The organism is Aliiglaciecola sp. 2_MG-2023 (assembly GCF_030548145.1).
In the GTDB taxonomy this organism is placed as follows: Bacteria; Pseudomonadota; Gammaproteobacteria; order Enterobacterales; family Alteromonadaceae; genus Aliiglaciecola; species Aliiglaciecola lipolytica_A.
This window is the reverse complement of sequence record NZ_JAUORY010000026.1, coordinates 1-57,671: the sequence shown is the minus strand read 5'-3', so window position 1 is coordinate 57,671 and position 57,671 is coordinate 1. Positions and strand designations below refer to the sequence as shown.

At 40.6% G+C, this 57,671-nt stretch carries 48 protein-coding genes (1 of these 48 running past the window's edge); 34 read left to right on the top strand and 14 right to left on the bottom strand.

Annotated features, from left to right (window positions below; translation table 11 throughout):
* The 4 genes in view from Q4567_RS19405 to Q4567_RS19390 are tightly spaced (at most 25 nt apart) and all read left to right on the top strand, a layout consistent with a single transcriptional unit that may run on beyond the window.
* Positions 1–225 carry the 3' portion of a response regulator gene (locus Q4567_RS19405; RefSeq protein WP_216049480.1) on the top strand. The gene continues 339 nt to the left of window position 1, outside the view, so 225 of the gene's 564 nt are visible here — the last part of the coding sequence; its start codon lies beyond the left edge, outside the window; it ends in the stop codon at positions 223–225.
* A 25-nt stretch (positions 226–250) separates the two neighbouring features.
* Complete coding sequence (locus Q4567_RS19400; RefSeq protein WP_216049481.1) at positions 251–1,090, top strand: phosphate/phosphite/phosphonate ABC transporter substrate-binding protein; 840 nt, start codon at positions 251–253, stop codon at positions 1,088–1,090.
* Complete coding sequence (locus Q4567_RS19395; RefSeq protein ID WP_216049482.1) at positions 1,090–2,751, top strand: ATP-binding protein; 1,662 nt, start codon at positions 1,090–1,092, stop codon at positions 2,749–2,751. The genes Q4567_RS19400 and Q4567_RS19395 overlap by 1 nt, the downstream gene beginning before the upstream one ends.
* Positions 2,744–4,039 (top strand): response regulator, encoded by a 1,296-nt coding sequence (locus Q4567_RS19390; RefSeq protein WP_216049483.1) that lies wholly within the window; start codon positions 2,744–2,746, stop codon positions 4,037–4,039. The genes Q4567_RS19395 and Q4567_RS19390 overlap by 8 nt, the downstream gene beginning before the upstream one ends.
* On the opposite strand, the gene Q4567_RS19385 is transcribed toward Q4567_RS19390, so the two are convergent.
* The gene (locus Q4567_RS19385) at positions 4,036–5,529 is read right to left on the bottom strand and encodes a sensor histidine kinase (RefSeq protein ID WP_216049484.1); all 1,494 of its coding nucleotides are present in this window, start codon (positions 5,527–5,529) and stop codon (positions 4,036–4,038) included. The two genes, Q4567_RS19390 and Q4567_RS19385, sit on opposite strands and share 4 nt — an antisense overlap.
* The gene (locus tag Q4567_RS19380) at positions 5,526–6,074 is read right to left on the bottom strand and encodes a heme NO-binding domain-containing protein (protein ID WP_252729327.1); all 549 of its coding nucleotides are present in this window, start codon (positions 6,072–6,074) and stop codon (positions 5,526–5,528) included. Before Q4567_RS19380 ends, Q4567_RS19385 begins: the two co-directional genes overlap by 4 nt.
* A gap of 444 nt (positions 6,075–6,518) precedes the next feature.
* Here Q4567_RS19380 and Q4567_RS19375 point away from each other — a divergent pair, with 444 nt between their 5' ends.
* The 4 genes from Q4567_RS19375 (at position 6,519) to Q4567_RS19360 (ending at position 12,525) form a co-directional block, all read left to right on the top strand.
* Positions 6,519–7,265, top strand: a complete 747-nt coding sequence (locus tag Q4567_RS19375) for an SDR family NAD(P)-dependent oxidoreductase (protein WP_216049486.1) — start codon at positions 6,519–6,521, stop codon at positions 7,263–7,265.
* A gap of 440 nt (positions 7,266–7,705) precedes the next feature.
* Complete coding sequence (locus Q4567_RS19370) at positions 7,706–10,030, top strand: chondroitinase-B domain-containing protein (RefSeq protein WP_303501801.1); 2,325 nt, start codon at positions 7,706–7,708, stop codon at positions 10,028–10,030.
* Between the two features lie 172 nt (positions 10,031–10,202).
* Positions 10,203–11,495, top strand: coding sequence for an MFS transporter (locus Q4567_RS19365; RefSeq protein ID WP_216049488.1), 1,293 nt, complete (start codon positions 10,203–10,205; stop codon positions 11,493–11,495).
* A 34-nt stretch (positions 11,496–11,529) separates the two neighbouring features.
* Positions 11,530–12,525, top strand: a complete 996-nt coding sequence (locus tag Q4567_RS19360; protein ID WP_303501798.1) for a polysaccharide lyase family 7 protein — start codon at positions 11,530–11,532, stop codon at positions 12,523–12,525.
* A gap of 585 nt (positions 12,526–13,110) precedes the next feature.
* Here Q4567_RS19360 and Q4567_RS19355 read toward each other — a convergent pair.
* The 3 genes from Q4567_RS19355 to Q4567_RS19345 all read right to left on the bottom strand — a co-directional run bounded on the left by Q4567_RS19355 (position 13,111) and on the right by Q4567_RS19345 (position 16,598).
* Entirely contained in the window at positions 13,111–14,580 is a 1,470-nt protein-coding gene (locus Q4567_RS19355; protein ID WP_216049490.1) for a polysaccharide lyase family 7 protein, read from the bottom strand.
* A 658-nt stretch (positions 14,581–15,238) separates the two neighbouring features.
* On the bottom strand, positions 15,239–16,237 hold the full coding sequence (locus Q4567_RS19350) for a sugar kinase (RefSeq protein ID WP_216050587.1): 999 nt from the start codon (positions 16,235–16,237) through the stop codon (positions 15,239–15,241).
* 25 nt (positions 16,238–16,262) lie between these two features.
* Complete coding sequence (locus tag Q4567_RS19345) at positions 16,263–16,598, bottom strand: cupin domain-containing protein (RefSeq protein WP_216050586.1); 336 nt, start codon at positions 16,596–16,598, stop codon at positions 16,263–16,265.
* Between the two features lie 273 nt (positions 16,599–16,871).
* Here Q4567_RS19345 and Q4567_RS19340 point away from each other — a divergent pair, with 273 nt between their 5' ends.
* The 5 genes from Q4567_RS19340 (at position 16,872) to Q4567_RS19320 (ending at position 21,704) form a co-directional block, all read left to right on the top strand.
* Positions 16,872–17,603, top strand: coding sequence for a FadR/GntR family transcriptional regulator (locus tag Q4567_RS19340; protein ID WP_216050585.1), 732 nt, complete (start codon positions 16,872–16,874; stop codon positions 17,601–17,603).
* 558 nt (positions 17,604–18,161) lie between these two features.
* A complete protein-coding gene (locus Q4567_RS19335) occupies positions 18,162–19,814 on the top strand; it encodes an ABC transporter ATP-binding protein (protein ID WP_303501794.1) in 1,653 nt (550 codons plus the stop codon).
* Between the two features lie 67 nt (positions 19,815–19,881).
* Positions 19,882–20,157 carry a PqqD family protein gene (locus Q4567_RS19330; RefSeq protein WP_303473309.1) on the top strand — a complete coding sequence of 92 codons (276 nt, stop codon included), beginning with the start codon at positions 19,882–19,884 and terminating at the stop codon, positions 20,155–20,157.
* A 50-nt stretch (positions 20,158–20,207) separates the two neighbouring features.
* Positions 20,208–20,696, top strand: a complete 489-nt coding sequence (locus Q4567_RS19325; protein ID WP_303501791.1) for a lasso peptide biosynthesis B2 protein — start codon at positions 20,208–20,210, stop codon at positions 20,694–20,696.
* Between the two features lie 561 nt (positions 20,697–21,257).
* Positions 21,258–21,704, top strand: a complete 447-nt coding sequence (locus Q4567_RS19320; RefSeq protein WP_303501788.1) for a transposase — start codon at positions 21,258–21,260, stop codon at positions 21,702–21,704.
* Between the two features lie 76 nt (positions 21,705–21,780).
* Here the strand turns inward: Q4567_RS19320 and Q4567_RS19315 are convergent, their stop codons facing one another.
* Entirely contained in the window at positions 21,781–23,634 is a 1,854-nt protein-coding gene (locus Q4567_RS19315; protein ID WP_303501786.1) for an asparagine synthase C-terminal domain-containing protein, read from the bottom strand.
* Between the two features lie 306 nt (positions 23,635–23,940).
* Here Q4567_RS19315 and Q4567_RS19310 point away from each other — a divergent pair, with 306 nt between their 5' ends.
* From Q4567_RS19310 to Q4567_RS19225, 18 genes are all read left to right on the top strand, one after another.
* Entirely contained in the window at positions 23,941–24,612 is a 672-nt protein-coding gene (locus tag Q4567_RS19310) for a PEP-CTERM sorting domain-containing protein (RefSeq protein ID WP_216050579.1), read from the top strand.
* A 30-nt stretch (positions 24,613–24,642) separates the two neighbouring features.
* Entirely contained in the window at positions 24,643–24,804 is a 162-nt protein-coding gene (locus Q4567_RS19305) for a lasso RiPP family leader peptide-containing protein (RefSeq protein ID WP_216050578.1), read from the top strand.
* Between the two features lie 66 nt (positions 24,805–24,870).
* The gene (locus Q4567_RS19300; RefSeq protein ID WP_303501782.1) at positions 24,871–25,914 is read left to right on the top strand and encodes a hypothetical protein; all 1,044 of its coding nucleotides are present in this window, start codon (positions 24,871–24,873) and stop codon (positions 25,912–25,914) included.
* Positions 25,915–25,954: 40 nt separating this feature from the next.
* Positions 25,955–27,358, top strand: coding sequence for an undecaprenyl-phosphate glucose phosphotransferase (locus tag Q4567_RS19295; protein WP_303501780.1), 1,404 nt, complete (start codon positions 25,955–25,957; stop codon positions 27,356–27,358).
* Positions 27,359–27,539: 181 nt separating this feature from the next.
* Positions 27,540–29,057 (top strand): hypothetical protein, encoded by a 1,518-nt coding sequence (locus Q4567_RS19290; protein ID WP_303501778.1) that lies wholly within the window; start codon positions 27,540–27,542, stop codon positions 29,055–29,057.
* Between the two features lie 121 nt (positions 29,058–29,178).
* Positions 29,179–30,072, top strand: a complete 894-nt coding sequence (locus Q4567_RS19285) for a hypothetical protein (protein WP_303501777.1) — start codon at positions 29,179–29,181, stop codon at positions 30,070–30,072.
* An 18-nt stretch (positions 30,073–30,090) separates the two neighbouring features.
* On the top strand, positions 30,091–31,107 hold the full coding sequence (locus Q4567_RS19280; protein ID WP_303501775.1) for a glycosyltransferase family 4 protein: 1,017 nt from the start codon (positions 30,091–30,093) through the stop codon (positions 31,105–31,107).
* The gene (locus Q4567_RS19275) at positions 31,104–32,324 is read left to right on the top strand and encodes a glycosyltransferase family 4 protein (protein WP_303501772.1); all 1,221 of its coding nucleotides are present in this window, start codon (positions 31,104–31,106) and stop codon (positions 32,322–32,324) included. The genes Q4567_RS19280 and Q4567_RS19275 overlap by 4 nt, the downstream gene beginning before the upstream one ends.
* Positions 32,321–33,670, top strand: coding sequence for a hypothetical protein (locus tag Q4567_RS19270; protein WP_303501770.1), 1,350 nt, complete (start codon positions 32,321–32,323; stop codon positions 33,668–33,670). Before Q4567_RS19275 ends, Q4567_RS19270 begins: the two co-directional genes overlap by 4 nt.
* A complete protein-coding gene (locus tag Q4567_RS19265) occupies positions 33,667–34,311 on the top strand; it encodes a hypothetical protein (RefSeq protein ID WP_303501768.1) in 645 nt (214 codons plus the stop codon). The genes Q4567_RS19270 and Q4567_RS19265 overlap by 4 nt, the downstream gene beginning before the upstream one ends.
* A gap of 249 nt (positions 34,312–34,560) precedes the next feature.
* Positions 34,561–35,706: a glycosyltransferase family 4 protein gene (locus tag Q4567_RS19260; protein WP_303501766.1), complete on the top strand. Its 1,146-nt coding sequence runs from the start codon at positions 34,561–34,563 to the stop codon at positions 35,704–35,706.
* The gene (locus Q4567_RS19255; RefSeq protein ID WP_303501764.1) at positions 35,703–36,905 is read left to right on the top strand and encodes a glycosyltransferase; all 1,203 of its coding nucleotides are present in this window, start codon (positions 35,703–35,705) and stop codon (positions 36,903–36,905) included. The genes Q4567_RS19260 and Q4567_RS19255 overlap by 4 nt, the downstream gene beginning before the upstream one ends.
* Positions 36,905–37,447, top strand: a complete 543-nt coding sequence (locus Q4567_RS19250; protein ID WP_303501761.1) for a hypothetical protein — start codon at positions 36,905–36,907, stop codon at positions 37,445–37,447. Before Q4567_RS19255 ends, Q4567_RS19250 begins: the two co-directional genes overlap by 1 nt.
* A 3-nt stretch (positions 37,448–37,450) precedes the next feature.
* A complete protein-coding gene (locus Q4567_RS19245) occupies positions 37,451–38,362 on the top strand; it encodes a glycosyltransferase family 2 protein (protein ID WP_303501759.1) in 912 nt (303 codons plus the stop codon).
* A gap of 437 nt (positions 38,363–38,799) precedes the next feature.
* Positions 38,800–40,059, top strand: coding sequence for a glycosyltransferase WbuB (locus Q4567_RS19240; protein ID WP_303501757.1), 1,260 nt, complete (start codon positions 38,800–38,802; stop codon positions 40,057–40,059).
* A complete protein-coding gene (gmd, locus tag Q4567_RS19235) occupies positions 40,056–41,177 on the top strand; it encodes a GDP-mannose 4,6-dehydratase (protein WP_303501755.1) in 1,122 nt (373 codons plus the stop codon). The genes Q4567_RS19240 and gmd overlap by 4 nt, the downstream gene beginning before the upstream one ends.
* 411 nt (positions 41,178–41,588) lie before the next feature.
* Complete coding sequence (locus Q4567_RS19230; RefSeq protein ID WP_303501754.1) at positions 41,589–42,548, top strand: GDP-L-fucose synthase; 960 nt, start codon at positions 41,589–41,591, stop codon at positions 42,546–42,548.
* A gap of 30 nt (positions 42,549–42,578) precedes the next feature.
* Positions 42,579–43,031, top strand: a complete 453-nt coding sequence (locus tag Q4567_RS19225) for a GDP-mannose mannosyl hydrolase (protein WP_303501752.1) — start codon at positions 42,579–42,581, stop codon at positions 43,029–43,031.
* Between the two features lie 320 nt (positions 43,032–43,351).
* Here Q4567_RS19225 and Q4567_RS19220 read toward each other — a convergent pair whose 3' ends face one another.
* The 8 genes from Q4567_RS19220 to Q4567_RS19185 all read right to left on the bottom strand — a co-directional run bounded on the left by Q4567_RS19220 (position 43,352) and on the right by Q4567_RS19185 (position 53,518).
* The gene (locus Q4567_RS19220) at positions 43,352–44,407 is read right to left on the bottom strand and encodes an acyltransferase family protein (protein WP_303501750.1); all 1,056 of its coding nucleotides are present in this window, start codon (positions 44,405–44,407) and stop codon (positions 43,352–43,354) included.
* Positions 44,408–45,365: 958 nt separating this feature from the next.
* Entirely contained in the window at positions 45,366–46,412 is a 1,047-nt protein-coding gene (locus Q4567_RS19215) for a nucleotidyltransferase family protein (protein ID WP_303501748.1), read from the bottom strand.
* A gap of 58 nt (positions 46,413–46,470) precedes the next feature.
* A complete protein-coding gene (locus Q4567_RS19210; protein ID WP_303501747.1) occupies positions 46,471–47,226 on the bottom strand; it encodes an O-antigen ligase in 756 nt (251 codons plus the stop codon).
* 641 nt (positions 47,227–47,867) lie between these two features.
* Positions 47,868–48,590, bottom strand: coding sequence for a hypothetical protein (locus Q4567_RS19205; protein ID WP_303501746.1), 723 nt, complete (start codon positions 48,588–48,590; stop codon positions 47,868–47,870).
* A gap of 26 nt (positions 48,591–48,616) precedes the next feature.
* Positions 48,617–49,369 carry a tyrosine-protein phosphatase gene (locus Q4567_RS19200; protein WP_303501745.1) on the bottom strand — a complete coding sequence of 251 codons (753 nt, stop codon included), beginning with the start codon at positions 49,367–49,369 and terminating at the stop codon, positions 48,617–48,619.
* A gap of 9 nt (positions 49,370–49,378) precedes the next feature.
* Positions 49,379–51,628 (bottom strand): polysaccharide biosynthesis tyrosine autokinase, encoded by a 2,250-nt coding sequence (locus Q4567_RS19195; protein WP_303501742.1) that lies wholly within the window; start codon positions 51,626–51,628, stop codon positions 49,379–49,381.
* A gap of 121 nt (positions 51,629–51,749) precedes the next feature.
* Entirely contained in the window at positions 51,750–52,298 is a 549-nt protein-coding gene (locus Q4567_RS19190) for a polysaccharide biosynthesis/export family protein (protein ID WP_303501740.1), read from the bottom strand.
* A 32-nt stretch (positions 52,299–52,330) separates the two neighbouring features.
* A complete protein-coding gene (locus Q4567_RS19185; protein ID WP_303501738.1) occupies positions 52,331–53,518 on the bottom strand; it encodes an outer membrane beta-barrel protein in 1,188 nt (395 codons plus the stop codon).
* 322 nt (positions 53,519–53,840) lie between these two features.
* Between Q4567_RS19185 and Q4567_RS19180 the strand changes: the two genes are divergently transcribed.
* From Q4567_RS19180 to Q4567_RS19170, 3 genes are all read left to right on the top strand, one after another.
* Entirely contained in the window at positions 53,841–54,263 is a 423-nt protein-coding gene (locus tag Q4567_RS19180; RefSeq protein WP_303501735.1) for a hypothetical protein, read from the top strand.
* A 412-nt stretch (positions 54,264–54,675) separates the two neighbouring features.
* Positions 54,676–56,070: a TolC family protein gene (locus Q4567_RS19175; RefSeq protein ID WP_303501732.1), complete on the top strand. Its 1,395-nt coding sequence runs from the start codon at positions 54,676–54,678 to the stop codon at positions 56,068–56,070.
* Positions 56,070–57,671: efflux RND transporter periplasmic adaptor subunit (locus tag Q4567_RS19170; RefSeq protein ID WP_303501729.1), on the top strand; the 1,602-nt coding region annotated here is incomplete at its 3' end. The genes Q4567_RS19175 and Q4567_RS19170, both read left to right, overlap by 1 nt.

The window sequence follows — 57,671 nt, the reverse complement described above, 5'->3', positions numbered from 1 at the left end:
CCTAGCATGATGACGCTTGATCTGACCATGCCTGGTTTAAATGGTTTCGAGCTTTTGAAGCATTTACGCGCAGAAGAACAGTTTCGTGATTTGAAAATATTGGTGATATCAGCATTGAATCAAGACAGCCTTGATGAAGCCCTTGCATTAGGTGCTAACGCAGTACTTTCCAAGCCATTCGAAAACGATGAATTATTGAAATTAGTAAACGAAATGACCCAGTAGTGATATTCAAAAGTGAGGTGTTCTAATGTATAAGTTATTATTTTTTATAGGTTTTTTTATTGGTTTTCCAAGTGCTGTAATTGCACAACAGAGCACCCTAACCTTCGCCGTGGTACCGCAGCAGTCGGCCAAACGCTTAGCAACTTTATGGACTCCTATACTGCAACATATTAACGACCAAACCGATCTCAATATTGTATTCACTACGGCAAAAGATATTCCTACCTTTGAAAAACGTCTTGAATCCGGTGAATACGATATCGCCTATATGAATCCTTATCACTATGTTGTTTATAACCAAAGCTCTGGTTACAACGCCTTAGCGAAACAAAGCAATAAAACCATCCAAGGCGTCCTAGTTGCTCATGCTGATGGTAAGGTTAAGAATATCCAAGATCTGGCAGGTAGCCAATTAGCTTTCCCGGCTCCAGCAGCATTCGCCGCAAGTTTATTGCCGCAAGCAGAGCTTAATAATCTAGGTTTGGAATATACTCCCAAGTACGTGGGCTCCCATGACTCAGTTTATCTGAATGTGTCTAGAGGTTTTTTTCCAGCTGGCGGCGGGATTCAACGCACACTTAACAACATGGACGAAAATACTCAATCTACCCTAGTAACTATCTGGAAGAGTGCTAGATACACTTGCCATGCTATTGCCACCCATCCAAACGTGGATGCAGCCACAAGAGATAAGATTCTAGCCGTTCTCTTGAACATGAATAACAGTGAACAGGGAAAGGCGTTACTAAAAAGTATTAATTTCAATGGTTTTGATGGCGCACAAAATAGTGATTGGGATGATGTAAGAGCACTTAATATCGATGCGCTAATGACTAGCAAACCAGCAACAGCTTTGGCTAATTAATGAATCTTTCCTTACGCAATAAAACGATAGTAAGCATTGCGGCCATCGAGGCTGTGTTATTGATTGCTTTGATATTTACTGCCGTCAATTTTATGCGTAATACTTTAAATGATAATTTAGCGACCCGTTCATCAACTGTTACCTCGCTGTTCGCAAGTACTATAAAACACGCAGTGTTAACCTATGACCTCGCATCTTTAGAGACCTATAGCGCCGAATTATTGGAAAATCCAGATATCCTTTATGTAAGGGTCATAAACAGTGAAAACCAAGTTTTGGCCCAAGCTGGTGATACACAGTTGCTATCTCGTGAGTTTGTCGAAGATGCACAAGTCAAAGACGTAAATGATGGTGTGTTTGATAGTTTTGCCGCAATCACTGAATCTGAGCACATTTATGGTCGCGTCGAGCTTGGCTTAGATAATTCTAATATTCGCACCTCAGTAGACATGATTAAAAATTGGACTACTGGTATCGCCATCGTAGAAATGGCGCTAGTGGCTTTGTTTTCCTTTGTATTGGGAAACTATTTAACCAAACAATTGGCAACTCTACGAACTGCTGCACGAGAAATTTCAACCAATATAGAAAGTGGCTCTTTTAATCAGGCTCAATTACCAGTGAATGGCAATGACGAATTAGCCGAAGTCACTCGCGCTTTCAATAAACTCGCGACTACCTTGGAATATGAGAATGCACGCACTGAAGCTTACCAGCAGGAGCTTGAACTGCTTAATAGCACATTGGAGCAAAAAGTAGAGCAACGCACTACCTTATTAAACCAACGAAATCATCAACTGGAACAGATAAATCAGGAGCTACATGCCACGCAGAAACAGCTGACGCAATCTGCAAAAATGGCTTCCATCGGACAACTTGCTGCAGGCGTAGCCCATGAAATTAATAATCCCATTGGTTTTGTTAAAAGTAATTTAAGTTCCCTTCAACAATATGTTGATGTCTATCGTCAAATCAGTACACAAGTGGCAACTGTTTTTGCGAACGATACATCCCAATCTGTAGAGCCCTCTAAACAAAAATTAATTGATATTGTAAATAATGAAGATTTAGATTTTATCAATGAAGATGCGAAAGACATTCTTAGCGAGTCTGTTGATGGTTTAGATAGGATCACCAATATCGTCAAAGATCTAAAACAATTTTCTCGGGCAGACACAGAGGAAAAGAGTTGGTTAGATATTAACGATTGTATCGAGACCACCCTTAAAATGGTCGGCAATGAGCTTAAATATCATTGTGAAATTCATAAAGATCTCGGCGAGTTACCCAAGATAAAGATGAATTTTGGAAAAATTAGCCAGGTACTCACCAATTTATTAATCAATGCAGGGCAGGCGATAGGTGAGAAAGGACAAATCACTATTTCCACTAAAGTACAAAACCAAGATGTTGTTATATCGGTTAAAGACAATGGATCTGGTATCGCGCCTGATAACTTAAGTAAGTTGTTTGATCCGTTTTTCAGTACTAAAGATGTGGGCAAGGGAACAGGTTTAGGTTTGTCTATTTCCTACGGCATTATTCAAGAACACGGTGGTGAAATTAGCGTAACCAGTAAACTGAACAAAGGCAGTTGTTTTACCGTAACCCTGCCGATTCAAAACGATAGCGAAGATCTCAAGAGCAACCATAATGAGTGAAAAAAATGTTGAAACAGAAATACCAATGACAGTCCTTTGCGTTGATGATGAAGTAAATATTCTTAAGTCAATGAAGCGCTTGCTGCATAGACAAAACTATCAGTTGCTACTTGCTGAAAGTGGCACTCAAGCACTAGAGATAATGGAACAAAATAAGATCGACCTCGTTATATCAGATATGAAAATGCCGGGCATGTCTGGTGCACAGTTATTGGAAAAAGTAGCAATAACAGAACCGGATTGTCATCGCATTCTACTAACCGGTTATTCCGATATGGAATCAACCATAGATGCGGTAAACAAAGGCAAGATCCACCGCTATTTACAAAAACCTTGGAATAACGAAGAGGTTATTCAAACTATCGAAGAAGGCTTGGAAAAAGTCAGATTAAAGAATGAAAATAGTCATTTACAGAAGTTAGTAAAAAAACAAAACTCGCTGCTTAAAAAGCTCAATCAAAACTTAGAAGACAAAGTTAAGTTGCGTACTAAACAAATACACGTAGCGATGCAGCGAATTGAGCATAACAACAGTGCCACCCAAAAAGTACTATACAATTTAATCAGTATTAACCCTAACTTAAACGGTGGTTTTGCGAATAGTGTTAGCTTACTTGCCAAACGCATAGCGGAAAAATTATCATTACCCAAACAACAGATTAATACCATATCTTATGCCGCATTGCTGTGTGAAATTGGCTTATTAGGGCTAGATACAGCCCTATATAGCAAACCCTTCAAAGAGCTCAATTACAACCAGCAGCAGGAATACCTAGAACAAATTAAAGTGGCTCAGTTGGTACTTGCTCCTGCAACCCATCTACAAGATGTAGCAGATATAATTACCTGCCAATTTGAAACATTGAACGGTTCTGGTCCCAAGAAATTAGTGGATGCACAAATCCCTTTAGGCGCAAAAATCTTGGCGGTAGCCAGAGACTATTGGCGTTATAAGATGGGCCGCATCAATCCAGTAAAATTGGACGATACTACTTTTCCGATCGAAATGACTAAACTGAAAGGGACTCATTACGATCCGCAAATACTGGATATTTTGTTGGATAACGAAGATATTGTTTCAGATGAGTTTGTCGAAAACGTTATTACTACTCAGGAGCTCGAGCCTGGGATGACATTGAAGTACAACATTTTGAATGACAAACATATTCTGGTGTTGCCAGAAGGACATGTTTTTAATCAAGCGACGATTTTGAAGCTAACCCAATTTGAAAAAAGCCAAGCCAAACCGATCTCATTGATTGTAGAAGATGATAGGGTTGAGGCTTAGTTAATCACTGGAAACGTGATATTGAAGGTGGTGCCCACATTTAACTCAGAATCAACAGTAACCTGTGCGCCGTGAGCTTCTAAAATTGCATAAGATACGGATAGCCCTAAGCCGGTGCCCACACCTACAGGTTTAGTGGTGAAAAAAGGCGTAAATAGTTGATTTACCGTTTCCTCATCCATACCGCTGCCAGTGTCTTTGATGCGGATTACCACAGCGTCGTTGATTTTGGTGTAGTCAATTGTGAGTAAACCGCCGTCCTCCATTGCGTGAGCAGCGTTGACAAATAAATTCACAAAAACTTGCTGCAATTGGCCGGAGTTACCTAAAATCAAAGGGCAATCAGTAGACATGTGATTATCAATTTTGTGCTGGTATTTAAACATATTTCCAGCAATTTTAAGAGCGGATTGAATACAGTCGTTTAACGATGTCTCAACTAAAGCTTCATCTCCTGAGTGAGAAAACCCTTTCAAGTTATCGACGATTTCTTTCACTCTGTCTAAGCCTTCAATATTTGATTGTAGTAGATCTTCGGAGTCTTCTTCGATGTAGTCTAGGTCAACCTTTTTACATATGTCTTCAAACCGAGAAATATCCAATGTTTTGTTTTTTTCGAAGCTGGCTTGCATCTGCGTATTGAGTTGTTTGTAATCATTTAAGTAATCTTGCAGCACTTCTAAATTTGAGCGTATAAAAGCGATAGGGTTATTAATTTCGTGGGCTACGCCAGCGGCTAACTGCCCTAAAGATGCCATTTTTTCTGACTGAATAAGTTGACGGCGAGCTTTTTCGAGCTTACTTAAGGAATCTTGCAACTGCACGTTACGTTTCAATATCCGAATATCCGTTAAGCGTCTTCGAATACCGCTGACTAAGTGCTCTTTTGAGGTGTTTAATACCGGTAGAAAATCTTCCGCAATGCCTTCATCTTCGCTTAAAAACGCTAACCACCCCACTTTAGAGCCAGACCAAGCAAAGTTCGTATAGAAAATTGAATTGATAGGTCGGTTTTGGTCAAGCTCGCTGTTGTCAACTAGTGAAACCAACCATGAGTCCATAATTGTTGACTCACAAAGGGGTAATAAAGAAACTGCTAATTCTTTAGCTTTGCTGTTTTCCTGCCAACCTTGTTCTAACGACCATACTTTTTTGTTCTTGTCAGATAGGTCTTGGCCATTTTCGCTAATAATTAAAAGTCCATAACTTGCGGAACAAAATTCACCTGTCAACATCACGATATTGGATATCATGTCGTTGAGCGGTATTTCAGATGCTACATCGCTGGAGGTGCGCGCTAGATACTCCAATTCCAGTTGCTTTTGTTTAGAGTCGGCCAGAGCGCCCTTCAACGACTGATTGGCTTCGTATATGTCCAAAGAGTATTTTTCTAGCTGGTTCTCAGCTAATTGCCGTGCCTTTTTTTCTCTCAAGGCCTTGCGTTCAAGAACGGAAACTCTTTTTTCCAATTCTTCTTTGGATAGTGTCAAACTTTCACCACCTCTAACACGCAGCGTTGATCACCTTGATGTTCACATTCTGTTTGTGAGACCGCAATTTTTTGTCCAGTGTGTTCCGCTAGGCCGTACACAATGCCTTCACAGAAATAACATAACTTGCGCGGAGACTGGTAGTGAAAGGATAGGGTAGTCGGTGTTTCAGATAGAAATTCAAACTCAGGTAATAAGGCATCTGGATTGAGTTTTTTGACTTCTACGTGGATAAAGTCTTGCACCGCGTGTAAAAATTCAAAAACGTCTTTAAAATCATGAGCACCAGCTGGCGCGGCGTTAAATAATTCCTTGAAAACCCATTTTCCGAATGCGAATTGAGCGTCTTTAGCTGAGATGTTTTGTTTTTCTACCACAAGTCCAACTAGGGTAAATAACTCCTGATCGTCATAAGTGCCTACTGTTGTATAAATGCCTTCACTTGGTAAATTCGCTTCATCCAGTAAGGTGTCCCAAAACTCCTCACCCCACAGCTCTTCGATAAACTCATTAAACTTTACAAAAACAATACCTTTCACGGCCATTCCTTCTATCTATCAAATTTAAGCATGTCTTTATTAAACATAGGCGTATCAAAGCTAGATTGAAAACCTTTTCCACTTTTATATCAATGCTGCTTTAGTCGCACTGACTAGTCTTTCTTCCGTTACAGGGCGCATTTCGATTAACATATTGTGGCACTTTACTCTGCATATATTAAATAATAGTCATTAATTTAATGAATAGACTATAGTCATTATTACGACCAAATAGTAATTTTGGTTAGCATTTTTGGTAATGATCAATTTAATTTCTTGGTTGACAATGAAATTCGGGTTAGTTACTTTAATTTAACATATACACCAGCAGTTGCGCGTGCATGTTGACGTTAATTGGATTGTTAAGATCTCTGGTTATCAGCTACACAACGTAATAATTGCAAGATTTCATTCTGGTATAAACAAACATTTACTCTTGGAGAACAACTTATGTCAATGACAGGTAAAGTAGCTATTGTAGCTGGTGGTGGTCGAGATATTGGCGCTGCCTGTGCAGTAGAATTAGCATCGAGAGGTGCGAGCGTTTTGTTAACCTATCATGCCAGTGCCACAACAGCACAAGAAACGGTGGCTAAAATTACTGCCGCTGGTGGCAAAGCGGTCGCTGTGCAAGCCGATTTAACCGAGCAAAGCAGTGTTGATGCGACCGTAAAAGCTGCATTATCAGAATTTGGCGCTATCGACTGCTTAGTCCACGTTTCTGGTGGCTTGGTTGAGCGCAAAAAAATAACCGAAATGGATTTAGCTCACTGGAAAAAAGTACTAGATGTGAACCTAACTTCGCTGTTTTTAATGTCGCAAGCTGTAATCCCGCATATGAAACCGGGCAGCTCTATCGTCACTTTCTCTTCTCAAGCTGCTCGTGACGGTGGTGGCGGTGGTGCTATCCCTTATGCAACGTCTAAGGGCGCTGTATCAACCTTTACCCGTGGTTTAGCCAAAGAGCTAGGTCCTAATATTCGGGTTAATTCGGTGTGTCCGGGCATGATATCTACCGGTTTCCACGATACGTTTACCCCTGATGCGGTTCGCACCAATGTTGCTGGGGCAACTTGTATCAAGCGTGAAGGTACCTCCGAAGAAGTGGCTAAATTAGTAGGCTTTTTGGCAGATGACGACTCATCTTACATGACAGGTAATAACGTTGATATAAACGGTGGTTTACTGTTCTCATAACCAACACGGGTTAGGATCTTGCGAATGTATCATTAGCGACTCTTTGCTGGCAGATTGCGAATCATGTGGATGACGTAGTGAAATTAATCACTAAAGTGGAAAATGGGTCTCATTAAATGGGGCCCATTTTTTTACAAGTTAAACTTGTTTAAAAACAATAGAATAGTATTTGGTATTACCAATAATGGCGCTATTGGTAATAATAAATGTTAATGTGTGGTTGACACAATGTTGTTGAATTGGTTACATTGTCTATTCGATATTCATTACTTTAATTATTGCAATTCAAAGCCTAAGCTTAGTTGACGCACAAGTAATAGTGTCAGTAACAAATAAATCATGTATGGTTTCCACTACATACAATGCCAACCAGAGCTCATCGTATTAATAATACTGAAAGGGTTCTACTTATTTTTAAAAATGGAATTAGGTCGTGTTGAATGTTTGCTAAAAAATTCTCTTTTCCTCGTATCGTCGCTCTTACCATGGTTGTTTCAGTTGTGGGTTGTAGCGCATCTTCTCAAAATGCTGACACTAGCAAAAACTCAACTAGCCAATCAGCTTCTGCTGAAATGCTCAAAACCGCAGATGGTATTTTGATTAACAACCAACAGCAGTTTTTAGAAGCAGCGGCGTCATTACAACCTGGCGATACCTTAATTCTCGCTGACAAAGAATGGAAAGATTTTGAAATTCTTTTAAAAGGTAAAGGCACAGCTGAAAAACCAATTACCCTAAAAGCCCAAACCAAAGGCAAAGTCATTTTAACCGGACTTTCTAACTTACGTTTATCTGGTGAATATTTGGTTGTTGAAGGACTCGTATTTAAAGACGGATACAGCCCCACTGGTGAAGTGATTTCGTTCAGAGAAGACGCTAACACCTTAGCTTATAATTCACGGGTAACCGAAGTCGTTATTGATGGATTTAGCAACACGGACAAATTTAATGCGGATAAATGGGTTGTTTTATACGGCAAGAATAACCGTTTTGACCACAGCCATTTAGAAGGTAAAAACAATGCTGGTGTGACCATGGCGGTTAGACTGAATACAGAAGATAGCCAACAGAACCATCACCGCATAGATCATAACTACTTCGGTCCACGTCCAATCCTTGGCTCTAACGGTGGCGAAACACTGCGTATTGGTACCAGTAAGTACTCTTTAACAGACTCTTTCACAGTGGTTGAAAATAATTACTTTGAACGTTGTAACGGTGAAGTGGAAATCATTTCTAATAAATCTGGTAAAAACCAATTCCTTAATAACGTATTTTTAGAAAGCCGCGGAACCTTAACTCTACGTCATGGTAACGGTAACGTAGTCGAAGGCAACGTATTCTTCGGTAATGGCAAAGACCATACTGGTGGTATTCGTGTCATCAACGCTGACCAAACCATTCGCAACAACTATATGGAAGGGTTAACAGGAATTCGTTTTGGTGGTGGCTTTACTATTCTAAACGGCGTGCCTAATTCAACTATTAACCGCTATCATCAAGTTAAAAACGCGACAATCGAAAACAACACTATTGTTAACGTCGACAACATTAATTTGGCTGGCGGCAGTGACAGTGAGCGTACTGCAACACCAATTGACAGCAGCTTTTCAAATAATTTGATCATCAATGCTGACGGCAGTAATCCTTTTAAAATATTTGATGATGTTTCAGGTATTACCTTTGCCAACAACATTGCCAGCCAATCTCCACAAGAAGAGATTGCTTCAGGTTTCACAATACACAAAAGTGATTTGGTCAGAGGCGATAATGGTCTTCTTCAAAGTGCCAGCGCACAGCAAGCCAATGTTGGTGCTGCAGCGTCACTTAAGCCTATTGCTAAAGATGAAACCGGTGTAAGTTGGTATCCTAAAGCCGACGCGCCTGTTGAGTTTGATTCTGCAGGTGTGGTGAATGTTTCTTCAGCCGCAGAGCTTATGAAAACAATCGGTGAAGTAGCAGACGGCAGCGTCATAATGCTTGCGCCAGGTAACTATGATCTAAACAAACAACTACAAGTGAAGTCTGTGGTAACCCTTAAAGCCGCTACTCCACGTTCCGTTACTCTTTATCCAATGCGCTCTTTGACTTTTGAAATAGAAGATGGCGGCAGCTTGAAATTAGATGGACTGAATATTTCAGGCGTTAAAACTCCAGACAATGCAGGTAATGTGTTAATTAGAAATACCAAATTACCCACCCTGCATAATTACAAATTGACCATCAACAATACCCATATTACCGACTTAAACGTTAATCATTCGGCCCATGTCTTTGATTCAGGTTACCGCAGCATGGCCGAAAATATTGAGATTACTGATAGTGTTTTCAAAAATATCACGGGTGATGTTCTACGCTTAGACAAAGAACAAGATGATTTGGGCATTTATAATGCGGAATACGTCACTATCAAAAATTCTAGTTTTGTGAACATTGAAGGTGCGGTTGCGAAAGTCTATCGTGGCGGTACAGATGAAAGTACTTTTGGTCCACATTTTAGAATGACCAACAGCACAGTTGAAAATGTTGGTGGCGGCAAACGTAATAAATCTGCTTCTGCTATCTTCCTTTTAGGTGTTCAACAGACTCTATTAGAGGGAAATCAGTTTACGCAAAGCAAGGTCATCACTATCGATCATACTGTTGGCGAGCCGCGTACCCAGATATTGAACAATACATTTACTAAAACACTTTTACCGGTAGTGACAGAAACCTTTGCTAAGGGTCCTTCTACTGCGGTTATGAAAGGTAATGTTTCTAAGTGAAGCAATAAAACCAAGACAGCGAAACCGTGCTCACCTAGTCTTATAAAGAATATGTGAGCACGGCATTATGCAAGGGTTTCGAGATTAATGAAGGTTCTAAAAGTTAACCAACAAACGTAATCATAAACGTAAAGAATAATATTATTAGCATCAGGTATAGGTAAACATAAACATGAAGAATTTAAGATGGTGGGTTATTGCTCTCGTTGCTCTGGCAACGGTAGTGAACTATATCGACAGACAATCCTTGAGCGTACTCTGGCCATTCATGGGTAAGGAAATTTATCCTGAAAAAACTGATGCAGAGTTGAAAGAAGTCTACGGTATTATCAGTATTGTTTTCTTATTCTCGTACGCGTTTGGACAAGCGTTATTTGGTAAGATTTTCGATTGGGTCGGAACCCGAATGGGTTTCGTACTGTCCATCGGAATCTGGTCTTTGGCGACGATTATGCACGCCTTTGCCCAAGGTATCTTAACCTTTAGTATCTTTAGATCGATTTTAGGTATTTCTGAGGCAGGTAACTGGCCCGGCGCTGCTAAAGCGAATGCGGAATGGTTTCCAACCCGTGAAAGAGCGCTAGCTCAAGGGATATTCAACTCAGGCGCAGCAATCGGCGGGATAGTTTCAATTCCGTTAATCGCCTACCTTGCATTGTTTTTCAGTTGGAAAGCAATATTTGTGATTGTAGGTTGTACCGGACTACTTTGGCTTATTCCTTGGTTGATTGTTGTTAAATCTCCTCCTGGATCTCACCCTTGGATCACTGAAGAAGAGCGCGAATACATACTGACTGGTCAGAAAAATGAAGTGAAATGTGAAAATGGCATCAGCGCGCCAGAGTACACACCAACTACAGGTCAACTGTTATCTCATAAACAAAGTTGGGGCGTAATTATTGCTACCGCAGCAATCGACCCAATCTGGTGGTTGTTTATTGTTTGGATTCCTACCTATTTGGTTGAAGTCTATCAAATGGATGTTAAGGGCTTGGCGATTTACGGTTGGGTTCCTTATGTTGGTGCGATGCTAGGCGCATGGTTTGGTGGCCTACTTGCTCAAAATCGTCTTAAAGCCGGCTGGACAGTAAATAAAACCAGAAAACTGGTTATCACTATGGGTTGCTTAATCATGCTGCCTGCATTGTTAATGCTGTCTGACCCAGGTGGAGAAGTTGCTGCTGTACTTATTATGGCGACCATCTTGTTCGGTTTCCAAACCTCTATTGGTAATGTTCAAACACTGCCAAGTGATTTGTTTGGCGGAAAATCTGTTGGTACTTTATCGGGCTTTGCTGGGATGGCCGCTAAGTTGGCTGCCGGTGTGTTGATTTATCTAGTGCCCTCATTAACTGCCGACGGTAACTACACAGTGGTATTTGTGATTGGTGCTGCGTTAGCGATACTAGCAATGGCAAGTATTTGGATATTGTGTCCTAAAATAGAGCCTGTAGAAGCCAAATAGTGCTGTGGGTTTGTTAAAGATGTGGGGGAGTTCAATGTTAAGTTTACGCAGTATTTGTTGTAATTCTCTGATCGGCCTAGCTGTTTCAGCTGCGCCTTTCGGTTATGCAAATCAAGCAACTCAAGCAAACAACCAAAGCTATATGCCTGAGTCTCACCGGGCCCTTGCTGACGGTGTTTTGCTAGGTAACTTTGACTCTCTCGATCCAACTAAAAAGCCAAGTGAAAACTTTGATTTGTTAGATTGGACACTGACACTACCTACCGACCTTAATAAAGATAAAAAAGCCGATATCATATACGAAAGACCATTAAGCGGCGGCTTTGAGCTAAAACCGCTTTTTTATACAGCAGATGATGGTGGGATGGTTTTTGCCTGTCCCAATGTAGGCGCTAAAACCTCCAAAAACACCAAGTACGCTCGAACTGAACTTCGTGAAATGTTAAGGCGTGGAAATACTCGTATTAAAACCCAAGGCATTACTGAAAATAACTGGGTATTCGATGCAGCTCATGGCTCGGTTAAAAGGAAAGCGGGTGCCATTGAGGGGAGCTTAGAAGCGACCTTAGCGGTGAACCGCGTGTCAACCACCGGCGATGAGAAAAAACTAGGGCGGGTTATCATTGGCCAGATCCATGCCACTGATGATGAACCAATTCGACTCTATTATCGCAAGCTGCCTAACAATTCTAAAGGTTCGGTGTACTTTGCCCATGAAATTAATGGTGGAGATGATGAGTGGATAAACCTAATTGGTACGCGCTCACACACCCTAGCTAATCCGGAAGATGGCATCGAATTAAACGAAAAGTTTAGTTATAAGATCACGGTCGAAAACAATATTCTTTTTGTCACTTTGATTCGCCAAGGCAAACCCAATATCACCAAATCATTTGATATGAGTGACAGCGGCTACCACAAAAATAACCAATACATGTATTTTAAAGCCGGTGTTTATAATCAAAACAACGGCGGCGAACCCAAAGATTACGTGCAAGCCACTTTTTATCATCTAGACAATCAGCACTAGTAGCATGGCCTTCAGGCCATGGAATCCATCAAATCACCCACGGGGTTAAAACACCCCACCGTAGCATGGCCTTTAGGCCATGGATCCTATCCAACGCCTCGTAGGCCATGGAATCCATCGAACCACCCACGGGGTTAAAACACCCGCCTACAGGTGGAATCTGATACATCATGGTAAACGCAGGGTGTAGCATGGCCTTTAGGCCATGGAATCCATCAAATCACCCAAGGGGTTAAAACACCCGCCTACAGGGCCACGGGGTTAAAACACCCGCCTACAGGTGAAATCCGATACATCATGGTAAACGCGGGTTGCAGCTTGGCCTTTAGGCCATGGAATCTATCTAATCCCCCGCGGGGCTAAAACACCCGCCTACAGGGGGGAATGGGACGCATCATGGTAAACGCGGGTTGTAGCATGGCCTTTAGGCCATGGAATCCATCGAACCACACCCGCGGGGTTAAAACACCCGCCTACAGGGGGGAATGGGACGCATCATGGTAAACGCGGGTTGTAGCACGGGCTTCAGGCAATGGAATCCATCAAATCATCCACGGGGTTAAAACACCCCCACTATTTTACGCTTTACTCGCTGGCGCTATAACCTGTGTGACTATTCTTAATTTCGTAAAAGGTGGCCTGGGCGTATTCATCAGGATCACTTGAATTATTCAGGTGATAAACCCCGACTTTGAAATAATGATACTGGCCGTCTTGGTCGTACAAGCTTTCGCTCATATCGTAATTGGCAACCACATCACTTTTTCCTTCACGGCTTATTGTCACCGTCAGCAAATTAACGTTAACACTAATCTGATAACTAAACTTCTCGTCCAATGCGATCCCATCTGAAGGATTACTCGCTGAATTGCTTCTCGAACCTATCATCTCAACATAGGTTTCAATATTATCACCGTCGCTGTCTTTAACACGACTCTCGTGAGCAAAGTAGACAGAACCGAGATTATTGCCCGGCAGTTTTCGATAATATAAACGCACAGGCTCATCATCGTTAGCATGGATCTGACCAATCACTACCCGTCCAATTTGATAATCTTCGCCTGTGGTTGTGACTTTATTAACCGCTAACGAAACTCGCAGGTCTCCGTCTACGCCGCCAGCATTAGCTTGACCTTGTGAGGAAGCACTGGCAAAAACCCAGTTATTTTTGTTTACACCTTGAGTGCTAATTGATGTATTACCGCGGCGTAACATTTCTCGCAATTCTACCCGCACATAACTTGTGTTTTGCGAGGTTTTAAAGCCGTAACTTGGTGAACGCATGACTATGCCATTGTCAGCAGAAGCATAAAAATACTCGGAATTGGTGTAACCCGCAGCTAGTTCAGTCTCAAAAATGGAGTCTGAAGTTCCGCTGTTATCCTCATCAGTTGGTACACTTAAATACCAATCTAATAAGTCGATACCCACTTCATTGGGGAAAATATCTGCAAACTCGCCATTTGCCTCTTTGCAGCTATGGACTTGTATCTCGACAATACTGTTGAATGTGTTTTCACTGTTTCCATCAGCAATAATCTTGATGTAGCGAGCATCAGACTCGACCAAGTTGACCAACTCAAAGCCGCTGTGCTTGCCACTTGATTCTGCGTCGTTAAGCACACTAGTCCAACTGGCATTTTGAAGTGAAGTATCCGCCGAGGTTTCTACCGAAAAGTAGGCATTACGTTCATTGCCTTTGTACCACTTAATCGTTAAAGCCCCGACTACTTTGCTACTACCAAGATCAAGTATTAACTCTTTATTTGAGCCATTACTTGTCCATCTTGATTCAGGAGTGGTCAATCCATCAACCGCATTTGCAGGTGGATATCCACTTTCAAAACTACCATCATCACTAGCAGCAGTAATAGCGTATATCTCGTTTACACAGACCTCTGGTGTAGGCTCAACAACCACTGGAGGAATGACTGGTGGAGTTGCGGTACTTCCACTACTTCCGCCACAAGCACTGATCCCAATCGACAACATCATGACTATCAAGGCATGGACCTTTTGGCTTTGATTGTGGCTATGTAACCGCTTTCGAAACATACGTTTCCCCTACAAAATGTAAAATTAATGTTACTTCAATAAAAGGATTATATGCGTAAAAATTAGTTACTCCAAGAATAATGTAAGACCAATTTGCGTTTTTGGTTATATTTGTTTGGTTAACCAGAATCCGACGTCTCTAAGGGGATTTATCGCCTTCGTAGCATGGCCTTTAGGCCATGGATTATTGTTCGCTAATACCAGTTGTAGCATGGCCTTTAGGTCATGGAACCCATCTAATCACTTGCGGGGTTAAAACACCCGCCTACAGGGTTGAATCCATCAAATCACACGCGCGGGATTAAAACACCCGCCTACGGGGGGAATGCAATACATCATGGTAAACGCGGGGTTGTAGCATGGCCTTTAGGCCATGGAATCTATCTAATCACGCGCGGGGTTAAAACACCCGCCTACAGGGTTGAATCTATCAAATCACCCGCGGGGTCAAAACACCCGCCTACAGGGAAATGTTGGTACATCATCGATAACGCGGGTTGTAGCATGGCCTTTAGGCCATGGAATTCATCAAATCAAATGCGGGGTTGTAGCACGGCCTTTAGGCCATGGAATCCATCAAATCACACCCACGGGGTTAAAACACCCGTCTACAAGGGTAGGGGATCTAACTGATTAGAAAAGGGAATTACCGGTTTGATTAAACCGGTAATTTATAAGACTGCCAGAAATTTTCGAACAGGTCTTTAGGCATGATAGCGCCTGGTGTTTCTATTACTTTGCTTGCAGCTGCGCTAGCCGCTAAGGCAGAGGTTTTAGGATCGAAACCGGAAACTCGAGCACCAATATAAACGCCATTAAATGCATCGCCAGCTGAGGTGGTATCAACTACATTGTCATTGGGCACAATGGGGACAACCTCACGTCCGCCTTCGTTGATGATGATGACGTTCTTCTCGCCTTGCTTCATCACCAATTCTTTTGGCGAATACTGCATGCACAACTCGATACATTGCTCAACGTCATCCATACCATAAAGCTTATCAAAGTCATCTACGCCAGGAAGTAATACATCAGCTATCTGGAACGCCTTTTCGATATTTAATTTCGCAATATCGGCAGAACGCCAAAGCTGAGGGCGGTAGTTAGGATCAAACGCAATCACCACGCCAGCCTGCTGCATTTCCTCTAGTTTCTGCCAGAACAAGGATCTTTCTTCATCCAACAAAATCGCTAAACTTATGCCTGAGAAGAAGAACATTCCGGTTTCATTTAACGCCAAGGATTGCTCAGAAGACAAAGCACTAACCATGCGCTTCGCGGCAGAATCACCACGCCAATAAATGAATGAGCGCTCACCAAAATCGTCAGTAATTACCATATAACTGCCAATATGATGTGAAGCTATCTTCGGGAGAAACTGGCTGCCGATGCTCTCATTGGATAGACGAGACACCAACTCACTACTGAGTTTGTCCATTCCTAAGCACGACATAAATTCAATGTCTAGCTCAGGAAAGGCACGTTTTAAATAGACACAAGAGTTATATAAATCGCCTGCAAATGACTTTCCAAGCTCATTCTCACTCTTGTTTACCAACTCAAGCATACACTCGCCTGCAAATACTAGCGGCCCGCTTACTTTAGTAAAAATATCCACTGACGGGTTATCGCTGGTATTCTCATTCTGATGTGACATTCATTGGTTCTCTATTTAATAAATATTATAAAAAGTCTTCTCTAAGCGGGCTGAAAACATCGATTAAAATGCCAGCTTTTTTGCATACTGCGCCGTGGTCAGCATGAGGTAGCATAAAAAAGCAATCGCCAGCTTTCAATAATTGTTTTTCTTCACCCACTTGCACTTCAAATTCACCGCTTTCAATATAGGTAACTTGAGAATGAGGATGGGCGTGAACATAACCAATCGCATTGTCGTCAAACCAGATTTTGGCCATCATAATTTGGTCATTATAGCCCATTAATTGGCGTTTCATGCCGTTACCAATATCTTCAATTGGTTGTTTATCACCGTAAATAAACGCTTCGCTATGTGTCATATTTTTTCCCCAAGTTAATTTATGGTGGTATCTAATCAACTTAACCTAAAATTGTCAACCATTAATGCCCTCTTGTTGTTACCAATTTAAATTTTATTGGTAATAATCTTGGGGAGGTGTATGCTAGGTTAATTACCTTAGTTGTTAAGCAAGTGTAAAGATAGACAAAGTTTATCCTAACTAAGTATTAGTACAAACCTAGGTATAAGTAAAATAAACAGAAAAGCGAAATAATAATACTAAAGCTGTAGTGTTTGGGTGAGAGGTCATAAGATGAAAAATCGTCGCATGTTTTGGCAGATAGTCGAAAAAATCGAAGCGTTAATTGATTCCGGAAAGTATCCTCCCGGCAGTCGATTACCACCCGAACGTGAATTAGCTGAAACGTTTAACGTAAGCCGACCTACTATTAGAGAAGCAATCATTGCTTTGGAAGTAAGGGAACGGGTAGACGTGAAAACAAGTTCTGGGGTTTACGTGCTGGAAAATCCTCAAAAAGCAGAACCTGAAGTAAAAGTCAGTGCCTTTGAATTAACCCAAGCAAGAGCATTAGTTGAAGGTGAAGCCGCAGCGTTAGCAGCAGCCTCAATTACCGAACAAGAACTGGCTGAATTAGAAGCCACTTTAGTTGCCATGGAAAAAGGCATTCAACCGGAAAAGGCCGATCGCCAGTTCCACCTCATCATATCCAAAGCAACGCGAAACAACGCGGTCTCTTTAGCGGTTGAAAAATTTTGGCAATTACGAGATTCAGAACCAGAGATTGTTAACGTCTACAAAAATGTCTGCAACCGCAGCGACAGCGACCGATTAGAAGAACATCGAAAGATATTCACCGCCCTAAAAAATCGAGATTCGGCGGAAGCAAGACAAGCAATGCATTATCATTTCAATCGATTAATCAATACATTATTCGAAATTAGCGAAGCTAAAGCCCTAGAAGAAGTGCGCAAACAATCGACCCAAACCCGCGATTTATATTCGTTGAATCATTTAGTCGAATAGGCATTAATCTGTAGCATGGCCTTTAGGCCATGGGCAGTGAAAGTCAATTATCCCCTCGAGCCCTGTAGCATGGTCTTTAGGCCATGGGTTTATCATGGGGTTTTGATACCCCTCTCTCGGGGCTAAAGCCGCCGACTACAGGGTGACCGCGCATGGATTTTTCCTCGAGCCCTGTAGAATGGTCTTTAGGCCATGGGCTCTCTCGGGGCTAAAGCCGCCGACTACAGGGTGACCGTGCATGGTTTTTTCCTCGAGCCCTGTAGCATGGCCTTTAGGCCATGGGCTCTCTCGGGGCTAAAACCGCCGACTACAGGGTGACCGTGCATGGTTTTTTCCTCGAGCCCTGTAGCATGGCCTTTAGGCCATGAAAAGTAAGGACGACCATGAATTATCATAATTTTCAACATTGCCTTCTCGGGGCTAAAACCGCCTAATACAGGCCTTGGATTTACACTCACCTCTCCGCTTGGGGTTTATTTTCAATCCCTGCTGTTCATCGTTCACTAAAATAAGGTAGAGTAGATGCCAATACTCGATTGTTCCTAACCTACTCATTCAATGTCATTTTTATCGCTGTTTAAACTACTCCGCTACCACAAAACCGCATTAAGTCTCGCGGTACTGTTGATGATCGCAGAAAGCCTGATTAGCTTAAGCATTCCGTACTTTATCGGCCAGTTTTCAACTAGCATCTTAGATCAACAAAACGCATTTGGTTGGTCGATCGGTCAAATATGTTTGGCCTGGGTTGGCCTGATTATCTTACAAGCGGTTTTGCGTTTTGAATCTACGTTTAGAACCAACATCGTAGGCGCTGAGGTGCTAAACGACCTGAGTTGCCGGCTTTACGACCACGTACAAATGTTGCCAATGGCCTATTTTAGCAACCGTAAAAAGGGCGAAATTCTCTCTCTCATCAGCAATGACGCCAATGTGCTCAGCTATTTCTTATCCGGCGTGTTAACAGGGCTAGTCCCCGCGGCGCTAATAGTGATAGGTGCGATCATTATGATGGCCAATATCAATTTGAGCATCGCCTTGATAATCGTGGTCACGGTGCCAGTATTTTTAATCACCATAAAAATTGTCGGTAAAACCATCCGCCCTATTTCGGAGCAGGTGATAAAACACCAGGCCGGTGCCATTGCCATCGCCACTGAAAACTTTGGCTCTATGCAATTGGTGAAAGCCTTCAACCGCCAAAGTATTGAGTCGAAAAAATTCCGCAAAAATGCCAAGCAGGTACTCGACCTGCGAACCCGTTTACTGCGCATTCAAGCGCTCATTTCCCCGCTTATTCAAATGATTATATCAATTGGTATTGTCTTCATCGTTGTAGTGAGCGCGTTGCACTATCAATCAGGCGAGCTCACCATTCCCAATTTAATCACCTTGCTGATGTATGGCTTAGTGTTTGCCAAGCCCATGAGTACTTTTGCCGGATTATACGGTCAGCTACAGCAGGCTAGGGGCTCTTCTACACGTATTTTAGAGGTATTTAATGTATCCCCTGAGTCAGATGATAAAGCCGAATTCGACCTGTCTTGCCAAAGGGGCGATATCGAGTTTAATGGTGTTTCTTTTGCGTATCAGCCTGACAGTCCCATTTTAAAAAGCGTCGATGCACGCTTTGACAGCGCTAGTGTGAGTATCATTCTGGGGCCAAACGGCGCGGGAAAAACCAGTTTAATTCACTTACTCATGCGGTTTATGGAACCTCAAACCGGCAACATCTTAATTGATAACCAGGCTATTGCCGATTGCAGCCTAGTGTCTTTGCGCAAGGCAATTGGCTTAGTGTCGCAAGATATCGCCTTATGTGACGGCAACATTTTAGACAATATTGCCTATGGTTTGCCCCAAGCCAGTGAAGAGGAGATTATTGAAGCTGCGAAACTTGCCGGTGCAGATAGTTTTATTACCGATTTGAAAGCCGGCTACTACACCAAAGTGGGTGAAAACGGTGTACTCCTTTCCGGTGGACAACGACAGCGTATTTCCTTGGCGCGTGCCCTTGTAATTAACCCACAAATTTTGCTGTTTGATGAACCCACGTCTTTTACCGATGACGCCGGAAAATTGGAATTTTCTAGGCTTCTAGGGGAGTCATTAAAAGACAAAACCATTATAATTGTGACTCACGACCAACAACTGTGTGAAGTGGCAGACAAAGTCTATAAACTAGAACAAGGTTCTCTGGCGCAGGTGTAAAACAAGCTCTAGAATTGAGACAGTAAATTTACCTAGATGAATAAAAAACCAATGAGTAGGACGTAATATGCTGAATAGCGACACTAAATATAAACTTTCAGACAAAGCGTTGTTTCAAAAAGTGGTGGATGAGACGGTCATTTTAGACTCTATCAGCGGCCAGTATTACACCCTCGATCCCATAGGTACGGAAATGATTGAAGCCTTGAATACGGGGCAATCTGTCTCTCAGGTGGTGGCCCTCATCGAGCAAAATTACGACGCCACGGTCGACAATATTCAAGCTGATCTATCAGAGCTTATTGACACAATGAGTGACAAAGGACTGTTAGAAGAAGCTTAGGGCGCAAGCTCCATGGGTAGGACAATGGTTGATTTAGGGAAAACAAACGTATGCAGTTGATCACCTCTTTACCTACCATCGTGCATGCTTATTGGTTATTAGCCAAATGGGATTGGCGCATATCCAACCAGCCCTACAAAAAATGGAAAAAGTATCTCGATAAGAGCTTTAGTGTGAGCAATACAAGCAACCAGTTTGATGCCTATCCCCAACACAAATATCTGCAACAAGCCATCTTGTTTGCCAAAGTAACACGACACCATTATCGCCCCATGAATTGTCTGCGCCGTTGCTTGGCTTTACAGGAATTGCTGCTAAGCAAAAATATGCCCTCGACCTTGCACATTGGCGTCAGATTCACCACCCCAAATCCATCACAAAGCCCAACAATAGAACCAAGCACAGGCAAAACATTACAAGCCCATTCTTGGTTAACCATCAACGGATTTATCATTAACGACAGCAAAGAAGTGGTAAGTACCTACACTGAAATAACCAATAAAAGCCAATTTTTCCAAACAAGCATATCTTCCCTATAACCCCGAGGGGGGAAAAACCATGGCCTGACATTCATGGCCTAAAGGCCATGCTACAGCCACTTGTAGTCGGCGGCTTTAGCCCCGAGAAATGTCCATGGCCTAAAGACCATGCTACAGCCACCTGTAGTCGGCGGCTTTAGCCCGAGAAATGCCCATGGCCTAAAGACCATGCTACAGCCACCTGTAGTCGGCGGCTTTAGCCCCGAGAAATGCCCATGGCCTAAAGACCAAGCTACAGCCACCTGTAGTCGGAGGCTTTAGCCCCGAAGAATGTCCATGGCCTAAAACCCCATGGCCTAAAGGCCATGCTACAGGCACCTGTAGTCGGCGGCTTTAGCCCCGAGCAAAAACCATGGCCTAAAACCCCATGGCCTAAAGACCATGCTACAGCCACCTGTAGTCGGGTGCTTTAGCCCCGAGGAATGCCCATGGCCTAAAGACCATGCTACAGGCCCCGAGAAATGCCCCGAGGGGTTCCCCTAAAATGCCCCCCAATATTTCTGTACCCGTCTAAACAATATTCAATCTACACTTAAAATTTGCCATTCAAAGGATTGAACCATGGGCAAAACCTTAACAAAAGGACGTCGCTCTATAATCGGTCAGGTGTATTTAATTACCGCCTGTACAAAACATCGGGAACCATTATTTATCCATTTTACCTTGGCCAGAATCGTGGTGGCATGCATGAAAAAATCCCAACAAAGGGGCAAAATACAGTTCCTAAGTTGGGTGATTATGCCCGACCACGTGCATTTTTTGATGTCGTTAGAAGGTGATTCGAGCCTTAGCGAGGTAATCGGGTATATCAAAGGCACCACGTCCCATCAAATATGCAAACGATTAAACCGAAAGGGGGGAATATGGCAAGCAGGTTTTCATGACCACGCAATACGCAAAGAAGAAAATATAATTGAGGCCGCACGGTACATTGTTGCAAATCCATTGCGGGCAGGAATTGTCAAAAGCCTAAAACAATATCCCCATTGGGATTCAATATACCTGTAGTCGGTGGTTTTAGCCCCGAGAGAGCCCACGGTCTAAAGACAATCCATGGCCTAGCATCCATGGCCTAAAGGCCATGCTACAACATGTGGGTTTGGTACCAGGATTGGGTTAAAATTGCGTACAATAAATCGACGTTTAACGAACCCTTTGGTGAGGCTACTACCTTATCGAAACTGGCTAACAAAATGTCATTATCAACCAACCCTAAATCTTGTAAACCTGGATGGGATAACAACTCACGAAGCTCGGTTTTATTTGCTCGCACCAAATTCGCAAAATGCTGATCAAATACGGTTTTGTTCTGGTCCCAACACACGCTTTCTGGCAAATGGCTATCCATGGCTTTACGCAACAAATATTTTGGATATCGCCCCTGGATGTGCAATTTTTGCGGCACCGCAAAACTAAACTCCGCTAGCTGCTTGTTGAAAAACGGATGATGTACTGCAATCCCTAAAGGATCGCAAACATGCTGATAGGAACGCATGCTATTAAAAGTGGAGGTAGTAAATAAGCCCTCATAGCGAGCTCGTTTTGCCCATTGCTTACTTTGGGCAAAGGGATTGTGCTTCTCAACCGACTTCAACATGGCCTGTTGTTGAGGCCCTAACCACTGGGGAAAGTGGTCGGCATCTACTGGCTGCTTGCCTAACAAGGATAACAGTGACTGAGGCAATAATGGCTTAACCAGTACTTGCAGTATGATCCTCATGGGTGACATACCCAACTGTTGAGCAGAATTAAACACCTCTTTAATGACTCCAAGATCACCACTGGCTAATCTGTCCCGATAAGCAAAGCTGTGACCCCAACACATTTCGTCACCGCCATTGCCGGTAAACAAGTCGTGCCCCCCTAACCGCTGAATCATTTCAGCTTCCTGTTGGTACTTAGGTGAAGCCACCACGCCAGGGTTCTGCAACTGAGTAGGGTACACCTGGGCAAACGAAAGATTGGTAAATTGGTCTAGCTCAACAAAGTGACTATGTTGAAGCTTCAAAAAGTCCCGCATTGCATCAATCTTTTCTATCTCGTCACAACTCTGGGTATTCCGATAAGTATGAGAAATGGAATGTAATTCAAACCCAAGGGGATCTGAGTCTTTTTCACCATGCTCACTCAATGAATGTAAAATAGAGGTGATAGAAGTTGAATCCATACCACCACTCATCTGGCTGAAAATAGGTTCAGGCCGCTTACCCTGTGAACTCAGTGGCAACGCCCCTGCGATACTTTGTTTTAGCACATCGTAAAAAGCCTGCTCATACTCCACTTCATTGGCAAACTTTAGTGAGTGGTTGGGTTGGATATCCCAAAATCGCCGCACAGTTAATTGATTTTCGGCAGATAAACAGGCGCTGTGAGCGAAGGGTAGCTGATCAATGTTGCTGAACATAGATCGATTCGGATCCGGCCGTCCCGCCAGCCACTGCAGAATCGAAATGTTATCCACTTTCGGGGTGAGCAGGGTCGTAATCATCTGCAAATCAGTGGTCACCAGAAAACAACCCTCTAACCACCCATAAAATAGGGTACGGGGATTAAACGCAGCGCTACAAAATCGTAATTCAGCAGCATGTGGATGCCAGGAAATGAGGGTAAAATCACCGTCTAGCTGCTCAATGGTTTTCGAATAATCGCTATCGATCAAATCCCAAAGATCGCGATCTTTTAGTGCACCATCGCACACCAAAGGTGCATTTTTTAAACAAAATCGCCCTGCACTCACAATCTTCAGGGGGACGGGTGTATCGGTTTTTAACACCCCATCGGCATCGGCCACCTTACCCAAGAAAACACTAGAATCTGCACCACCGATCGAGCTGTAACTATCTGATATTACTTGTTTATTTGAATTTTCATAGTAGCCCTGAATCGCCTCAAAATAACGAGGCGCTTTAGAACCAAATAGAGCAAACAATGTATTCATATAATATTTAGACCTAAATAAAGCTTTCGAACACCGGTAAATTAAGGGTACTATATGCCAAATGTCACTCTACTGTAACAACAAATGACAATATAACCTTTTGTTTACATTAGGTTTTTTCTGTCAGGAATTTTTACAGATCATTTTAGAGTTAACAAGCCACTAACATTCAATTTTGTTAACTGCATGATTTTTAAAGAAAAAATATATCTGGAATGGCTTTTGCAGTTATTTCTGCAGTAGTAATAGCATTAAGTGCATATTCAAGAGAATTTTAAGTTCGTAGAACTAAATAAGGAGCATCACATGATTAAGAAAATAATTGCAGGTTTGTCACTAGTGGGAATGAGCTTAAGCGCTCAGTCTGCCATTATTGTTGACGAGGCAAACATCACTGGCGCTGATATGGCTGGAATTGAAGTGACAGCATTATTCGGTGATGGCACTTCAGAATCAGGTATATGGTCCGCATTCCCAGACGTAGTTCTTGGCACTGGCGACCCTATTGCAGACGCAGAAGGCTTTTCTGGTGGTGTAGTTACATCAACCTGGTCTTTAACTCAACAAGGTTTCAGCAGCGGTAACGTTTCACCAGCAGGTGGCGTGTTTGGTGCTTGGACACTGACTAATATTGACTCTGCTAGCGACATCGTTGGTTTCAGTATTGATGGTTTCGCAGGTGATGTTGCGTTCGATATCGACTCTGGTAGCGAAAACACTCCCTATTCAAGTATTGGTGTTTCTTTTGCATCAGCAACAGTCGTTGATTCAGTAGCCTACAGTGATCAAGTTAGTGCCGATTACGGTGACTTGTTCTTCACGCTAGACGTATTGTTCGGTTCTTCATCGCTTGCCATTGGTGATGACTTAGTTTTCGTAACTGATACCGATACCGTAAAAGTACCAGAGCCAGCTACTACTGCAATGATCCTAAGCGGTTTATTGTTTGGTGCAGCACGCTTACGTGCAAGAAAATAGTTTAAGATTGTATAATTAGGGAGACACGTCATGAACAAAGTAAATGTCAACGATTCCGTTAGTGGCAAAAAGCCCTACACCAAGCCAGAATTAACTAACCCTGGTAATCTTGCAGAATTAACTCAAGGTTACGCGGGAAGTATTCCTGATGAGCAAGGCGGACACACAAAACGTAATCCTTTTACAGGTTAATCGTTAGTCTGCTAAAGCTTCTACCTTAGATTCAAACCATGGATTGAACAGAGGCATTAGTTACCAATGCAAGATAAGTATTATTCAACGCCGCTTCATGGCGTTGAATGTTTTTTGCCTGATGCTACTTGCAGTGGTGATAAAACTAAAATCTCTGAATTGGCCGTTGAACTTGCGTTTGAAACAATTAGTCTCGACGCGAACCAGCTCCCCATATGGACATTAAAAGATCAAGGACAGAGATACTTAACCGAATTAAATCTCTTTCCTTATCCCAGCGCCCATAGTACTAAAGCCAAAACCAATTCATTAGATGACTCACAAACCTACCTCCCTTCACCTAAAAGCTATGTGCTGAGTGTTAATTGTGAAGGTAAAGGTCGGTTTTTAATTCAGAAAAACAAAATAACCATTGATTGGGATGCAGGCACATCGTCTTCCCACTACTTTCAGACATTGGCCTTGGCCCTGTGGTTAGAAACTCGGCATGTACCTTGCATACACGCAAATGGGTTGAAGCGTGGTGAAAAAACCTTCGCATTGGTAGCAAATAGCGGTATGGGTAAGTCAACTTTGAGTGCCAAGCTACAACAAGCTGGATGTGAGTGGTTAACTGATGATATGATTGCGCTGCATCAAATTGGTGCGCATGCAACAGAAAGTAACGCACCAAAAGTTTACCCCAGCTGGCCCATTGCCCGCATGTGGCCCGATTCAGTGGAAAATGCACTTGGTGGTGACGTAGCTAAGCTTAAAAAAGTGCATAACCGTTTTAACAAACGCATATTTGAAATGCCTGATTTATCCGAAGAAAGTAAAACTTCTTCTGAACTATCAGTTATATATATTCTTAATAGAACTGTAACAGATAAGCCTGATAATACCCTGCGCTGTGAAATTGAAAATATCAATTCTAGTCAGGCACTAATCTTGCTTTTACAAAACAGTATTTTGGGCAATGCCTATTCTGCATTGGAATTAGAACGAGACAGAATACGTCAACTGTCCATTTTGGTTCAAAAAACACAAGTAAAAAAAGTCACTTACTCTAGTGGTAAGGAAAATTTGGATTTCGTACGTAAGACTATTTTTGAAGATTTGGATAAATAACCCTTTCATCCCGATTCACAAAAGCAAAGGAACTAGATAAATGAATATGCAAAGTGGTATGGTCAAAAACAATACCAACAAGTTTGCGGCTGCGTATCGACTTGTTGATGTTGTGGTGATTCAATTCGCACTTTTCAGTGCTGTTTTGCTTTACGGTTTAGATTATACAAAAGATTATTTTACCTTGTCTCTTATCGGCTCAGTGAGTTTTGCATTGGTGGCCGAGTCTTTTGCGTTGTACCGTTCTTGGCGCGCCGGTTTCTTTAAACAAATCGTATTTTACACTTTTCTTTGTTGGGCATGTGCCTGTATGTTAATCCTTGGCTATCTGTTTTTCTTTAAAATAGCCGAAGATTATTCTCGTTTTGCCTTAGCAATCTGGTTTGCTATGGCATATATGGCGTTAGTTGGTTGGCGTATTATCTTTCAGCTATTCCTACACAACATGCGTCGTAAAGGTTATAACACCCGCAGTATTGCCATCTTTGGATTGTCTGAAAAAGGCATACGTTTAGCCAACGAAGTCATGAAAAGCCCAGAAACGGGTTATCGGTTAACGGCTGTTTTTGATGATCGCGGACCAGAACGACTCGATAGTAAATATCATTATTTACTCCACGGTAATGTTGAAAAAGGCATCGACTGCGCCAAGCGCGGTTTGTATGACGTCATTTATATTGCCTTGCCTATTAAAGCCCAGCATCGCATTCAAGAAATGCTTTATCAATTAGGGGATACCACAGCTAACGTACATGTTGTCCCTGATTTATTCATGTATTGCCTAATGCACGGTGAAATGTCTCACGTGGGCGGCGTACAAACCATTAGCGTGTACGACAACCCAATGCAAGGTGGTATTGCCATAGTGAAACGCCTAGAAGATATTTTATTGTCGCTTTCTATCCTAAGCCTTATTTCTATTCCTATGTTAGCCATAGCTGCAGCAGTGAAATTAACATCGAAAGGACCTATTATCTTTAAACAAGATCGATATGGGTTAAATGGTAAAAAAATCAAAGTATGGAAGTTTCGTTCTATGTCGGTAACTGAAAACTCTGACAACGTTGTGCAAGCCACAAAAGGCGACGCTAGGATAACCAAAGTCGGCGCTTTTTTACGTAGAACCTCACTTGATGAATTACCCCAATTCATCAATGTATTAAAAGGTGATATGTCAGTTATTGGCCCACGCCCACATGCAGTTAAACACAACGAAGAATATCGCAAGTTGGTTGACTACTACATGCTTCGCCACAAAGTAAAACCAGGTATAACCGGCTGGGCCCAAGTAAACGGCTGGCGCGGCGAAACCGATACAGTTGAAAAAATGAAAATGCGCATCGAATACGACCTGGAATACATACGTAACTGGTCACTATGGATGGATTTTAAGATAGTCATTTTTACCGTGTTCCGCAGTTTTACTGACAAGAATGCGTATTGATGTAAATGATATCTATTGTCTATATCTTCTGTATGAACAGATTTTTGGGACTACATGATAATGCTTAGAACCTGTGAATTCTAAACCTATCCATTGTTTTTACAGTTGGCCATCTAGTTGATGATTTTATACATGTTTTAGCAACATTTTTATTACTGATTTTTTTTGGAGTGAGTTAGTGGTGTCAGGCTCTACTGCTACAAGTAGGATATTTTCAGCAAGTATTGCTAATTGGGTCGGTATAGGCGTTAGCTTAATAACTCAGATTGTTTTTGTTCCCGTTTTTTTGAATCATTGGTCTGCTGAAACTTATGGTGTTTGGTTACTAATTCTAACCTTTCAAGGTTTTGCCATTCTGATACAAGGGGCTCATAGAGATTTTGTTTACCATGAAAGTTTAAAGCTTGGTAGGCAAAACATTGATGAAGCTATTTTGCAATTATCTTCTGCCTTGCCAATAGTTGCTTTAACTTCGTCTTTTGTATTCTTCGTTGTTTACTTGCAATTTGAATTTACAATAATTGATACGCCATTTGGCATCACCCAATCATTAGAACAGGATTTTTTGTTTTCAGTTATGGTGCTGGCTTTTGTTCTTTTGGTTTCTGGTCATTATTATGGTTTTTTGCAGGGGCCTATTATTCTACTAGGTTACTACCCTTTCATTACTTGGTTGCAAGTCATAAAGGTTTTTGTCACGTCAATCGTACCTGTCTTCATCGTTGTTTTGGGAGGAGACTTAATTGATGCTGCAATAGGATTGGCTGTAACTACTTTTTTTGTGAATTTGATAGCTACTTATCTCGTATTGAACTTATACAAGAAAGAAAATTTGAAATTTTCGAAACCTAATTTTAAATTGGGTTTAAAGCAATTTACAAATTCTGCATGGGTGTTAACTAGATACGCAAGCGACATATTTAGACAGGATGGCATACGTTTTTTTCTTATGAATTCTGGAGGGGCAACAGGGGTCACTCAATTCGCAACTAACCGAACCGTCGCAAATTTAGCTAAAAAAGGAATGACCTCACTGACTGGACCAATATTGCCAGAATTAATGCGCTACATAAATGAAAGAAAACAATTGGAGATTCAAGCATCACTTGCCTTGTTATGGCTAATGCTATGTTTTGTGATTGCACCTAGTTTTATTATATTGCAGCTATTTGTAGAGCCTTTATTTGAAATATGGACCGCTGGGGCGATTGAGTTTCATCCCATGCTTTTTAGTGTCTTTTCATCTTCAATACTTATGATGATTTTGGGGCAGCCTGCTGGAAGCATACTTTCTGGAAACAATTTATTTAAAGTTCAACTGGCAATATCATTAATTGCTTTAGCGGGTTTAATCCTAACAATTTACTTTTTTTCTCAGACTCTTGGAGTCTTGTCAGCGGGTCTTAGTTTGCTTGTAGCTGAAACGGTGGTAATGAGTCTATCCGTCTGGAAAGCCAATAATTGGATGACAAGTAAACAATTAAACTGGCCTTGGAAATATTTCTTGCTCTCTTTTTTAAGTGTTGGTTTAACTGTAATTAGCTTATTACTAATAGCCGATGGGCTGGTGATAACTATGTCAGTCCCGTTTATTTTATTTTTACAATTCGCCATTGCCATAAAGTTTTGGCAATTAATGCCATCACTCGCAAAAGAAAAAGTTTACAACCTACTAAATAAATTAAGGATACGTAAATGATTATATTAATGGACTTTAAATTCAAATATCGGGACCACTTTAGCGCTTGGAATTTCTTGTCAAAATTAGCTACTGACAAACTTGAGGCTACGGATTCACTTGATTTTGATGAGAACTATCTATGTTTAAACGTCTAATCGTTGGCTTTAGATCAAAGGTTAACAAATATCTTCAACGCTCTCTCATAGTAGATGAGTTGTTGATATTTATATTTTCTAAGGATCGCCCTCTACAACTCGATTTGTTATTAAAAACACTAGGACAAAATGTAAAGGGTAAGTTAAATGTACAAGTCCTTTTTAATGCATCAAATGTTAATTACGAGAATGCATACAAGCAAGTATTTGAAGAAAACGATTCATTGAACCTTCTTGCTATACAAGAGACTAAATTTCGCCCAGATATGATAGAAATTCTGAAAAAGTCAAATTGCAAGTCAATCATGTTTCTTGTAGATGATATCGCATTTATCCGCCCAGTTGACGCAGATTTATTGGTCTCTCTTTCCAGTCAAGGATATATAGTAAGCACACGCCTAGGTAAAAATATCACACATTCGCAGACTCAAAGTAATATATTGGTAACACAACCATATTTTAAATCTATGATATTTAATGACGAAACCTTTTTGTCATGGTACTGGTATAAATCTAAATCAAGTCATTGGTCCCTTCCAACAGCTCTGGATGGAAATGTGTTCCAACTATCTAGTTTGATCCCTATTATTGAATCAGTAAGCTTTAAGGCCCCTAATAGTCTAGAAGAAGCTTTAGGAGTGTATCGTTTCGTTTTTAAATTCAGTAAGGCGGTATGTTATGAGCAACCTCGTATCGTGAATTTTCCTTTAAACAGTGTCAAAACGGAAGAATTTAATTTTCCCCATATGGGGTTAGATACAGCAGAGATGCTTTCAATTTATGAAGATGGTGGCAGACTTGATATTAGCGATTTTTCTCATGATATACATAATAGCCCGCATATGGAATGGGTACCTAAGATTAGAAATAAAAATTAAATATTGGAAGTGATACCGATGAAAATACTTGTCCTTAGTCATGCTTTTTTTCCTTCGATGGGGGGGATCGAGGTAAATACAGAAATTTTATGCAGAAACTTTACTGAGGCTGGCCATCAAGTGACTCTAATCACGAATACTCCCTGTGAAGACTATAGGGATGATTTTGTATTTCCTGTAGTTCGCCAGCCTAGTTTTATTAAAATTTTCAAAATGTTTTTATCGGCGGATATTGTTTTTCACAACAATCCTTCCTTTGGTATAGGGTATTTATCAATTTTCTTTAACTATAAAACAATATATGCAATTCGTACCTGGGTGGCTAGAACTAATGGTGAGCTGACTCTGAAAGATAAGATAAAACAAAAGTTAATTTGTAACGGTAAAAATCGTATATATATTAGTCAAGCAATTAGTGAGCACTTACCATGTGCTGGAGTGGTTATTGGTAACCCATACAGGGATAGTGTTTTTGTACCTAAAGGGAAGGAAGTACAAGAAAATAACTTTATATTTGCCGGTCGTTTAACCCCTGATAAAGGTGTTGATTTATTAATAAAGGCCTATTCAGAAATAAAGAATGATTATAACCTAGCAGGCTTAAGTATTGCTGGTAATGGAGGGGAGTTGAAAGAGCTCATCAAGCTGACTGAGAAACTAGGAATCGCGTCTGAAGTTAAGTTTCTTGGAAAGTTGAATGGGGTCGAACTGTCTAAACAATATAGTCAGCACAAATTTATTGTTGTGCCTTCTCGTTGGAACGAACCGTTCGGCAATGTTGCATTAGAAGGTATTGCTTGCGGTTGTGTTCCGATTGTATCTGAAGGGGGCGGGTTGAAAGATGCTATTGGTGAATGTGGGTTAACTTTTAAAAATGGTGATCTGCTCTCTCTCATTAAAGTAATGAGATTATTTCTTGACTCACATGAATTAATCCAGCAAAAAAGAAGTGTTTTTAAGAAACACTTATCTAAACATTCAGAAAAGGTTGTAGCTGCTAGTTACCTTAGAGTATTAGAAGGAATTAGTAAATGAATAAGATATTAGTCGTTCACCCTACTGGCAATCAAAATTCAAAAGGTTTAGCTCGTGGTTTGGCAGAAGCAAATTTATTATATGCTTTTGTTACAGCATTGCATTTGGATTCCAATAAATGGAACTGGTTGCCTACTAAGCTAGTCGCTGAAATTAAGCGCCGTGATTTTAGCGAAATAAAATCCACGATTATTTCAGGTTCACCTTTGAGAGAGGGCCTACGATTGCTTGCGATTAAACTAAAATTAAACTTTCTAACCAAGCATGAAGTCGGATTTTCTTCTGTAGATAATGTTTATCACGCAACAGACCGTTTTGCATCCAAATATCTTAAAAAATATGCTTCAGAAATAACCGGGGTTTACTGTTATGAGGACGGTGCTTTGGAAACGTTTAAAATCGCTAAACAGCTCAACATTAAGTGTATTTATGAATTACCAATAGGTTATTGGCGAACCCATCATCGGTTGAATGAAGAAGAGTCTGTTTTACAGCCAGAATGGGGACGTTCTTGGATTGCAACCCAAGATAGCAAACCCAAGCTAACTCGCAAAGATGAAGAGCTTGCATTAGCAGACCACATTATTGTGGCGAGTAGTTTTACTAAAAAAACACTTGAAGATTATCCAAAGGCATTGGCACCGATTACTCATGTACCTTATGGTTGTCCACTGCCTAATGAAACTCTCGTTCGTAACTGGTTTCAAGAAACAGACAAGTTAAAAGTACTTTATGTCGGGGGCTTAAGTCAACGTAAAGGGTTATCCTATCTTGTTGAAGCAATCTCTGCTTTAGATAATAAAGTTGAGTTTTCCTATATCGGTAATGGCTCTGCATTAGAGTTAATGCAAGAAAAATTACCAAATGCCACCTATTTAGGCACAATGCCACATTCACAAGTTCTCGAAGCAATGCGTGATCATGATGTCTTGGTTTTTCCAAGTCTATTTGAAGGTTTTGGTATGGTGATTACAGAAGCTATGTCGCAAGGTATGGTGGTGATTGCGACAGATCACACTGCGCTGCCTGATATAGCTGGTGAAAACACAGGGATACTTATTCCGGTTCGAGATTCAGGCGTAATAAAAGATGCACTTAGTGACTTAATTAGTAACCCCGAAAAAGTTGAGAAAATTGGTAAGTCAGCTATGAGGTTAGCACAGTCGTACCAGTGGATTGATTACGAATCGAAAATAGTCAAGGCGGTGGTAAAGTGAGCTCGGTTGCAATGTCAAGCGTCAATGCTGTCACTTGGAAAAATCTCCATCCTGTGGGAAAGCTTTTTATCGCAATTTTTTTGATCGTGTTATTTGAAGGTGCTGTTCGTAAATGGGTTTGGGGGAGTGCGACTATCCCACTACTCGGATTGCGAGATCTAATTGTTGTCTATGGTGTTATTTGGGGGGGGGGTCATCGTTACTTTGATGCAAGGGCTCCGGGTGACGCTATATTGATTTTTTGGACGATTCTCATTGTTGTTTGGACAGTCCTACAAATGCTTAGCGGTTTGCAACCACTAATAGTGGGCGTTATTGGTTTTCGGTTTTGGGTGCTTTACCTATGGTTCGCTTTACTCTGTGCCAAAGCTCTCAATTGGCAAGATCTTGAATATCTGTTTAAAATTTTTTCGTTAACCTTATTGTTTATGGTGCCTTTGGCGATTGTACAGTTTATGTCGGCTCCTACTGCCTTTATTAATAGGCAGGCTGGGGGGGATGATCAATTAATTTTTACAGTTATGAAAGATATCGTTCGGACAACTGGAACTTTCTCATTTACCGCTGGCTACGCCAATTATTTAGCGTTTGTTACTCCTGTTGTTTTGTGGTTAATGTCCGGCGGTTTAAAAAACTCTTTAAACTCCTTATTACGATTACTTATTATTGGACTTTTTTTTGTTGGCGTTTTAATCAGTGGATCACGAGCCGCAATTATTACAACTCTTTTCTTTGCAGGCATGTGGTTTTTGGCACTTTTATTCGCCAACAAGCTCCCTAAAATATCCACAGCAAAAATGCTATTTGGCCTAGCCGGATTTGTTGTTTTATTTTTCTTACTTTTCCCGATTATGGAAAGATCTTATGACGCAAATGCCAACCGTTTCGAAAACGCGGCTACATCAGAAGATGTAGGTGATAGGATTAAACGGATGTACATGGGATCTAATGAGACTTGGGAGCAGTTTACATTTCTTGGCTATGGTATAGGTGCAGGAGCAAACGCTTCACGTGGATTTATGCCTTCAAATAATACCGGCTTCCTTTTAGGTGAGGGTGAAATTGACCGAGTTTTAAATGAGGGAGGGGCCGTTGGTATGATGCTCGTCTTGTTTAAGTGGTTAATACTTATCGCTGGTCTATTAAGTTCTTGGAGAATATTTAAAAGAAATAATGAATTTTTGTCTTTATCTTTATGGCTAGTCATAGCTGTCCAATTACCTACGGGAGCAATTATTGGTCAGCTTACCGTTCACGCCTTTTCTTTACTTTTGCTTGGCTTAGGTTTTGTCTCTTTAGCCTGTTGGCAGACTGAAAAAAATAGAAGGCAGGGATTAGTAGGATGAAAGTATTAATTGTTGCCAATTATATGTTAAGTCATCAACAAAGCATGCAGCGTTTTGCGGATATGATTAAAGAAGGCCATGAAGTTAAGGTAATTCGTCCTGATGCAATATTATGTAAAATTGGACAGGCAGAACATGTTTTGGATAAATGTTTTGTATATATTGACCGTCTTTTTCTATTTCTCTGGCAATTAAAACAAATGGCTAAATGGGCTGATGTGGTCCATATATGTGATCACTCAAAAGCCATGTACAACAAATGGATTAATAACCCCTCTTTAGTGACTTGTCTTGACCAATTTAATATCCAAAGTGATTTAGGGTTTATAGAAACGAATAAAACTGGGTTTACAGGTCGAAGATTGCAGAAATGGATTGTTTCAGGGCTACAGGTTAGCGCACATGTTTTTTGTATTTTTATGAAGGCAAAAGATAAAGTATGGAGATTATTTCATAAACAACCACATGATTTAAAGCCAAGTTGTTTTGTCAATTTAAGTGGAAATCAAAGGTACAAAAGTAGATTAACTGTGGCTGAAATATACTCGCCTTTGATTCAACTTTTGAAATATAGAATCTGTGAATTAGCTGGAACTGGTAAACCTTGGTTTGATGCTTTAAAAGGAACTTGCTTGGAATAAAAAATCAAACTATTGAAGTCAGAGGATTGAACAATGAAGACATTTATGCTGATCATTCTAACACTAAAACACTAAAACACTAAAACACTAAAACACTAAAACACTAAAACACTAAAACACTAATTTTTTTAACACTCCAGAATATGTTTAGATGGCTAATTCCTTCATTCATATCATGCTTACATATTAACTTTTTAGATGAGTAGCCTCTTTTAAAAGTACATTTTTGATACAAATAAAGGAATTTAGATGAGCATAAATAAAACAATCTACCCAACACAAGGTTCACCTTACAGTGAAACATTTGTAAAAGCAGAAATTGAAATTCTAGAGAGCCATGGCCTTAAAGTTGAGCACATTAATGTAAACGAGCTGAAATATTCATTAATCAGGTTTATTTATAATATAATCCATAATCCTATTACTTTCTTTTATTCGTTGTATGTATCTCTAACTTCGATAAGTACAATAACTCGTTTTTGCTCGAATATGGATTGTGTTATACGAATATATTCCAATAGAAAAATTTTAGAAAAACATTTCACGCCAAATGTAGAAATTAGATGTCATTTTATTGCTAAAAGAGCAATGTTCTCATTAGTGTGCCACAAATTATTTAATTGTAAATACTCACTTGTAGCTCATGCTTCTGACATATTTGAATGGGATAATAGTATTTTCCACAAAATAAAGCATGCAGAGAGAGTAGATTGTATTTCAAATTATAATAAAGGTTATTTAGATGCAAAATTAAATTTTGAGTTCTCTACTAAACTCAAGCTAATTAGGAATTCATTTTATAGTAAGTCAAAACCTTTTTCATTAAAAAACAATAAGGTAAATGGTGTTGTTGGGCTGAAATTATATCGATTTTTATATGTTGGCAGACTAGTAAAGAAAAAAAATATTCCTACTATGATTGACCTCCTTGAAGAACTAAGCTTCAAGTATCTACCTTGCGAATTAATTATTGTAGGGGAAGGTGGTGATGATGAAGAAAATGTTAATCTAAAAGTTAACTCTCTTAAAAGTCTCAAAATTAAAAGACTTGGATATCAAGACAGCGAAAACATTAGTTTAGAGATAGAACAGGCGGACTTTACTATTCTCATTTCTACTTTAGCTACAAGAGAATTTCCCGACCAAGATGGAATACCTACGATATTTTTAGAATCTTTAGCTTTAGGAACTCCAGTAATTTCAACACAGGTATCTGGAATCCCAGAGCTAGTTGAAGACTTGTCAAATGGTATTATTTTAGAAAAAATTTCTGCTAAAGAACTTTATGAAAAAATCCAATTGTTAAGTATTGATGAAGATAAAATAATCGAAAGATTTAATTGTTGGTATAAAACAGGAAACGGTGCAAAGACTTTTCTAGAAGGTAACAAGTGAAAATTTTAAGAATAATTAGCTCAACCAATCCGATAAATGGAGGGCCAATCAATGGGCTACTAAATAGCTCAGCAGAATTGGTGGCAAGAGGACATGAAGTAACTGTATTGTCTCTAGACGATCCGTTTGATAGACATGTAGCTTCTTTCCCGTTTCGGTTAATAACCTATAAAAGCTCATTAGGTGCACTAAAATATTCCAGTCAGTTAAAATTGTGGCTACAAGAAAATGTTACTAATTTTGACGTGGTCGTCATCCATGGAATTTGGCAATATCACAGCTATGCAGCAGCTAAGGCTTGTATTAAACACAATGTTCCTTATGTTTTATTTACTCACGGAATGTTGGATCCGTGGTTTACTGAAAATAATCTTCTAGGACGCCTTAAAAAAACGCTTTATTGGAAGTTATTTGAAAGACATTCAATTAATAATGCGGCTCAAGTGCTATTTACTTCTAAAGAAGAGTTGAGGCTCGCACGTGAACCATTTTCTCCTTATTCGCCAAATGAAAAAGTAGTGGCCTACGGAAGCCCAGTGCCGCTAGTTAATGAAGAAAAGGCAAAAAAGGTGTTCTTTGACTCATTTCCACACCTAAATAATAAACCTTTTATTTTGTTTCTTAGTCGTATTCATGAGAAAAAGGGTATTGATTTATTAATTGAAGCTATGGGGGAGTTGAACGATAAATACCCTCAAATGCAATTGGCAATAGCGGGACCTGACCACAATAAATTACAACCACAGTTACAAGACAGAGCAACTTCTCTAAATATCCAAAAACGAATTAGTTGGTTGGGTATGTTAGATGCCGATATTAAGTGGGGGGCTTTTTATGCCTGTGAAGCCTTTGTTTTACCATCTCACCAAGAGAATTTTGGCATAGTTGTGTCTGAAGCTCTATCAACGGGAACACCTGTTTTAATAACTAATAAAGTGAATATTTGGACAGAAGTGGTTGATGCTAAAGCAGGTTTTGCTGACGCGGATTCAGTTTCTGGTGTAAGAAGCACACTAAACTCTTGGTGGTCACTAGATTCCGACAACAAGTTGGAAATGAAGCAAAATGCGCTCAATTGTTATAAACAGAATTTCTCTATGAAAGCAGCAGTGGATGATTTGGAAAGAGTACTTATTTCTACAGCAGAATTGGCAACTCAAAATGAACCTAAATGCATACATTCGGCTGAGCACAACTGATGCTTGAAAAAAATAATATTACCGATCCAGTATTTCCATTATCGTTTAAAATTATGCGACTTTTATGGAATATTTTTTATATTATTTTTATCAAGTTTAGCCCCAATTTTTTATTTTCTTATCGCGCGATGTTATTGAGGATGTGGGGCGCTAGCGTTTCGAAAAAAGCTAGGGTCTACCCTACGGCAAAAATATGGTGGCCAGCAAATTTAACGGTGGAAGCTGAAGCTACTGTAGGTCCTGATGTGACTGTTTACAATCAAGGAAATATTAGAATAGAAGAGAGGGCTATCATCAGTCAAGGTGCACATCTTTGTGCCAGCACGCATGATTACAATGATCCCTTGCATCCTCTTGTGTTAGCACCTATTTGTGTAGGTAAAAATGTTTGGGTTTGTGCAGAGGCGTTTATTGGTCCGAACGTTAAGATAGCCGAAGGGGGAGTTGTTGGTGCTCGGGCAGTGTTGACAAAAAACACAGAAAAAATGGGGATCTATGCTGGTAACCCAGCCATACGAATAAAATCAAGGGAATGGAATTAGTAGATGAGTAACAACTTAACTGTCATTATCCTTACTTTTAATGAGAAAATTCACATTAAACGGTGCATAGAGAGTGTATCTAAACTTTCCAATGATATTTTAGTGATCGACTCATACTCTACTGACGAAACCTGTGATCTGGCAACTTCGTGTGGTGCTAAAGTGTTTCAAAATCCTTTTGTCAATCAGGCTCAACAATTTCAGTGGGCTATGGATAATTGTGGTATTGATTCAACATGGGTTTTGCGACTAGACGCAGATGAAACACTCGATGATGAGATGATTCAAAATATTCGCGAATTTATTGCTAACGATGGTTATGGTCACAATGCTGGCATACTCAATAGAAAACATATTTTTCTTGGAAAGTGGGTGAAACATGGTGGCAGATACCCACTACCCATGTTGCGCTTATTTAAACGTGGCACTGCCCATGTTGAACAACGTTGGATGGACGAACATATTGTGTTGGACAAAGGCACAGCTAAAGTAATTGAAGGCGGCTTTGAAGACAATAATATTAATTCAGTTTCTTGGTTTATCGACAAACACAATAAGTATGCCACCCGAGAGATGGTGGATATCATGCTAAAAAGATTGCAGCCTGAATCCGCCACAGAAATTACTGAAAATACTGGTTTAGCAATTCGCTTTAAACGCTTTTTGAAAGAGTCTGTTTACATGAAACTGCCTTATTTTGTGAGACCGTTTTTGTATTTTAATTTTCGCTATTTTATTCAACTTGGATTTCTGGATGGAGCCAGAGGATTCGCATATCACTTTATGCAGGCGTTTTGGTACCGCGCCTTAGTCGACCTTAAATGTATTGAAGTGGAAAGGCTTTGGTCGGATTGCACTGATGATACAAGTAAAATTGCAATTTTAGAACAATACAGTGGTTACCAATTAAGTTGATCATTTTTGGTGCAAAACTTGGCGTACCTGCCTTTTGATGAGACAATAATAACCATAAATTTAAAATCCTACTAACTTAAGCTTTTGCATTTTAGAGAATGTGAAAGCTGCATCCTATTTAAAATCCTTCTGTCACTGAACTTTAGGTTATGCAGTTTGATTTATTTAGGGAATACTCGATGTAAATAGTTTTGAAAGTAGCATTTTCTGCAAATTTCAAATTTTTGAAATAAATTTACAGTAAAGTCAGGTTGACTGGTAAGGGACTTGCATAGTGCAAACTTGAAGACTGGGGGAGGCGATGTTGTTTAGCTTCATTGTTATTTTATGGAAGCGTAAATGGCAACAGAAACAAGCTCAGAGCTTATTATAATAATGAATTCTCTAAGAAGTGATTCGAGCATAAAATTAGTCGGTAATTTTTATAGGGATATAGCTTGAAGCTGCTTTTAAAAAGTTTAAATTATGCCCCGGAATTAACCGGGATCGGCAAATACAACGGTGAGATGTGTGAAGCTTTTGTGGAACGTGGAGTGGGTGTAACTGCAGTTGTTGCTCCGCCCTACTATCCTGAATGGCAAATTCATCAGGGTTATCGAAAATTTTGGTTTAAGTCTGAGATTCAAAACGGCGTAGAACTCATTCGTTGTCCTTTGTATGTGCCAAAAAAAGTCACCACCTTTAAACGCTTATTGCATTTGGCAACTTTTGCTTTTAGTTCAGGTTTAGCACTTTTCAGTCGTCTTTTTAAAAAGCCCGATGTGATTATTTTGGTTCAACCTACGCTATTTTGTGCACCATTTACTCTTTTGTATGCCAAATTAACAGGTACAAAAACCGTATTACATATTCAAGACTTTGAAGTGGATGCCATCTTTGGTTTAGGGCTGATGGGCGATGGCAAAGCGGCTAGTGTTGCTAAAAAAATTGAACGTTGGTTAATGTCAGGGTTTGATGCAGTCTCCACCATTTCTTTTAGCATGATGGATAACGCTAAAAGCAAAGGTGTACCTGAAGATAAGCTAATACATTTTCCCAATTGGTCGGATACATCCTTTGTGACGCCAGAAACTGATGGTTCTGGATTGCGTGAAGAGTGGGGGTTTAGCAACGAAGATAAAATTGTACTTTACGCGGGTAACATGGGCGCGAAGCAAGGTTTGGAGATTGTGTTAGAAGCCGCCAAGGCACTACGAGAAAATATCCATATTAAGTTAGTATTTGTTGGCGCAGGGTCCATTGTTGATCAACTCAAATCAATGGCCGATGAACTGCATCTGTCGAATGTGCATTTTAAGCCGCTGCAACCTTGGGAGTTAGTCCCTCAATTACTGGCTATGGCTGATATTCATTTGGTGATCCAGAAAAAAGGTGCAGCCGATGCGGTGTTACCTTCAAAACTAACGAATATTTTGTCCGCTGGTGGGCATGCAATTGTCACCGCAGAAGAACATACCGAGTTGGGACGCATAGAAAAGTTAAACCCTGGTATCTATGAGTGTATTGAACCTGAAAGTATTGATACACTTGTTACAGCAATAGGTAATGCTATTACCAAAGATACAAAAGAACACAATAAAGTAGCGCGTCAATTTGCGTTAAGCTATTTAGATAAAAACACTATCATTGATACTTTTTTAATTAAGTTGGAAAAAATAACGGAATCAAATTCAGATTTTGTAAAGGAAATAAAATGACAAAAAAAGTTGCACTAATTACTGGGGTTACAGGTCAAGATGGTTCTTACCTGGCTGAGTTCTTATTAGAAAAAGGCTATGAAGTTCACGGTATCAAACGTCGTGCTTCATTGTTTAACACTCAGCGTGTTGACCATATTTATGAAGATGTTCATGTAGAGAACGCTAACTTCAAGTTACATTACGGCGACTTATCTGATTCGTCTAACTTAATCCGCATTATGCGTGAAGTTGAGCCTGATGAAGTCTACAACTTGGGTGCTCAGTCTCACGTTGCGGTTTCATTTGAAGCGCCAGAATATACTGCTGACGTAGATGCCTTAGGTACACTACGTTTGTTAGAAGCCATTCGTTTCTTAGGTTTAGAAAAGAAAACTAAATTTTACCAAGCGTCTACGTCAGAGCTTTACGGTGAAGTACAAGAGATCCCACAAAAAGAAACTACGCCGTTTCATCCCCGTTCACCTTATGCCGTGGCCAAAATGTACGCTTACTGGATAGCCGTAAACTACCGTGAGTCTTATGGCATTTATGCCTGTAACGGTATTTTGTTTAACCATGAGTCTCCTCGCCGTGGTGAAACCTTTGTAACCCGTAAAATTACCCGCGCTGTTGCTAACATTGCTCAAGGTCTTGAAAAATGCTTGTTCCTTGGAAATATGGATGCATTACGTGACTGGGGCCATGCAAAAGATTACGTGCGTATGCAATGGATGATGTTGCAACAAGACAAGCCTGAAGATTTTGTTATCGCTACCGGTAAACAAATTTCAGTACGCGAATTTGTGCGTATGTCTGCTGCAGAAGCGGGTATTAGCCTTGAGTTTAGCGGCGAAGGTGTGGATGAAATTGCGACCGTAACGGCTGTTAGCGGTGATGATGCCCCAGGCGTAAGTGTTGGTGATGTGATTGTTAAAGTTGATCCGCGTTACTTCCGTCCTGCAGAAGTTGAAACCCTATTGGGCGACCCAACCAAAGCTAAAGAAAAATTAGGCTGGGTGCCTGAGATCACAGTAGAAGAAATGTGCGCCGAAATGGTGCGAAATGATTTGGACAAAGCCAAGCAACACGCCTTGTTGAAAGAACACGGTTATTCGTTGGCGGTATCCAGAGAGTAATTCAAAGGTATCTCGCGGGGCTAAAGCACCCGACTACAAATAACTCGCGGGGCTAAACCACCCGCCTACAGGTTTGTAGCACGGGCTTCAGCCCGTGGAAATGTTTGCTATAACTCACGGGGCTAAAGCACCCGCCTACAGATTTGTAGCATGGCCTTCAGCCCGTGGAAATGTTTGCCATAACGCGCGGGGCTAAAGCACCCGCCTACAGATTTGTAGCATGGCCTTTAGGCCATGGAATTGTTTGCTATAACTCACGGGGCTAAAGCACCCGCCTACAGATTTGTAGCATGGCCTTTAGGCCATGGAAATGTTTGATATAACTCGCGGGGCTAAAGCACCCGCCTACAGATTTGTAGCATGGCCTTTAGGCCATGGAATTGTTTATTTATTTTTTAATGAGTATATAAAATGAAAAAAGTTTTTGTTGCAGGCCACAGAGGCATGGTGGGTTCTGCCATCGTTCGTCAGCTGACAAAACAAGGTGATGTGGAAATTGTCACCAAAACACGAAGTGAACTAAATCTCACTAGCCAAGCCGAAGTCAGCGAATTTTTCGCCAAAGAGAATATTGAACAAGTATATTTAGCTGCAGCAAAAGTAGGTGGGATCATTGCTAACAACACTTACCCTGCTGAATTCATTTATGAAAACTTAATGATCCAATGCAACATTATTCATAGCGCCCACGTAGCTGGTGTACAAGATTTGTTGTTCTTAGGTTCGTCTTGTATTTATCCTAAATTGGCTGAACAGCCAATGTCAGAAGACGCGCTGTTAACGGGCACCCTTGAACCCACTAATGAGCCTTATGCCATAGCGAAAATTGCCGGTATCAAGCTGTGTGAGTCATACAATCGCCAATATGGCCGTAATTACCGTTCAGTGATGCCTACCAATTTGTACGGCGAGAACGATAACTTCCACCCTGAAAACTCCCATGTTATTCCGGCTCTTATTCGCCGTTTCCATGAAGCGAAATTAGAAGGAAAACCTGAAGTAGTGGCTTGGGGTAGTGGGAAGCCAATGCGTGAGTTCTTACATGTGGATGATATGGCTGCAGCGTCTATTTACGTGATGCAATTAGACAACGCTACTTACGAAGCAAATACCCAGCCTATGCTTAGTCACATTAATGTGGGAACTGGTGTTGATTGTACTATCCGTGAGTTGGTAGAAACCGTTGCTAAGGTCACTGGGTATGAAGGTGACATCAGCTTTGATGCTTCTAAACCTGATGGTGCCCCCCGTAAACTAATGAACGTATCGCGCTTAAAAGACTTAGGCTGGCAGTACAGTATTTCATTAGAAGAAGGGTTAGCCAGTACTTATGAGTGGTTCTTGGCAAACCAAGATAGCTTTAGAAAGTAGACTTAGCTTTAAACAAAATAAGAAAATATCATGTTTTTAGATAAACCCACGTTTAGCACTGTGATTGCCAGCACCCCTTTGGTTTCCATTGATTTGGTGATCACCAATGAAAACAATGAAGCCTTGTTGGGGCAGCGTTTGAATCGCCCTGCCAAAGGGTATTGGTTTGTACCTGGTGGTCGTATCTTAAAAGATGAATCCTTGGCCAATGCGTTTAAACGCTTAACCAAAGAAGAATTAGGCGAAGAATTCACAATGGATCAAGCTAGTCTGCTTGGTCCGTTCGACCATTTTTATCAAGATAATGTGTTTGGTGATGAATTTACCACCCATTATGTGGCAATAGCCTATAAATTAAAATTAACCCAGCCTTTAGAAAACCTGCCGTTAGATAAGCAACATGGCAGTTATCAATGGATGCCCATCTCTGAATTGTTAAACAACGATGCCGTGCATAAGCATACCAAATGGTATTTCATGTAGCATAGGATTTACGACGTAGAGTTATTTTTTGTAGCATGGTAAACGATCAATATAGACTGTTCTTCCTTTCCTAATCCCACACTATAAAATTTAATCAATTATAACAACAGTAGACCCTATTATTTGAAACGTAATAAACTCAGTGAATTAAGCGTGTCTAACGCATAAAAACACTGGTTAGCAACTAGCAACAATCGCTCTTTAATAAACGCTTATATTTATGTTATTCAAAGCAAATTTAACGATTGTAAATTGTATCGAAGACATTCACATATGGCCCAACGGATTTAATATAGGATATTGGAAGTATAAGACAATAATTATGTACTTGTTTTACCAAAAAGAAGTAAGTCCGCATACTTAATCCTTTGTGTGATTTGAACTATAATCAAACAAAGCCCAAGAACCACTAAAGAAATTAAAGGAGTGACTATTAGGTTATATACCCAAATTTTCATGTTTGGAAAATCTATTATTTTATCGAGCATACCTTCTAAAATTAATCGTTGTAACAGATATATGGATAAAGTGTGAGCACCGATTTTAGATAACCAATTAAAAAAAACATTACGTGAGTAGATTATTTCAAAAAGAATAAAGAAAAATATACTGCCACACAGACCAATAAACAAACGAAAAATAGAAATATCAATATTTGTAAAGTTAAACTTTAACTCTTTAAAATCAAATAAGCTAGGAAACCTAGAAACATACATTGTGTAACTACCATCCCAATCTAAAAGACATGTAGCGAAAAGTACAGCTGATATTAATAGGATTGTTTTTGCGTGGCTTGAAAAAAATTGATAATTATTCTTAAAGAAAAATCCAGCCCAAAATATTAATAATAATACTCTTTGTTTTTCTAATAAATATGGAAAAAATAAAACAAAAGAGATACTAATAACAAACGCCAACCATTCTTTCTTTAGTACTTTCAAAGAGACGAAGACAATAAAATAACTAATAAACAATTCTCTTAAGAACCAAACATCATAAGTTCTTTCCCATATTTCTAATAGAATTTCATTAAGGCCGTGTTCTTTGCCTCTTGTAATTTCGGCTGCATACCAAATTAAAACAAACACTAAAGCCCAATTAAAACAGGGTAAAAGTAGTTGCATACTCTTTTTAACAAAAAACTTTTTTAAATTAATTTTTAATGTTGCGTGAAAAAAAAATCCGCTTATTAGAAAAAATAAAGGCATATGAAATGAATAAATAAATTCAAAAGCTGCATTATGAAAAAAATCATAACTGTTCTTCAAGTACTGTATTGAATGACCCCACAATACTGTCAAAATTGCAAATCCCTTCAGAGCGTCTATGAACTCAATTCTTTTCTTTTTGTGTACTTCTGTAGTTAAGGTCGACATTTATTAATTCCATTTTTTCGACGGTAAGGTTAAGTAGGTATTTAAAAATCAAGAGACTTTATTTAAATTTAAGATTGAACTATATAAAGTACTAACGCAACACTTCAATTAATTACGTATGTACAAAAATCTATATTAACTTAAAATTATCTTAAGCAATCAAATAATAAATATCCGAGGTTTTTAATATAATCGCAATGGGCAGCTGGAATTAAGTACTGTCTAAACTGATGCCAAATAACTTTCGACTTAAAGTATGGTGTAGGGTTTTATTCCTCAGGTAACTGAATATCGGTTGTGGCCCTAAAGGTTCGATAAAAATGAGATAATACAAACAGCATTATTTAAAGCATATTCTTAGACAATATTTCTTTAGCCTTCTTTTGTTTTCTAACACTGTTTGCTGGGAACCGAGCTAATCAAATGTTGCCTAAATAATTAATTAGGATAAACATGAACTATGGCAGCATTTATAAACAAACAACACCATTACTGATGATTTATATTGTGAAAACAACGTTGTAGACTGCTCTTGACTGCCTGACTGAGATCTAGTTAAGCGGCAAATACAGGACTTACTATTCCTGCTGGCTCTTTGTGGTGTGTATTGCCATTGTTATTGGCAATCAACGCCGTTTTCGGTTTATCTTGAGTAATGTGCTATGAACCGTCATGCTATTGTGAGTAAACTGTACTTTCTTAGCTGCTCGCAAAACCGCGAGCGCTTCTCTATCTTGTTTTGTTTTTGCTGTAATTCATCAATACGATCGGCTACATACTGATTGAGTACATTTAATTGATCAATGAATAAATGACTGATATCAATGATTAAATTTTATAGGGTGGGATTGGGAAAGGTAGAACGGTCAATTTTGATCGCTTACGTAGTATGTTTATAGTCCATGAACACGAAAGTTGAATCGACTATCTCGGGGCTAAAGCACCCGACTACAGATAATTAATTAAATAGGAGTTTAATTACGCCGCCGATCAAACGGCGAACGTAAAAATATGGCATTAAGTAACTCGGTTGTTTACCGTACTTTTGATAAATTTCTTGTGCTGGTGGGAACGCCATTTCTTGTATAAATAACCACTTTTCCCTGAAACTTTTTCGCTGCTTCAATGAACGACGAAACTGATTCGTTCGGCTATCTACCCTTATTAAATACTCTAATTCAGGATTTGTTGAAACACCTTCTAAGATTTCGACAACTTTATCAATGCTTTCATCTTCAAAGTGTTGGTTGGCTAGTTTAAGAGCAAATTTTGCCAGTTCGCCCAGCCCTTTTTCATCAACGCATTTTCGAAAGTGCGCTTTGTCTGAGGTCGACATTTGTTGGCAGAGTAATAGTAGGTCATATAACCAAATCAATTTAACCGTGTCACCCACATTACGATGATGCAGAAGATGTACTATGGCGTGAATGAGCCCGTGAGCTTTACAAGCCAATGGAATCGACTTTAGCGTTTTCATATCTGCCGAGGTCATTAATTCATCAAAGGTTAGAATATTCTCAACACCAAGCTCGTTGCTTATTCGAAGGTGAATATCAAAATCGACATTTAGCCCCGGACTCAAGGTTTTGCGCATTGAAAACTGGTTAATAATGGCAGTGGGGTTCCAACCCCTGGGGTTAGAAAAACCCATAGACTCGAATGCACTAATAACCGTATTTTTATCTTCTATACGAATAAGTATGTCTACGTCCGCTTTGGTTCGCAACAACGGGTTCGGGTAAACCGTATGGCTAAGGGCGAAGCCTTTGAGTACAACAAATTTAATTCCGGTTGCTGTAAGTTGAATTAGAGTATGCTGGAACTGTTGAGCTAACAACTGATTTCGTAAGTTTTGGTGTATTTGGAAGTCGGCTAACGAATTAAAAAGTGGGCTTTTACAGTGACTTTGCTGAAGTACTCCATAAAGTATGGCTGCTACGCCATGTTCTATGGCTAATTCGGTTAACGAAGTTGCATTTTTGGGCTCTAATGATTCTAAACTCATTAGTTCACCTAAAATCAACTTACTAAGTACAACTAATTTAGGGGGAATTTGCAGAGAGTTAGCCATGGGCTCTGCTCTTGTGCTTAGCAGGTTCAACCAATCTCAATGCAATTGCTAACACCGTAAAAAATAGCGCCGATAGATAAAAGGTTGCCACGTTATAATCGAAACTAGAGTGCAGTAGTAGCATTAACAGGGATGCTTGGCAGCCCATAAGCAGCCCAGGTTGTGCTCTACACTTACCCATAAATATTTTTTTCAACATTAGCAATATGCCAATACTAAATAGCAACGTCCCAATAATACCTTGGGTCGCGAGGGTTTCTAGGTAATCACTATGAGCGCGTTTTGACATTTCATTACTACCCAAAGACGCAGGTTTATAGGCATGCTGAATCAGTGGATAAGTGCCAGGGCCTGTACCAAAAATAGGGAAATCGCTAATTACCTTTATGGCCACACTGTGTAATTTCGAACGAGAACTGTCATTAAAACCGTGTTTTTCGAATCGTTCAAAAGAAACCGAATTCACAAAAACTAAACCAAGCAACACAAATACGCCCACAATAGATAAAAGTGCTTTGTGCTTATTCACTTTCTGTTGTTGCCAGAATAAGTAGCGAATACAAATGCCACACATAACCAGCATAAACACTAAGTTTCCACCTCGAGAGTCGGTTTTGGTCAGTACAACAAATAATAAAAACCCTAAACATAGGAGTATAAAAATTCGTGAACACAGCAAATATAAAAGCGATCGCGATAATTTACTTCGTTGTATTTCTTTTTTACGTTTTTTGAAATTATCAAACATCAAGCCAAGCACTAAAGGAAGGACCATTGCTATATAAATCGCGTATTGGTTTTTGTAACTAAAGGTACCCCTTAACGCTTGTTTCCAACTCGTACCCCAGGGGGGGATAGCTTTTGAAAGTTGATATAAGCCATCTGTGTAATGATTAGTAAGTGAATAGATTGCAGTTAATAGCGAAATTATGATTAAACAATAAACTAATCTTGTAAGCCGAATGGGTCTTTTTAATAAAACATAGGTGAATATAAAGAGCAGTACCAATGAGGTTAATTCGAACAATTCTGAAGTTGAGGTGCTCGACGATACGCTGAGGAAAGCGATATTTACATTTGCATGTAACCGATAAAAATGCGCGCTGTTTGGACTAAGTTTAGTTAACAATTCTAATGGTATGGGAATGAGATAAATACATAGATAACACAACCAGAGAAATAAAACTAACAGCGGTATCTTTATGGGTTTTAAAATTAAAACAAAGTCTGGTTTAGATAACGTTAGTGCTAATAAACCAATAATCATTACTAGTGATACCAGTGCGACTTCCCAAGCTAGTTCAGCGCCATGTAACCATGGAGATATAACGTGAAAGGTAATCAAACATATAAATGCGAAGCTCGTCATCATCTCTTTTACTTTCATGGTCATTTTTGTAAAATTTGATTTATACGATCTTGATTTTTTGAGTTTTCTATCAACTTTTCAAATGGCATAACGTTGTTGTATTTTCGCATGTATTTAGCTGCAATATAATCGGAATGTATGTCATTTAGTGCCTGATTTAGCATGGGAAGCGCTAGTTCTCTATTTTCCGGTGTTAGTTTTTCCCAATGCTGAATTATTATTGGTAGTAAACGACGTTGATTGTTTATTTCGAATCGTCCTAAGGTTAGGGACCTCTTTAGTGTGATTTGCCATTCTGTGTGGTCAGTTTGTGAATCTACTATTGATTGGGTTAACAATGTATAGCCTAAATAGTGGGACGGAGCTTTGTCAATAACCTTAGTAGCATAACGTTCGGCAGATCCTAAGTGAATGTTCTGCTTTTGGGTTTGGGCTAGAATTAGGTATAGTCGGGTATATAACTCATTTAACTTTAGTTCATCGACGAAATGAATTCCCAGAATTGATTGATTCTCAGCTCTTTGTATTCGATCTAGTATTTGTAATGCTTCTGTATTATCTAGCTTTCCCCTACCATCTTCCCACTGGCTTATCGTATATTCAGGCTTTATGATAAGGATTGAAGACATCATAAATTTAAAAGCAATCATTAAAAACACGCTCAACGCGAGAAAAATAACCAATCTACCCAACGAATGTCGATAATTAGTGGGTATTGATTTAGGTTTTGGATTTATTGTCATTACAAGTTTTCAAATTGGTGTTGTCATTAACAAATAGCATTTTTATCGGGTGTTAAAGTCTGAGTATTTACAAAAAGAGATTGCGGGTTATTTAAAACTAAACTTCTCAAGCGAGCTTCGCCGATGATATTTTGTAAGCTCGCAATACTTGGTTTTAAATCTGGTGCACGACCTTTTAAATTATGGCAATCAGATGCTATGGCGAAGGCTCTATCGCTCTCTACTAGTTCAAAAGCCATGTCTTTCACTTCGTCACCAAATTTACCCGTTAAACTGCTGGCGGTAATTTGTAATGGGCAGCCCATATCCGTAAAAACTTGTAATTTGTGTGGTTGTTTTATAAAGGTTTTATTCCGTTCGGGGTGCACTATGATAGGAATAATGTCTTTTTGTAATAACCAACGCACTAAGTTATCGCTACCGTGTGGTACTTCAATTCGTGGAAATTCTAATAGAAAGGTTCTTTTGCCTTGGTAAGCGCCCAGCCAGGGGATTTGACCTTGCTGTACTAACTGCATAAGCTCTGTGCCAATGCGGATCTCGGCACCTAAGCGCAGTTCAATATCAATATTGGCGTCGGCAACCTGTTGTTGAAATTGAGAAAAACGATTCGCTAAATCTGCTTTAGTATTTTCATATCGGCCATAATGAATATGCGGGGTGAGTGCCTGAGTTGTCACCCCTTGATCCACTGCCATTTTTAACATATCTAGCGCTTCTGCAAGCGTTTTTGCGCCGTCATCAACGCCCGGTAGTATATGGCTGTGAATATCTATCATAGTCTGTACTTAAGTCGCTGTGGGTTTTTCGTTTTCAGGCTGAATTACAGTACCGTAGTATTCACCTGCATAATAATGGTCGCCGTAGTAACTCATTTTCTGGGGTTCGGCTACGGTGAGTACGGCACCTACCACGTTAGCATGGAGTTTCTGTAGGCGTTTCACCGCTTCTTTGGACACTTTTATCTTAGTTTCTTCCGCGCGAACTGCCACTATTACACCATCAACTTTGGTGCCTACAATACACGCATCGCTCACCGGTAAGGTAGGGGGGCCATCTAATATAATATGATCGAAGTGGGTTTTTAAAGACTGTAAAGCTTTGGCAAATTTTTCCGAAGACAAAAGCTCAATGGGGTTGTGTGGAATGGTGCCACAAGGCATCACATTAAACTGTTTATTGTCGGTGGGGTTCACAATACAGTCACCAAAATTGACCGTACCTGCTAAAAGGTCGGTTAACCCAATACGGCTTTTTATCTGCAGGTTTTTTGAAATACTGGGTTTGCGTAAATCCACTTCCAACAACAAGGTTTTACCAATTTGGCTATAGGCTGCTGCCAGGTTCATGGCTAAAGTTGACTTACCTTCCGACCCTGTGGCCGAGGTGACTAATAAGGTTTTCGGTGGATTATCAATATTCGAAAACTGTAACCCCGTACGTATACTGTTAATGCTCTCGGCAAATACCGAACGGGTATCTTCTGCATACTCCATTTCTGGGATTGTGTGGGTGTCTTTTTTCTTCAACGCCATGGTAATACCCAGCGCTGGAATCTTCAGGTTCTCTTCCAATGCATCTGGTGTGCGATAAGTGTTGTGCAAAGCCTCTTTTACAAAAGCTAATACCACTCCCAAGAACACTCCCATAAATGCAGAAAGTGTCACAATTAACTTAACATTAGGTTTGATGGGAGAGTTAGGCACAGTAGCGGTATCAATCACTTGTACGTTGGATGCAGTAAAATCACCGCGAATATTGGTTTCCATCAAACGGTTAATAAACGACTCGTAAATACGGCGGTTATTCTCTACTTCACGCTCTAACGAAGTAAGAGTAAAGTTTGAACCCTGTAAAGATTGGATCTCATCTTTTTCATTAGTGAGTAAGCGTTGAATATTGTTCACTTGCTGGCTGGCTAAGCGGTAATCACTTTCGATGCGCTCAACTATTTTAGCTATTTCCCGCGACAAGCTGTCGCGCACACTTTTCAGTTCGGTGCGGGCAGAAATCATCTTAGGGTGCTTTTCTTTATAGCGTTCAAACAACTCATCCACTTTACTTTGCAACCTGGCTTCTTCTTTTACTAAACCGCTAGCCGTGGCATTTTGCAGTACTGGCCCTAACGAATAAAACGCATTAGAATTTGCGGGTACGTTTTTCACCTGAGCATAAAGCTCTTCTGCTGTACTCAGCTCTGTTTGGGCTCTGATGAGTTGATTATTTAAGGACTGCAAACGAGAGTTAGCATCTTGTTGTTGCATTGAAGTATCGACAATGCCCTGTTGCATTCTAAAATCACGTAATTTGTTTTCAGAAGCAGTTAACTGTGCTTTTAGCTCTGATGATTGTTCCGACAACCACTTTTCAGTATTTTTCACATCACCCAAACGAGATTCTAATCCAAACTGAATATAGGCTTCACCCAGGGTATTAATAATATCCGTGGCTAACTGCGGATCAGGGGATTGATAGCTGATATTAATAATCTGACTTTGTTGACCACCACTTACGTTTATCCCACCCTGTATACCTGCGGCTAGCATTACTTTGATGTCATTGTCAGAACGGACTTTAGCTTGGGCAGTCGTCACATTCTTGCCAAATAGCGCAGCAATCTCTTGCTTTATTTCTGCGATGGTGGCCGTCAACCCACTTGCTTTTTTCCCTTTATTAGCTAATAGTTGTTTTTTGTAACTGTCTACTAAACCAAGTTTATCGACCACGGTTTCGGCAATAGCTCTTGAGCGTATTATTTCATACTGGGTTTCATAGAACAAAAACACCATAGCCGAAGCAATATATTGTTCTTCGGGGGCTGCACTAGGTTGTTGGGGGTTGGCGAGAATTTTTGAGCTAGCTTGATAAATAGGGGTTGCGGTAGCTGCAATATAACCGCCAATTAACAGGCAAACTAACATGACTGCAGCAATGAGCCATTTTGCTCGTTTAATGGTGCGCCAATACTGGCTCAAGTCCAACGTTTCTGCGGCGTTTTCGTCGGTTAAAGCGGGGTTCAAGCCTTGTTGTGATGTCATTTTTTCACTGTTCCATTTGTATTGCGCTAAGCATAGCGCTATCTATCTTTTACTAATTTTAAAACTAATATTCAAAATTCGTGTGTATATAGGCGTTTAACCCAATACTAAATACGGGGTCTTAAAAAAAGCTTTCTTCCACTGTTATTACATCGCCAGGTTTAACCAAGGCATTTAAATCTACTTTTTTACGTTCGCTGTGTTGAGCTTGATTCAGGAGGTAAATATTGCTTTTCGAAGCGCGCTCAGTAAAACCGCCTGCGATCGTCACTGCTATTTGTACTGTCATTTTGGTTCTAAAGGGGTAACTACCAGGCCTTTGCACTTCACCGTTAATATAAAATGGGCGATATTCAGCAATGCTCACAGATACGCTGGGTTTTTTAAGGTAATCATCACCAAATAATTTAGTTAATAAGGCTTCTACTTCAGGTACAGTTTTGCCTTGCACTTCTACTTGGCCTAGTAAGGGAACCGAAATGGTACCTTCGTCAGTGATCTGTGCTTCTTTTAGTCCCAACTCGGGTTCGTCAAACACAGTGACCGAAATTGCATCCCCCGTGGATAACCGATATGTGCTATCACTGCTGCTTTCAACATTTTGTGCAAACACATTTGCACTAAGCCCCGTCCATAAAATGCCAATTAATAAAAGAATACGTTTTTTCACTTGCTAGTTCCTTTTCAAAATCTGTAACTTGACTAATCAATTAACCAGTCAATGCCGAGCATATAAATATTTGAGTCATAATCAAATAGTATTAAATTCGAACTGCGTTTTTTGTGGGTGTAATCAAGATACACTTCTAAGCTGCGTTTTAATGCGTAAGTGTATTCGGCTGATATAGCACTTAAGTTATCGCTGCGACCTTGTGAGCTACCGAAGTCATCTACACTATAACTGTAACCTAAACCAACTTTACTTTTAGGACTGAACTTATGGTCAGCTTCAATAGAATAATTTTCACTGATAAAGCTCGGCAACCCCTGTATTGCACTTTCTCTGGTGGAACGCTCCGCGCCCAATTTTATGCTTGAATACGTATTGGGTTTCCAAGTCATATCCAGATAATAGGCAAGGCCAGATATGTCATTGAGTAAATCGTTGTCGTAATTGATATCTTGGTAACCTATTTTAAAAATACCTGTGGTTTTAGCCGTTGCGGTCCACTCCACACCCATCAAATATCGATTTTGTTTAGATGAAGCGTCAAAGGTTTCAGTATTTTTATAGTTTAAGTCATCTATACTGGCTTCTAATAAAAGTCGGGTTTTAGGCGCTAATCGATAATAAAATGTACCCGTTAATCTATCGGAATCGTAATCCCGGAACGACTGACTATTGTTATCATAACGACGTTTATCTAAATCGTAAGCAACTCGTATTTGCCCTATGCTTTTTTGTGTACCATAGGTTCCCGCAGCTTTTAACGAAGATGAGGAGATCTCTGAAAACTCATCTAATACGGAGCTTGCAGCATTAGTTGTGCCTGGCTCTTCTATTTTACTTGAGTAGCGTAAGGTTAATTCTGATGTAAACTTAGCAGTGTGTTTATATTGACCTTTTAGGGATGCATCATGTTCGGCGTAACTTAGGTCACTTAAATCATTATATTGACGATAGTTGCCCTTATATTGTGCGCCGAGTTGCACGGATTCATAAAGTTCGGTCAATTTTAGTGCAGGAGCAAGTTGTATAAACTCGTCAGACAGTTCTTCAGAGCTACGAAAAATGTTGTCATCATGGCCAATATTAGCGGCAATGACCGCTGAAAAACCTTCGTGCTGTTGCGCATAGGCGGAATTGAAACACGCCGAAACAATAAGCATCAAAATAAGCTTGGGGAAGGATTTCTGTGAATCAGAAATCATATTGTTAAAGTTAATCATACAGCTCTTTCCATAAACTCCGGTCTTCCTCTCAACTGGCTGATAGCCTGCTTTTAGAGAGAACTCCTGCATTACCACAACTAAGCGAGTTGATTAACGCATAATTGCTGGGGAAAATAGCAAACCTCGACGCAAAAATATAGATTAATTGGTAATTAAATTTTTGTGACTTAATCCACATTATTGTTCGTTCAATGGGCAATTTACCCTTCAGTCGTGCAAAAGATATGCACATTTCGCACCAAGGCTATTCTTTTGTTGTGGGTAGCATTCTTTATTCGCTGGGTTTATGATACTGGAGATACTTCATTTAGGTTTATTCATGGTGAAACAACTTGTTACCGCGTTAATGATAATCGCCTTGCTTTTCAGCCAAGGGGTTTCTGCGTTGGTGGCGGTTTGTGATATGGAAAATATGCCAAAAATGAATCATATTGCCGATAGCTCCGACCCTATTATGGTGCAACAACAGGATTCACATCGTGGAATGCAGCATGGTAGCGAAGAAGGTGAGCTAGTTGAGCCGATTTCGATTTTAGATGAAACCCAGTATCACAGCATGCAATCAAGCCAAGATTGCTGCAACCAAACCTGCGATTGCGAACACGGCACTGCGTTTTCAGCAGTGTTGGTAGTGGCCAATCCATTTCCATATTCGCTGATAAACCATACCGATGTTATCGCCGAGCAATTCAGGGCCCTCGACGCCCACACCTCAAATTTAATCAAACCCCCGATTATTTAATACCCCAAAATAGATCCGCCGTTTTTTCGTCGCACGGGATTTACCGTACGCCCGTGTAGCATGGCCTTTAGGCCATAGTAGGAATCGATCTCGGGCCTGTAGCATGGCCTTTAGGCCATGGCGTGTGAAGGTCAGTAACCTCGCGGACCTCGTAGCATGGTCTTTAGGCCATGGGGTTTCCATGGATTATTGATCCCCCTTTTTCGCGGGGCTAAAGCACCCGCCTACAGGTTGGGATTATCAGGGGTTCGCGATTTTTCGCGGGGCTAAAGCCGCCGCCTACAGGTTGGGATTTGCGATTTGTTTCGCGGGGCTAAAGCACCCGCCTACAGGTTGGGATTTGCGATTTGTTTTGCGGGGCTAAAGCCACCGCCTACAGTTTTTGGAATTACATTATGAATAGAGTTTTGACATGTTTAAGCTTAATTATCTAACCCAGATTTTAATTGCAGGTGCTTTTGTGTTTACGCTGCCTGCGGCTCAGGCTGCCGAACGGCAGTTAAGCCTGGGTGATGCGGTGCAATTGGCTATCGAAAATGATTCCTGGCAAAGGGGCAATCAATTGCAACGTCAGGCTTTGTCGTCACAAAGCATGGCGGTTGATACATTGCCCGATCCGGTTTTATCTATGGGTTTGCTTAATTTGCCAACCAACGGGTTTGCATTTGATCAAGAGGCGATGACGCAGCTTAAAGTGGGTATTGCGCAACAATTTCCCCGTGGTGATAGTCGTGGTATTCGCAAACGTCAGCTTCAGCAACTAGCGGCTAAACATCCGTTTCTGGCGCAAGATCGCTCAGCGCAAATCGCGGTGACAGTTTCGCAGTTATGGCTCGATGGTTATGGGGCGCAACAAAGCATTCAATTGCTAAAACAAGATAGTCGTCTTTTTGAACAATTGGCGCAAACGGTTGAATCTCAGTACGCCTCTGGACAAAAGCGTACTCGCCAAGAAGATGTGATACGCGCCAATCTTGAGCTTGCACGTCTACAAGACCGCTTAACCCAATTACAGAGTGATAAAGAGACAGCCACAGCAGCGTTATATCAATGGATAGCAAATGAGCATTTTGACCAGAGCAATGTCAGCGCTTTCGATTTTGCACTAAATAAGGCGGTCAGCAATCAAGCCGAGACCAATCAAGCCGAGACAGCCATGTTTCCCGCTATGACAGAGTTTGTATCTGCCCCCTTTGATCGGCAACGTTATGGACAGCTCCTTGGCAAACATCCTGCGGTGCTGGCGTTACAGCAAACCATTCTGGCTGGACAGGTTGGAGTTGAACTAGAGCAGCAAAAATATCAGCCGCAATGGGGCGTGAATGCCAGTTATGCCATGCGAGCAGACGATCAGGCGGGGCAAAGCCGTGCGGATTTCTTTTCTGTTGGTGTGTCTGTGGATTTGCCGCTGTTTACCAATCAGCGTCAAGACAAAGCTGTGCAGGCAGCAAAATACCAAGCCGAATCTTTAAAAACTGAAAAACGTCTGTTGTTGCGCAATATGTTGTCGCAACTTGAATCTTTGCTTTCCCAGCGCCAGCGACTTGCAGATAGGTTAGCGAATTATGACGCGTCCATTTTACCGCAAATGCACGAACAGGCCGAAGCTGAATTGACTGCCTACACCAGTAACAACGGAGATTTTGGGGAAGTGATGCGAGCTCGAATCGCTGAGCTAAATAGCCGCTTAGAGCGCATATTAATCGCCACTAAAAAACAAAAAGTAAATGCTCACTTACAGTATTTTCTTGTACAGGCTAAACCCAGTGACAACCAGCAATCAAAACTGGTTTTAGGAGAACAGTAATGAATCAAACCAACAATCAATCCACAAATAGCAAATCGCAATTAACACCCGTACTTTATTTAGTTGCCGGTTTGTTAGGTGGAGCGCTGTTAACGGGGTTGTATTTCAACTTTAGCGGTCACGGTCAATCAGCATCAGCTAAACAGGATACAAATGTTGAAGCAGATGAAGCGCCGCTTTACTGGGTAGCGCCTATGGATCCTAACTTCAAACGCGATCAACCTGGCAAGTCACCCATGGGAATGGATTTAGTGCCGGTATATGCCAACAATAATTCGACGAATAACGATAGCCCAGGCACGGTTTCTATTGCTCCGAACATTGTCAATAATTTGGGAGTGCGCACCGCCAAAGTAGCGTACAGCAGGATGCATGTGCCGATACAAACAATTGGCTATGTTGGTTATAACCAAGATAGATTAATTCATATTCATGCTCGTGCCCAAGGTTGGGTAGATAAACTTTATGTTACCGCCTCTGGCGAGCCGGTGGAAAAAGACCAGCCTTTATACGCCCTTTATTCCCCCGAGCTGGTTAATGCTCAAGAAGAATATTTACTAGCGGTAAATCGAGGTAATAGCGCACTCACCAATGCCGCGCTGTCGCGCTTAGTGGCACTGCAAATGCCCAAACAAGCCATTCAAACACTCAAGCAGACACAAAAAGTACTGCAAACCGTCGAGTTTCGTTCACCCCAAGCTGGAGTGGTGGATAACTTAAATATTCGAGAAGGCTTTTTTGTGAATCCCGAGCGCACCCTGATGTCGATAGCGTCGCTTGACGATGTGTGGGTAGAAACTGAGGTTTTTGAGCGTTTGGCAGGGCAAGTGGAAGTTGGATTGCCGGTAACCATGAGTTTGGACTACCTGCCTGGTGAAAGCTGGCAAGGTGTAGTGGATTATATTTATCCTACATTGAATGAACAAACGCGCACCCTTCGTGCCCGATTAAGGTTCAGCAATAGCCAGCAAAAACTCAAACCCAATATGTTTGCCCAAGTGGTGATCCATACTAAACCCAGCGCGCGCAGTTTATGGGTTCCTAGCGAAGCGGTGATCCGCACCCGCGCACAAAACCGCGTAGTGCTCGCGTTAGGCGATGGCCAATTTAAATCCGTAGAGGTAAAACTCGGCACAGTAGCTCATGGACAGGCACAAATTCTCGATGGATTAGAACAGGGCGATACCATCGTCACCTCAGCACAATTCTTACTGGACTCCGAAAGCAGTATCAATTCAGACTTTTCACGCATGACGGCACTCTCGAATAAACAAGACAGCCATGCTAACCACGAGAGCATGGACCACAGCAACATGGATCACGGCAACATGGACAGCCATGATATGTCGGGCATGGATAGACAGGATAAACAGGACAGCCATGCTAACCAAGAGAGCATGGACCACAGCAACATGGACCACGGCAATATGGACGGTCATGATATGTCGGACATGGATAAACAGGACAGCCATGCTAATCACGAGAGCATGGACCACAGCAATATGAACCACGGCAACATGGACAGTCATGATATGTCGGACATGGATAAACAGGACAGCCATGCTAATCACGAGAGCATGGACCACAGCAATATGAACCAC

Excerpts from the sequence above, each read along its gene's own strand:
- Q4567_RS19400 (WP_216049481.1), top strand. The coding sequence starts at position 251 with ATGTATAAGTTATTATTTTTTATAGGTTTTTTTATTGGTTTTCCAAGT.
- Q4567_RS19395 (WP_216049482.1), top strand. The coding sequence starts at position 1,090 with ATGAATCTTTCCTTACGCAATAAAACGATAGTAAGCATTGCGGCCATC.
- Q4567_RS19390 (WP_216049483.1), top strand. The coding sequence starts at position 2,744 with ATGAGTGAAAAAAATGTTGAAACAGAAATACCAATGACAGTCCTTTGC.
- Q4567_RS19380 (WP_252729327.1), bottom strand. The coding sequence starts at position 6,074 with ATGGCCGTGAAAGGTATTGTTTTTGTAAAGTTTAATGAGTTTATCGAA.
- Q4567_RS19375 (WP_216049486.1), top strand. The coding sequence starts at position 6,519 with ATGTCAATGACAGGTAAAGTAGCTATTGTAGCTGGTGGTGGTCGAGAT.
- Q4567_RS19370 (WP_303501801.1), top strand. The coding sequence starts at position 7,706 with ATGTTTGCTAAAAAATTCTCTTTTCCTCGTATCGTCGCTCTTACCATG.
- Q4567_RS19365 (WP_216049488.1), top strand. The coding sequence starts at position 10,203 with ATGAAGAATTTAAGATGGTGGGTTATTGCTCTCGTTGCTCTGGCAACG.
- Q4567_RS19360 (WP_303501798.1), top strand. The coding sequence starts at position 11,530 with ATGTTAAGTTTACGCAGTATTTGTTGTAATTCTCTGATCGGCCTAGCT.
- Q4567_RS19355 (WP_216049490.1), bottom strand. The coding sequence starts at position 14,580 with ATGTTTCGAAAGCGGTTACATAGCCACAATCAAAGCCAAAAGGTCCAT.
- Q4567_RS19350 (WP_216050587.1), bottom strand. The coding sequence starts at position 16,237 with ATGTCACATCAGAATGAGAATACCAGCGATAACCCGTCAGTGGATATT.
- Q4567_RS19345 (WP_216050586.1), bottom strand. The coding sequence starts at position 16,598 with ATGACACATAGCGAAGCGTTTATTTACGGTGATAAACAACCAATTGAA.
- Q4567_RS19340 (WP_216050585.1), top strand. The coding sequence starts at position 16,872 with ATGAAAAATCGTCGCATGTTTTGGCAGATAGTCGAAAAAATCGAAGCG.
- Q4567_RS19335 (WP_303501794.1), top strand. The coding sequence starts at position 18,162 with ATGTCATTTTTATCGCTGTTTAAACTACTCCGCTACCACAAAACCGCA.
- Q4567_RS19330 (WP_303473309.1), top strand. The coding sequence starts at position 19,882 with ATGCTGAATAGCGACACTAAATATAAACTTTCAGACAAAGCGTTGTTT.
- Q4567_RS19325 (WP_303501791.1), top strand. The coding sequence starts at position 20,208 with ATGCAGTTGATCACCTCTTTACCTACCATCGTGCATGCTTATTGGTTA.
- Q4567_RS19320 (WP_303501788.1), top strand. The coding sequence starts at position 21,258 with ATGGGCAAAACCTTAACAAAAGGACGTCGCTCTATAATCGGTCAGGTG.
- Q4567_RS19315 (WP_303501786.1), bottom strand. The coding sequence starts at position 23,634 with ATGAATACATTGTTTGCTCTATTTGGTTCTAAAGCGCCTCGTTATTTT.
- Q4567_RS19310 (WP_216050579.1), top strand. The coding sequence starts at position 23,941 with ATGATTAAGAAAATAATTGCAGGTTTGTCACTAGTGGGAATGAGCTTA.
- Q4567_RS19305 (WP_216050578.1), top strand. The coding sequence starts at position 24,643 with ATGAACAAAGTAAATGTCAACGATTCCGTTAGTGGCAAAAAGCCCTAC.
- Q4567_RS19300 (WP_303501782.1), top strand. The coding sequence starts at position 24,871 with ATGCAAGATAAGTATTATTCAACGCCGCTTCATGGCGTTGAATGTTTT.
- Q4567_RS19295 (WP_303501780.1), top strand. The coding sequence starts at position 25,955 with ATGAATATGCAAAGTGGTATGGTCAAAAACAATACCAACAAGTTTGCG.
- Q4567_RS19285 (WP_303501777.1), top strand. The coding sequence starts at position 29,179 with ATGTTTAAACGTCTAATCGTTGGCTTTAGATCAAAGGTTAACAAATAT.
- Q4567_RS19280 (WP_303501775.1), top strand. The coding sequence starts at position 30,091 with ATGAAAATACTTGTCCTTAGTCATGCTTTTTTTCCTTCGATGGGGGGG.
- Q4567_RS19275 (WP_303501772.1), top strand. The coding sequence starts at position 31,104 with ATGAATAAGATATTAGTCGTTCACCCTACTGGCAATCAAAATTCAAAA.
- Q4567_RS19265 (WP_303501768.1), top strand. The coding sequence starts at position 33,667 with ATGAAAGTATTAATTGTTGCCAATTATATGTTAAGTCATCAACAAAGC.
- Q4567_RS19260 (WP_303501766.1), top strand. The coding sequence starts at position 34,561 with ATGAGCATAAATAAAACAATCTACCCAACACAAGGTTCACCTTACAGT.
- Q4567_RS19250 (WP_303501761.1), top strand. The coding sequence starts at position 36,905 with ATGCTTGAAAAAAATAATATTACCGATCCAGTATTTCCATTATCGTTT.
- Q4567_RS19245 (WP_303501759.1), top strand. The coding sequence starts at position 37,451 with ATGAGTAACAACTTAACTGTCATTATCCTTACTTTTAATGAGAAAATT.
- gmd (WP_303501755.1), top strand. The coding sequence starts at position 40,056 with ATGACAAAAAAAGTTGCACTAATTACTGGGGTTACAGGTCAAGATGGT.
- Q4567_RS19230 (WP_303501754.1), top strand. The coding sequence starts at position 41,589 with ATGAAAAAAGTTTTTGTTGCAGGCCACAGAGGCATGGTGGGTTCTGCC.
- Q4567_RS19225 (WP_303501752.1), top strand. The coding sequence starts at position 42,579 with ATGTTTTTAGATAAACCCACGTTTAGCACTGTGATTGCCAGCACCCCT.
- Q4567_RS19220 (WP_303501750.1), bottom strand. The coding sequence starts at position 44,407 with ATGTCGACCTTAACTACAGAAGTACACAAAAAGAAAAGAATTGAGTTC.
- Q4567_RS19215 (WP_303501748.1), bottom strand. The coding sequence starts at position 46,412 with ATGAGTTTAGAATCATTAGAGCCCAAAAATGCAACTTCGTTAACCGAA.
- Q4567_RS19210 (WP_303501747.1), bottom strand. The coding sequence starts at position 47,226 with ATGTTTGATAATTTCAAAAAACGTAAAAAAGAAATACAACGAAGTAAA.
- Q4567_RS19205 (WP_303501746.1), bottom strand. The coding sequence starts at position 48,590 with ATGACAATAAATCCAAAACCTAAATCAATACCCACTAATTATCGACAT.
- Q4567_RS19200 (WP_303501745.1), bottom strand. The coding sequence starts at position 49,369 with ATGATAGATATTCACAGCCATATACTACCGGGCGTTGATGACGGCGCA.
- Q4567_RS19195 (WP_303501742.1), bottom strand. The coding sequence starts at position 51,628 with ATGACATCACAACAAGGCTTGAACCCCGCTTTAACCGACGAAAACGCC.
- Q4567_RS19185 (WP_303501738.1), bottom strand. The coding sequence starts at position 53,518 with ATGATTAACTTTAACAATATGATTTCTGATTCACAGAAATCCTTCCCC.
- Q4567_RS19180 (WP_303501735.1), top strand. The coding sequence starts at position 53,841 with ATGGTGAAACAACTTGTTACCGCGTTAATGATAATCGCCTTGCTTTTC.
- Q4567_RS19175 (WP_303501732.1), top strand. The coding sequence starts at position 54,676 with ATGTTTAAGCTTAATTATCTAACCCAGATTTTAATTGCAGGTGCTTTT.